The 57,671-nt window shown below is 69.9% G+C and carries 45 protein-coding genes and 2 tRNA genes (1 of these 47 running past the window's edge); 25 read left to right on the top strand and 22 right to left on the bottom strand.

The annotated features are described in order from the left end of the window. Nucleotides 1–674, bottom strand: the 5' portion of a protein-coding gene (locus ACQE3C_RS13835) for a hypothetical protein (RefSeq protein ID WP_434539733.1). It extends 661 nt beyond the left edge of the window; only the first 674 of its 1,335 coding nucleotides appear in the window; it begins with the start codon at nucleotides 672–674; its stop codon lies beyond the left edge, outside the window. Between the two features lie 139 nt (nucleotides 675–813). Here ACQE3C_RS13835 and ACQE3C_RS13830 point away from each other — a divergent pair, with 139 nt between their 5' ends. Together ACQE3C_RS13830 and deoC are read left to right on the top strand one after the other, a co-directional pair. Beyond that, on the top strand, nucleotides 814–1,821 hold the full coding sequence (locus ACQE3C_RS13830) for a glucosaminidase domain-containing protein (RefSeq protein ID WP_434539732.1): 1,008 nt from the start codon (nucleotides 814–816) through the stop codon (nucleotides 1,819–1,821). Continuing rightward, complete coding sequence (gene deoC / locus ACQE3C_RS13825; protein WP_434539731.1) at nucleotides 1,818–2,498, top strand: deoxyribose-phosphate aldolase; 681 nt, start codon at nucleotides 1,818–1,820, stop codon at nucleotides 2,496–2,498. The genes ACQE3C_RS13830 and deoC overlap by 4 nt, the downstream gene beginning before the upstream one ends. Before the next feature lie 29 nt (nucleotides 2,499–2,527). Here the strand turns inward: deoC and ACQE3C_RS13820 are convergent, their stop codons facing one another. The 8 genes from ACQE3C_RS13820 to ACQE3C_RS13785 form a co-directional block, all read right to left on the bottom strand. Next, a complete protein-coding gene (locus ACQE3C_RS13820) occupies nucleotides 2,528–3,190 on the bottom strand; it encodes a ThuA domain-containing protein (protein WP_434539730.1) in 663 nt (220 codons plus the stop codon). An 8-nt stretch (nucleotides 3,191–3,198) separates the two neighbouring features. Continuing rightward, a complete protein-coding gene (dcd, locus tag ACQE3C_RS13815; RefSeq protein ID WP_434539729.1) occupies nucleotides 3,199–3,774 on the bottom strand; it encodes a dCTP deaminase in 576 nt (191 codons plus the stop codon). Between the two features lie 18 nt (nucleotides 3,775–3,792). Then, entirely contained in the window at nucleotides 3,793–5,166 is a 1,374-nt protein-coding gene (locus ACQE3C_RS13810) for an RDD family protein (protein WP_434539728.1), read from the bottom strand. 105 nt (nucleotides 5,167–5,271) lie between these two features. Further along, complete coding sequence (locus ACQE3C_RS13805) at nucleotides 5,272–7,833, bottom strand: transglutaminaseTgpA domain-containing protein (protein ID WP_434539727.1); 2,562 nt, start codon at nucleotides 7,831–7,833, stop codon at nucleotides 5,272–5,274. Continuing rightward, on the bottom strand, nucleotides 7,830–9,137 hold the full coding sequence (locus tag ACQE3C_RS13800) for a DUF58 domain-containing protein (protein ID WP_434539726.1): 1,308 nt from the start codon (nucleotides 9,135–9,137) through the stop codon (nucleotides 7,830–7,832). The genes ACQE3C_RS13805 and ACQE3C_RS13800 overlap by 4 nt, the downstream gene beginning before the upstream one ends. Continuing rightward, nucleotides 9,134–10,105 (bottom strand): AAA family ATPase, encoded by a 972-nt coding sequence (locus ACQE3C_RS13795; protein ID WP_434539725.1) that lies wholly within the window; start codon nucleotides 10,103–10,105, stop codon nucleotides 9,134–9,136. The genes ACQE3C_RS13800 and ACQE3C_RS13795 overlap by 4 nt, the downstream gene beginning before the upstream one ends. 66 nt (nucleotides 10,106–10,171) lie before the next feature. Continuing rightward, complete coding sequence (locus ACQE3C_RS13790) at nucleotides 10,172–16,336, bottom strand: Ig-like domain-containing protein (RefSeq protein ID WP_434539724.1); 6,165 nt, start codon at nucleotides 16,334–16,336, stop codon at nucleotides 10,172–10,174. 60 nt (nucleotides 16,337–16,396) lie between these two features. After that, nucleotides 16,397–19,126: a hypothetical protein gene (locus ACQE3C_RS13785; RefSeq protein ID WP_434539723.1), complete on the bottom strand. Its 2,730-nt coding sequence runs from the start codon at nucleotides 19,124–19,126 to the stop codon at nucleotides 16,397–16,399. A gap of 115 nt (nucleotides 19,127–19,241) precedes the next feature. On the opposite strand from ACQE3C_RS13785, the gene ACQE3C_RS13780 reads away from it, so the two are divergent. The 3 genes from ACQE3C_RS13780 (at nucleotide 19,242) to ACQE3C_RS13770 (ending at nucleotide 22,793) form a co-directional block, all read left to right on the top strand. Then, on the top strand, nucleotides 19,242–20,285 hold the full coding sequence (locus ACQE3C_RS13780) for a class I SAM-dependent methyltransferase (RefSeq protein ID WP_434539722.1): 1,044 nt from the start codon (nucleotides 19,242–19,244) through the stop codon (nucleotides 20,283–20,285). A 40-nt stretch (nucleotides 20,286–20,325) separates the two neighbouring features. Further along, nucleotides 20,326–21,153, top strand: coding sequence for a phosphoserine phosphatase SerB (gene serB / locus ACQE3C_RS13775; protein WP_434539721.1), 828 nt, complete (start codon nucleotides 20,326–20,328; stop codon nucleotides 21,151–21,153). 128 nt (nucleotides 21,154–21,281) lie between these two features. Next, the gene (locus ACQE3C_RS13770) at nucleotides 21,282–22,793 is read left to right on the top strand and encodes an acetyl-CoA hydrolase/transferase family protein (protein WP_434539720.1); all 1,512 of its coding nucleotides are present in this window, start codon (nucleotides 21,282–21,284) and stop codon (nucleotides 22,791–22,793) included. A 210-nt stretch (nucleotides 22,794–23,003) separates the two neighbouring features. Here ACQE3C_RS13770 and ACQE3C_RS13765 read toward each other — a convergent pair whose 3' ends face one another. Then, the gene (locus ACQE3C_RS13765) at nucleotides 23,004–23,729 is read right to left on the bottom strand and encodes an HAD family hydrolase (protein WP_434539719.1); all 726 of its coding nucleotides are present in this window, start codon (nucleotides 23,727–23,729) and stop codon (nucleotides 23,004–23,006) included. 122 nt (nucleotides 23,730–23,851) lie between these two features. Between ACQE3C_RS13765 and ACQE3C_RS13760 the strand changes: the two genes are divergently transcribed. From ACQE3C_RS13760 to ACQE3C_RS13750, 3 genes are all read left to right on the top strand, one after another. Beyond that, nucleotides 23,852–24,655: a hypothetical protein gene (locus ACQE3C_RS13760; RefSeq protein ID WP_434539718.1), complete on the top strand. Its 804-nt coding sequence runs from the start codon at nucleotides 23,852–23,854 to the stop codon at nucleotides 24,653–24,655. 10 nt (nucleotides 24,656–24,665) lie between these two features. Further along, nucleotides 24,666–25,232: a type II toxin-antitoxin system PemK/MazF family toxin gene (locus tag ACQE3C_RS13755; RefSeq protein ID WP_434539717.1), complete on the top strand. Its 567-nt coding sequence runs from the start codon at nucleotides 24,666–24,668 to the stop codon at nucleotides 25,230–25,232. 69 nt (nucleotides 25,233–25,301) lie between these two features. After that, nucleotides 25,302–25,375 (top strand) — tRNA-Gly (locus ACQE3C_RS13750). 108 nt (nucleotides 25,376–25,483) lie between these two features. Here ACQE3C_RS13750 and ACQE3C_RS13745 read toward each other — a convergent pair. Further along, nucleotides 25,484–26,608, bottom strand: a complete 1,125-nt coding sequence (locus ACQE3C_RS13745) for a sensor histidine kinase (RefSeq protein WP_434539716.1) — start codon at nucleotides 26,606–26,608, stop codon at nucleotides 25,484–25,486. A 58-nt stretch (nucleotides 26,609–26,666) separates the two neighbouring features. After that, entirely contained in the window at nucleotides 26,667–26,858 is a 192-nt protein-coding gene (locus ACQE3C_RS13740) for a hypothetical protein (protein WP_434539715.1), read from the bottom strand. Between the two features lie 122 nt (nucleotides 26,859–26,980). Between ACQE3C_RS13740 and ACQE3C_RS13735 the strand changes: the two genes are divergently transcribed. The 5 genes from ACQE3C_RS13735 to ppgK all read left to right on the top strand — a co-directional run bounded on the left by ACQE3C_RS13735 (nucleotide 26,981) and on the right by ppgK (nucleotide 31,772). After that, a complete protein-coding gene (locus tag ACQE3C_RS13735) occupies nucleotides 26,981–27,664 on the top strand; it encodes a response regulator (RefSeq protein ID WP_434539714.1) in 684 nt (227 codons plus the stop codon). A 371-nt stretch (nucleotides 27,665–28,035) separates the two neighbouring features. Further along, the gene (locus tag ACQE3C_RS13730) at nucleotides 28,036–28,686 is read left to right on the top strand and encodes a DUF1707 SHOCT-like domain-containing protein (RefSeq protein WP_434539713.1); all 651 of its coding nucleotides are present in this window, start codon (nucleotides 28,036–28,038) and stop codon (nucleotides 28,684–28,686) included. A gap of 80 nt (nucleotides 28,687–28,766) precedes the next feature. Then, nucleotides 28,767–29,279, top strand: a complete 513-nt coding sequence (locus ACQE3C_RS13725) for a PH domain-containing protein (RefSeq protein WP_434539712.1) — start codon at nucleotides 28,767–28,769, stop codon at nucleotides 29,277–29,279. Next, on the top strand, nucleotides 29,276–30,922 hold the full coding sequence (locus ACQE3C_RS13720; protein ID WP_434539711.1) for a PH domain-containing protein: 1,647 nt from the start codon (nucleotides 29,276–29,278) through the stop codon (nucleotides 30,920–30,922). The genes ACQE3C_RS13725 and ACQE3C_RS13720 overlap by 4 nt, the downstream gene beginning before the upstream one ends. After that, entirely contained in the window at nucleotides 30,909–31,772 is an 864-nt protein-coding gene (gene ppgK, locus ACQE3C_RS13715) for a polyphosphate--glucose phosphotransferase (protein WP_434539736.1), read from the top strand. The genes ACQE3C_RS13720 and ppgK overlap by 14 nt, the downstream gene beginning before the upstream one ends. 53 nt (nucleotides 31,773–31,825) lie before the next feature. On the opposite strand, the gene argS is transcribed toward ppgK, so the two are convergent. Next, nucleotides 31,826–33,490, bottom strand: coding sequence for an arginine--tRNA ligase (argS, locus tag ACQE3C_RS13710; protein ID WP_434539710.1), 1,665 nt, complete (start codon nucleotides 33,488–33,490; stop codon nucleotides 31,826–31,828). Between the two features lie 109 nt (nucleotides 33,491–33,599). Here argS and ACQE3C_RS13705 point away from each other — a divergent pair, with 109 nt between their 5' ends. Then, the gene (locus ACQE3C_RS13705) at nucleotides 33,600–34,427 is read left to right on the top strand and encodes an aldo/keto reductase (protein ID WP_434539709.1); all 828 of its coding nucleotides are present in this window, start codon (nucleotides 33,600–33,602) and stop codon (nucleotides 34,425–34,427) included. Nucleotides 34,428–34,546: 119 nt separating this feature from the next. Here ACQE3C_RS13705 and ACQE3C_RS13700 read toward each other — a convergent pair whose 3' ends face one another. Then, entirely contained in the window at nucleotides 34,547–35,134 is a 588-nt protein-coding gene (locus tag ACQE3C_RS13700; protein ID WP_434539708.1) for a hypothetical protein, read from the bottom strand. 168 nt (nucleotides 35,135–35,302) lie between these two features. Between ACQE3C_RS13700 and ACQE3C_RS13695 the strand changes: the two genes are divergently transcribed. Then, nucleotides 35,303–36,469, top strand: coding sequence for a nucleotide sugar dehydrogenase (locus tag ACQE3C_RS13695; RefSeq protein ID WP_434539707.1), 1,167 nt, complete (start codon nucleotides 35,303–35,305; stop codon nucleotides 36,467–36,469). A 127-nt stretch (nucleotides 36,470–36,596) separates the two neighbouring features. On the opposite strand, the gene ACQE3C_RS13690 is transcribed toward ACQE3C_RS13695, so the two are convergent. The 4 genes from ACQE3C_RS13690 to ACQE3C_RS13675 form a co-directional block, all read right to left on the bottom strand. Continuing rightward, nucleotides 36,597–37,256 (bottom strand): SanA/YdcF family protein, encoded by a 660-nt coding sequence (locus tag ACQE3C_RS13690; RefSeq protein ID WP_434539706.1) that lies wholly within the window; start codon nucleotides 37,254–37,256, stop codon nucleotides 36,597–36,599. Nucleotides 37,257–37,327: 71 nt separating this feature from the next. Then, entirely contained in the window at nucleotides 37,328–39,001 is a 1,674-nt protein-coding gene (pgi, locus tag ACQE3C_RS13685) for a glucose-6-phosphate isomerase (RefSeq protein WP_434539705.1), read from the bottom strand. Nucleotides 39,002–39,307: 306 nt separating this feature from the next. After that, nucleotides 39,308–40,435 carry an SH3 domain-containing protein gene (locus ACQE3C_RS13680; protein ID WP_434539704.1) on the bottom strand — a complete coding sequence of 376 codons (1,128 nt, stop codon included), beginning with the start codon at nucleotides 40,433–40,435 and terminating at the stop codon, nucleotides 39,308–39,310. A gap of 212 nt (nucleotides 40,436–40,647) precedes the next feature. Then, a complete protein-coding gene (locus ACQE3C_RS13675) occupies nucleotides 40,648–41,328 on the bottom strand; it encodes a bifunctional 4-hydroxy-2-oxoglutarate aldolase/2-dehydro-3-deoxy-phosphogluconate aldolase (RefSeq protein WP_434539703.1) in 681 nt (226 codons plus the stop codon). Nucleotides 41,329–41,452: 124 nt separating this feature from the next. Between ACQE3C_RS13675 and ACQE3C_RS13670 the strand changes: the two genes are divergently transcribed. From ACQE3C_RS13670 to ACQE3C_RS13660, 3 genes are all read left to right on the top strand, one after another. Then, on the top strand, nucleotides 41,453–42,187 hold the full coding sequence (locus ACQE3C_RS13670) for a GNAT family N-acetyltransferase (protein WP_434539702.1): 735 nt from the start codon (nucleotides 41,453–41,455) through the stop codon (nucleotides 42,185–42,187). An 84-nt stretch (nucleotides 42,188–42,271) separates the two neighbouring features. Continuing rightward, nucleotides 42,272–44,782, top strand: a complete 2,511-nt coding sequence (locus tag ACQE3C_RS13665) for a DEAD/DEAH box helicase (protein WP_434539701.1) — start codon at nucleotides 42,272–42,274, stop codon at nucleotides 44,780–44,782. A gap of 133 nt (nucleotides 44,783–44,915) precedes the next feature. Then, nucleotides 44,916–45,680 carry a HEAT repeat domain-containing protein gene (locus tag ACQE3C_RS13660; protein ID WP_434539700.1) on the top strand — a complete coding sequence of 255 codons (765 nt, stop codon included), beginning with the start codon at nucleotides 44,916–44,918 and terminating at the stop codon, nucleotides 45,678–45,680. 146 nt (nucleotides 45,681–45,826) lie between these two features. Here the strand turns inward: ACQE3C_RS13660 and ACQE3C_RS13655 are convergent, their stop codons facing one another. Both ACQE3C_RS13655 and ACQE3C_RS13650 read right to left on the bottom strand, forming a co-directional pair. After that, entirely contained in the window at nucleotides 45,827–47,017 is a 1,191-nt protein-coding gene (locus tag ACQE3C_RS13655; RefSeq protein ID WP_434539699.1) for a HEAT repeat domain-containing protein, read from the bottom strand. A gap of 7 nt (nucleotides 47,018–47,024) precedes the next feature. Then, complete coding sequence (locus tag ACQE3C_RS13650) at nucleotides 47,025–48,467, bottom strand: GH1 family beta-glucosidase (protein WP_434539698.1); 1,443 nt, start codon at nucleotides 48,465–48,467, stop codon at nucleotides 47,025–47,027. Between the two features lie 131 nt (nucleotides 48,468–48,598). On the opposite strand from ACQE3C_RS13650, the gene ACQE3C_RS13645 reads away from it, so the two are divergent. Continuing rightward, the gene (locus ACQE3C_RS13645; RefSeq protein ID WP_434539697.1) at nucleotides 48,599–49,066 is read left to right on the top strand and encodes a YbhB/YbcL family Raf kinase inhibitor-like protein; all 468 of its coding nucleotides are present in this window, start codon (nucleotides 48,599–48,601) and stop codon (nucleotides 49,064–49,066) included. Nucleotides 49,067–49,190: 124 nt separating this feature from the next. Beyond that, nucleotides 49,191–50,603, top strand: a complete 1,413-nt coding sequence (locus ACQE3C_RS13640; RefSeq protein WP_434539696.1) for a cutinase family protein — start codon at nucleotides 49,191–49,193, stop codon at nucleotides 50,601–50,603. Here ACQE3C_RS13640 and ACQE3C_RS13635 read toward each other — a convergent pair whose 3' ends face one another. After that, entirely contained in the window at nucleotides 50,604–51,992 is a 1,389-nt protein-coding gene (locus tag ACQE3C_RS13635) for a PLP-dependent aminotransferase family protein (protein ID WP_434539695.1), read from the bottom strand. Nucleotides 51,993–52,160: 168 nt separating this feature from the next. Here ACQE3C_RS13635 and ACQE3C_RS13630 point away from each other — a divergent pair, with 168 nt between their 5' ends. The 4 genes from ACQE3C_RS13630 to ACQE3C_RS13615 all read left to right on the top strand — a co-directional run bounded on the left by ACQE3C_RS13630 (nucleotide 52,161) and on the right by ACQE3C_RS13615 (nucleotide 55,272). Then, nucleotides 52,161–53,402, top strand: coding sequence for a Tm-1-like ATP-binding domain-containing protein (locus tag ACQE3C_RS13630; protein WP_434539694.1), 1,242 nt, complete (start codon nucleotides 52,161–52,163; stop codon nucleotides 53,400–53,402). Next, the gene (locus tag ACQE3C_RS13625) at nucleotides 53,399–54,178 is read left to right on the top strand and encodes a phosphoenolpyruvate hydrolase family protein (protein WP_434539693.1); all 780 of its coding nucleotides are present in this window, start codon (nucleotides 53,399–53,401) and stop codon (nucleotides 54,176–54,178) included. The genes ACQE3C_RS13630 and ACQE3C_RS13625 overlap by 4 nt, the downstream gene beginning before the upstream one ends. A gap of 2 nt (nucleotides 54,179–54,180) precedes the next feature. Beyond that, on the top strand, nucleotides 54,181–55,035 hold the full coding sequence (locus tag ACQE3C_RS13620; protein WP_434539692.1) for a phosphoenolpyruvate hydrolase family protein: 855 nt from the start codon (nucleotides 54,181–54,183) through the stop codon (nucleotides 55,033–55,035). Between the two features lie 154 nt (nucleotides 55,036–55,189). Beyond that, nucleotides 55,190–55,272, top strand: a tRNA-Leu gene (locus ACQE3C_RS13615). A 90-nt stretch (nucleotides 55,273–55,362) separates the two neighbouring features. Here the strand turns inward: ACQE3C_RS13615 and ACQE3C_RS13610 are convergent. After that, nucleotides 55,363–56,316, bottom strand: a complete 954-nt coding sequence (locus ACQE3C_RS13610) for a type IV toxin-antitoxin system AbiEi family antitoxin domain-containing protein (RefSeq protein ID WP_434539691.1) — start codon at nucleotides 56,314–56,316, stop codon at nucleotides 55,363–55,365. A gap of 162 nt (nucleotides 56,317–56,478) precedes the next feature. On the opposite strand from ACQE3C_RS13610, the gene ACQE3C_RS13605 reads away from it, so the two are divergent. Then, nucleotides 56,479–57,638 (top strand): IS3 family transposase gene (locus ACQE3C_RS13605; RefSeq protein ID WP_434539690.1). Its coding sequence is split into 2 segments (ribosomal slippage): nucleotides 56,479–56,757 and nucleotides 56,760–57,638, totalling 1,158 coding nucleotides; the frame shifts between segments, so codons are not numbered across the junction. The last annotated feature ends 33 nt before the right edge of the window (nucleotides 57,639–57,671 follow it).

Here is a 57,671-nt window from a genome sequence, read left to right as displayed (position 1 = left end):
GACACCCGGCCCAGGCCGCCGGTCTCGGTGGCGCCGACGTAGGCGATCATGAACGGCGCGGTGTCGAAGTGGGTGCAGATCGACGACTTGATGCCCTCGGCGTCCTCGTCGGTGCAGGTGAAGTCCTCGTCCTTCAGGTACTCCATCAGGGCGTCGTAGTTGCCCGGGCCGGGCGCCTTGACGGTCGGGGTGGGCGTCTGGGTCGGGGTCTCGCTGGGGTCGCCGCCGGCGGTGTTGTTGTTGCGGCTGAGCAGCACGCCGGTCGCGATGGCGGCGATCAGCGCCAGGCCGACACCACCGGCGATCAGCGCGGTCAGGTTCGACTTCTTCTTCGGGGGTTCGGCCGGCGGCTGGTAACCGGTGCTCGGCTGGTAGCCGGTCGTCGGCGGGTAACCGGGCTGGGGCTGGTAGCCGGGGGTGGGCTGCGGCTGGGCGTAGCCCGACTGGTCCGGGTACTGGCCGGGCTGCGGCCCGGTCTGGCCTGCGGTCTGGCCGGCCCACCCCGCGCTGCCCGTGGAGCCCGGGTACTGGTTCGCGGACGGCTGCGACCCGGTCTGCTGCCAGCCCGCGCCGTTGTCCCAGCCCGCGGAGGGTTGGGACTGGGGAGGCTGGCCGTTCCATTCGTTCCAGCCCTGAGGGTTCGGGTTCTGCCCGTAGCTGCCGTCGTTGCTCACTTGACCAGATTAGGTGACCCGGGTGCCACGTCCGAATTTCTTGATCCCGCTGTTATCGAAGCGCGATGGGGGCGATCCCACTGCCCGACCCACCGCGAATGGCCTTGGCAAGCAGGGGCCTTTCGCGCACGATGACTGTATGACTTCGACCGGACGAACCCCCCGCCGCCGACCCGGGGCGGGGCTGCGGCCCGCGCTCGCTTGGTTCGCGGCCCTCACCATGGTCGCCGTGCTGGCGGTCGCCGGCCTGGTCAGCGGCCCCGCTGCCCGCCCGGCGCAGGCGGCCACCGCCGCCGAGATCGAGGAGTTCCTGGCCCGGCTCGCCGACGGTGCCAAGCAGAGCTGGTACCAGTTCGGGGTGCCGGCCTCGGTGACCCTGGCCCAGGCGGCCCTGGAGACGGGGTGGGGGTCGTCGACGTTGTCGAGCCAGCACAACAACTACTTCGGCATCAAGTGCAACCGGGTCAACCCGAGCCCGTACCAGAGCGGCTGCGTCGACATGCTGACCACCGAGTACGACGCGAACGGCAACCCGTACCAGATCATCGACTCGTTCCGCACCTACACCTCGGTGGCCAACTCGATGCTCGACCACGGCCACTACCTGCGAACGCGTGGGCTGTACAACGCCGCCTTCCCGAAGAATGAGGACCCCTGCCAGTTCGCCATCGAGGTGCGGCGCGGCGGCTACGCCACCGACCCCGGGTATGCGACCTACCTGATCGGCATGATGCAGCAGCGCAACATGTTCCGCTTCGACTGGCGTTCGGGGGTGGGCCCGGCGCCGTGTGTGCAGACGACCTCGCTGACCTCGGCGGTGCTCGGCGGCCCGGTCGAGGCCGACCCGCTGCTGCCGAACACCCCGACCCAGGTGCTGGCCGAGCGGGCGGGGCTGGTGCTGCCCGAGGGTGAGGCCACCGTGCCCACCACCACGGTCCCGGCGACGGACCCGGTGAGCACCACGCCGACGACGACCGCTCCCCCGGCGACTGTTCACCCGACAACCACCCCGACCGGGACGACCACCTCGACCGCGACCGGGACGACCGGCGTGGGGGACCCCGTCGTCCAGCCCCCGGGTGAGCCGGCTGCCGACCGGCCCCGACCGATGGCACTGCCGGCCACCGGCGTTAGGATCGGCTCATGAACACGACCCTGTCCCGGGCAGAGCTCGCCCGCTACGTCGACCACACGTTGCTGAAGACCGACGCCACCCCCGAGCAGGTCACCGCCCTGCTCGCCGAGGCGCGCGAGCTGGGCACCTACTCCATCTGTGTCTCCCCGAACATGCTGCCCGTCAGCGGCGAGGCCGGTGACGTGCTGATCGCCACCGTGTGCGGGTTCCCGTCCGGCAAGCACACCGCCGCCACCAAGGCAGCCGAGGCCGCCGAAGCGGTCAGCAACGGCGCCCACGAGATCGACATGGTCATCGACGTCGGCCTGCTGAAGGCGGGCAATGCCCAGGGCGTGCAGGACGAGATCGCGGCCGTGCGCGCCGCCGCCCCCGCACCGACCGTGCTGAAGGTCATCATCGAGACCGCCGCGCTGAACGATGACGAGATCGTGGCCGCCTGCCGGGCCAGCGAGGCCGCCGGGGCGGACTTCGTGAAGACTTCGACCGGGTTCCACCCCAACGGTGGCGCCACCGTGCACGCCATCGAGCTGATGAACCAGACCGTCGGTGGGCGCCTGGGCATCAAGGCCTCCGGCGGCATCCGCGACCACGCCACCGCGATCGCCATGATCGAGGCCGGCGCCACCCGCCTGGGGCTGTCCGGCACCGCCGCCGTGCTCGACGGCGCGGAGTCGACCGACTCCTACTGATGGTCCTGACCCCCGGGACGACCGGGGCCTCAGCGCAGCGAGAGCAGCCAGTCGGCGGCGTTCACCAGGAAACACTGTCGGTCGGCTGACTCGTAGGACCGCCCGTCGTGGCCCATGCCGTCGTAGACCGCGCGTTCGGCGGCCCAGGCCATCACCTGGGCCACACCCTCGTGGTGGTGCTGCAGCAGCGGTGTGACGCCCTCGTCGACCACGAGGTCGCTGTAGCGCTCGTCGGCGACCTGCACCCGGCTCAGCCCGGCCAGCACCGGATGGTCGGCGGCACCGGGGACGATGTCGAAGCCGACCTCGTCCAGCGGTGGGTGGAACGAGTGGCCGGGCACCCAACGCCCACCCAGCAGCCCGGCCCAGGTGGGCCAGTCGTGGAAGGTGTTGGCGGCGGTGTGCAGGCCGAGTACCACTCCCCCGGCGGCCAGCCAGGCATCGGCGGCGGCGAAGGCCGGCGTCCATTCTCCCAGCGAATCACCGAGGCCCCGGCCGTCGCCGCGGCCGCAGTTGACCACCAGCAGGTCGACCTCGTCCAGGGACCCCAGCGCTTCAGGGGTGGAGTCCAGCACCTCGACCCGGTAGCCGGCGCCGCGCAGCACCTCGGCGGCAGCCGCAGAGGTTTCCGGGAACGGGTGCCAGGGGTCGTCATACGGCGCGACCCCCGACAGCACACGCAGCAGGGCCATCACGCGACTCAGATCGGGGTGCGGTGGAAGTTGAGGTGCGAGCGGCTCGCGGTGGGCCCGCGCTGGCCCTGGTAGCGCGACTTGTTGACCGCGCTTCCATAGGGGTTGAGCGCCGGTGAGCTGAGCTGGAAGAAGCACAGCTGGCCGATCTTCATGCCCGGGTACAGGGTGATCGGCAGGGTCGCCACGTTCGACAGTTCGAGGGTGACGTGCCCGCTGAAGCCGGGGTCGATGAAGCCGGCGGTCGAATGGGTCAACAGGCCCAGGCGACCCAGCGACGACTTGCCCTCCAACCGGGCGGCGATGTCGTCGGGCAGGGTGACCTGCTCGTAGGTGGCGCCCAGCACGAACTCACCCGGGTGCAGGACGAACGGTTCATCGCCCTCCGGTTCGACCAGCCGGGTCAGCTCGGGCTGGTCGGCAGCCGGGTCGATCACGGGGTAGCGATGGTTCTCGAAGACCCGGAAGAACCGGTCCAGTCGCACGTCGACGCTGGAGGGCTGCACCATCTCGGGTGTCCACGGGTCCAGCGCGACCCGCCCCGCCTCGATCTGGGCCAGGATGTCTCGATCGGAGAGCAGCATGCTGCCTAGGCTAACGGCTCAGAAGGCGGGCTTGCGACGCACCGTCAGGGAGCGGTCACCGAAGCTGACCACCTGCCCCTCACGCACCCGCACCTGCACCCCCGGCTGGCAGGGTTCGAGGTCGCCGCGCACACTCACCACGGCGGTGCCGTTGGTCGACCCGGTGTCACTGACCCAGATGCCGCGGGCGTCCACCCCGACCTGCAGGTGGTTCTTGGAGACGGCGTGACCGCCCTCCCCGGCCGGCACCAGGGTGGCATCGGGCTTGCCCACCGGCTGGGTGGGTTTGCGTCCGAGCACCACCAGCCCGAGCACGTCGACCTGCCGGCCGTCGTCGAGGACGATGTACCAGCCCTCGTTCCCGGCCCGCGACGCCGGCCGGGCCACCAGGTGGGTGCCGCCCTCCTCGTCGTCGGTGGTGCCCCGCCGCGCCCGCACCTGCGTTTCGCCGGCATCGGGGACGGGGGTCGCGGGGCGCTGCCACTGCGGTGCCGCCGGCTGCTGCGTGGGGGGCTGCTGCTGCCCGGGTGACTGCTGGTAGCCCAGGGGGGCGCCGGGCTGCGGGTAGGGCTGGGCCAACGGCTGCTGGTGTCCCTGCTGCGGCTGGGGGCCACCCCAGGCCGGGGCCTGCTGCGGGAGCTGCTGGCCCATCGGGGGCTGCTGCCCTGCGGGAGCGTTGCGTCCGGTCGGGGGTTCGGGGGCCGAGCCGCCGGCACCCGGGGCGCTGGGCGGCCGCCACCCGGACGACTGGGGTGCGCCCTGGGCGGGCTGCTGGCCACCGTAGGCGGCGGCCTGCCGGGCGACCTCGGCGGGGTCGGGGGCGCTCGTGGGTGCCTGGGCGTTCGTGCCGTCGAAGGCCTTCGCGACCAGGTGCGGCGGCAGCGCCACGGTGGTCGAGGGGGCCTTGCGGGGGCCGGTGACCGTGCGAGTGGGGCGGCTGCCGGCGCTCTTCTCGCGGGCCCTGATGGCGACCGACTTGCCAGCCAGGTCATGCCAGCCCTGGTGGCGGGGGTGGATGATCAGGAAGATGACCAGGAACACGCCGCCGACGATGGTCATCACCAGCGCGCCGAAGACCAGCTGTCGCAGGAAGTAGCGCCACCAGCCGATCGGCCGGCCGTCGGTGATGCCGACCAGTTGCAGCTTCATCACCGCGAAACCGACACCGGCGCCGCGGGTGCCGTAGCCCCACCACAGCAGCAGGCCCCAGGCCAGTTGCAGCAGGCCGATGCCGAGGCTGACCACGAGCAGCACACTGGGGTTGACGATGCGCGGCTGCAGGAACCACGTCAGGACACCCAGCAGGGCCGGCACCGAGAGGTCGATGAGCCATGCCACCAGTCGCTGGAACAACGGGGCCACGTGCACGCCCTTCGGCATGTTCCGCGCCATGTCGCCTCCTTCTCGGTCAGTCCACCCTCGGCTGGGCCTCGTGGGGCTCCGGGTCGGGCTGGTCCGCCTACCCGCAGAACACTAGGCCATGGTCGGCTCGACGGCTCAGCGGTACCGGCGGAATGAACGCACCGACAACCGTGAGGTTGCCCAGCGTCGCCACCCGACGGACTTGCGCACGCCCTTCTCGGCTTCCTTCATGGTCGTCCAATAGGCGGCTGCCTGCTCGTCGACGACTTGCTCGGGGCTGAACACCATGGTGTCGGCCCGTTTGGCCAGGTTGATCGGGTCGGCCTGGGTGATCATGGCCGGGAACGACAGCACCATCGATTCCGCCTGTTCCGACCGGGTGGCCGTCGGGGTGGGGCTCTGGCCCAGGTCGCGGGCCTTGTCGACCAGCTCCGACCAGGCCCCGGCGACCCGGTTCGCCACCTCGGGGGCGTTCTTGCGGTGGCTGCGGCGGCGCGCCTTCAACCCGAGGATCAGCACCACCGGGCCGACCAGGGTCAGCAGCGGCACCAGGGTGATGGCCGCCCAGGTGCCCACCCGGCGCCAGTCGATCGAGGGCGGGGTGATCGGGCGTTCACCGGTGTTCGCGGGCAGGTTGTTGTCGTTGGGCAGCTTCTCGGGACGCTTCGGGGGCGGCGGCGGGTTGTCGACATGCGGACGAGGACGCGGCGGGGAGGGGTCCTCCTTGGTGGTCAGCACCCGGTCGTGGTCGGGGGTCGGGTCGAACCGCACCCAGCCCAGGCCGGACAGGAACAACTCGGGCCAGGCGCGGACGTCTCGTCCACGAACCTCACCGGAACCGCCCTCGGGCACCTGGTAACCGTGGACCACCCTGGCCGGGATGCTCAGCGAGCGGGCCATCAGCGCCATGGTGACGGCGTACTGCTCCTCGTCGCCAACCATCTCGAGCGGGTTGACCAGCAGGGTGCGCAGCCGGTCGGAGCTGTGCCCCGACAGCGACGGGGTCTGCTCGTCCTGGCCGTTGGAGTAGTAGCCGGTGCGCAGCATGGTGACCAGCTGCAGCGCCGCCTCACCCTTGGTGGTGGCACCCTCGGTCCAGCCCAGCGCCTGCTCGCGCAGCAGGTCGGGAATGCCCTCGGCCTCGCTGAGCTCGTAGTTGCCGGCGTTGGCTGCCCTGATCTGCTCCTCGGACGGCTGCTGCGGGATGACCACCTTCATCGAGTACTGGTCGCCGGGCTGCAGGCCGCTGGTGGTCAGCGCCGTCCCGGAACCGCGGTTGTAGTAGAAGGTGTCGGCCAGCAGCACCGCTCTGGGGCCACCGAAGACGACGGACGTGGTCTGCCCGACCGTGGGCAGCCACACGCCGGTCTGCTGGTTGATGGTCACCACGACCTCGGCCTCGCTGCCCTCGTAGAGCGGGGCGACCCGGGCACCGATCCGGGTGAAGGCGGGGCCCGGCACCGGGGAGTTGGAGTTGGTGACGTTGTAGGTCAACCCGTTGTAGGTGTCCATCGTGGCCAACCGGACGACCGCTCCCTCGGGTAGGCCGGAGACGGTGAACATCACGTCGGCGTCGTGCAGGGAATGGGAACCGCGGAAGGTCTGCAGGGGCGAGGGGTACCGCTGCAGGTCGAGCGGCGAGGCGACCAGCGAGCGAGCCGTGAAACGGGCCTGTTCGGACTGCAGCCGGGGCGCGACCAGCCAGGTACCGGCCGCCACGAGCCCCAGCACGACGGCCCCGATCAGCAGGGTGATCGGGTGCATCCGGCGGCGCTGGCGCACCAGCGTCTCGCGCAGCACCCGACGGCGTTGGCTGGTCCACAGCAGGATGACCGCGACCGTGGCGATCGCGACCCACACCGGCCAGCGGGTGACCTGGGTGCCCAGGGCCCAGGCGGCGCCGAAGGCGGCAGCACCGGGCAGCCAGGCCAGTGCGGGACGATGGCTGCGCAGGCTGATCAGCATGGCCCCGAGGCCGACCAGGACGGCCAGCAGCAGCGGCACGGTCAGCAGGTTCCAGGTCTCCCCGATCGGGGGTTCCAGGGTCAGCATGCCCTTCCAGGCGGTGACCGGCCCGGTGACCAGGCCGCGCAGGGTCCGCAGGGTCGGCACCACCCCGAACTGGAGTGTGCTGGGCATCGCCAGGATGCCGCCGAAGAGGAACCAGCCGGCCACCGCACCCAGTGACACCGCACCGGGGCCGAGCCGGAACTTCCAGCTGAGCCAGCCGAGCAGCATGCCGAGGACACCGCCACCGAGCACGGTGACCCACAACCAGGCGGTGCCGTAGGTGGGTTCAAAGCCGATCACCAGCAGCGCCAGCAGGACGAGCACGGCCGAGGCGTCCAGCGCCAACCACAGGGCGGCGGAGCGTCCGCGCAGCCGGGTGAACGGGGTGCGGTTGTCGACCTGGCGTTCGAGCCGCAGGCGGCGCTTGCGGGGGGTGGGGGTCATCGCGACCGCAGCCGGGTCGGGGGCGCCGAGGCGCGCGCGGCGGGTGGTGGCGGCCTCGCTGCCGGTCAGGCCGGGGGCGTGCCCCTGCGCGGGGGCACCGGCGGGCATCCCACGACGCGGCCCACCCCGGGTCTGCGGACCCTGGGCGTTCTGGGGCTGGGCGTTCTGGGCGGCGCCGGCCGGGGCGTCCTGGCGGCGCATCCGGCGGGAACGACGCACCGTTTCCTGGGGTTCTTCGCTCATCGCATGGCCTGCCGCATCGCTCGGGCCAGCTCGGCCAACGACGGCACCCGCACCATGGTCACGTTCGAGACGGTGCGCACCGACAGGGAGGTGCTGGGGTCGACCACCACGGCGACGACGCGGGTGTCCACGTCGAAGTTGGCGACCGCCCGGCGCACCCGGTCGATGCCGGCCGTCGAGCCGGTGGCGAGGATCACGATCGAGGCAGCCGGCTCCCGCTGGGTCACCGCGGTGACCAGGTCGAAGATGCTGCCGCGGGGGTGGGTGTCGACCCGGCACAATTCGTCGAGGGCGCGCATGGGGCTGACGGCCGGCAGCACGTCGACGGTGGTCATCAGCGCGAGCGGGTTCTCCTCCCGGATGCACTGCACGGCGACCGAACCGATCACGCTGACCGCCAGTTCGAACTCGTCCTCGTCGAGGTAGCTGCCGGCCGCGGTGTCGAGCGCGAGCGCGACCCGCGACTGCCGGGTCTCCTCGAACTGGCGCACCATCAGCTGCCCGGTGCGGGCCGAGGAACGCCAGTGGATGTGGCGCCGGTCGTCCCCGGGCACGTACTCCCGCAGCGCATGGAAACTCATGTCGCTGACGGTCAGGTGGCTGGAGGCGTGCCCCTCGAGGTCGTGGATGAAGCCGGTCTGTCGCCCCGGCAGGTTGACCGTGCGGGGGTGGACGAACAGCTCGATGATCTGGGTCCAGTCGGTGGGGCGCCCGGACAACCCGAAGGGGTCGCCCTGCACCGATCGGGCCGGCCCGATCGGGACGACGCCGCGACGCCGGGTCGGGATCTCGAACTGCTCCTCGTGCCATGCCCCACCAGCCATGGTGGGAATGGCGAAGCTGGCGGCCTCCTGGCCGACGGGCAGGTCTAGCCGGGAGGGGAAGGAGCGCCGGTGGGCGGTGTTGCGCACCCCGAGGTGCCCGGCGGCGTCCTCACCGACGATGACCCGCTGGTCGCGCAGTTCGAGGGTGACGTCGTAGCGGGGGCGGCCCAGGGTGAACAGCAGGGCCACGACCACCAGCCCGAACAGCATCACCGTGATGTAGAGCAGTTCGACCCAGTGCAGGGTGAGGAACCCGACCAGGGTGACCAGGGCTGCGGCCAGTGCCACCCAGCCGGCGGGGCTGAGGCCCACCACCCGGTGGATGCGCAGCGCCAGCTCACGCAGGTTCAGCCGCGGGTCGGCCACCGGCGGCGGGGCCTCCCAGCGGAGGTCGTCCCCACCGGCCCCCTTGGGCACGTCGGGGCCGCCCGGCGCCGTGGGGGCGCCGGGTCCACCGGGGGGTGGTGCCAGGGTCGTCATGCAGAGGCACGCTCGGTCGGGGGCTGGACGGTGCCGATCACCCGCGCCATCACGTCGACCTGGGTGATGCCGTTGAACTCCGACTCGGCGTCGATGATGATGCGGTGGGCCAGGCAGGGCACGGCGAGCATCTTGATGTCGTCGGGCACGACGAAGTGGCGACCCTGCGAGGCGGCCCACACCCGGGAGGTGCGCACCAGCGCCAGCGCGCCACGGATGGAGACGCCGAGCTGCACGTCCTCGGCCTCACGGGTGGCCTCGACCAGTCGGGCGATGTAGTCCAGCACCGACGGCTCGATGTGCACCGAGGCCGCCAACTGGCTCATCTCGGAGACGGCCTGGCTGGTGATCACGGCCGGCAGCGCGGCCGAGCGGGGACGGGTGCCACCGGCCGAGAGGATGCGCAGCGTCGCGTCGCGGTCGGGGTAGCCCAGGGTGGTCTTCATCAGGAAGCGGTCGAGCTGGGCCTCGGGCAGCTTGTAGGTGCCGGCCTGCTCGATCGGGTTCTGGGTGGCGATCACCATGAACGGCTGGCCCACCGAGTACGACTTCCCGTCGACGGTGACCCGGTTCTCCTCCATGACCTCCAGCAGCGCGGACTGGGTCTTGGGTGAGGCGCGGTTGATCTCGTCGGCCAGCACGACCGAGGCGAAGATCGGGCCCTGGTGGAACTCGAACTGGCCGGTCTTCTGGTCGAAGATGGTCACGCCGGTGACGTCGGAGGGCAGCAGGTCAGGGGTGAACTGGATGCGCGAGGAGGTGCCCTCGACGCTCTGCGCCAACGCCCGGGCCAGGGTGGTCTTGCCGGTGCCCGGGTAGTCCTCGAGCAGCAGGTGACCCTCGGCGACCAGGCAGGTGACGGCCAGGCGGATCGCCTCGGTCTTGCCGATGATGACCCGCTCGACGTTGCGGACCACGTTGGCGAAGGTGTCGGAGAACCAGTGCACCTGGTCGGGGGTGATGGCCATGTCTGTCTTTCCTGGTTGCGTCGTTGACGGGGATGGGGATCGGGGTCCGGGGACCGGGTGGTCGGGCTAACTGCCGAGGCTCTTGGTCAGGGTGTAGGTCGACCCCAGGCGGCTGCAGGAGAGGTTCACCGTGTACGGCCCGCCGGGTGCCGGGGTGGCCCCGGCATCCTTGTGCTCGACGGTGAAGGAGTCGGTGCTGCCCAGTTGCTCATTGTTGATGGGGAAGGGGTCGCCGACCGAGCACCGCAGCTGACCGCCCGTGTCGTTGGTGCGCACCGTCAAAGTGGTGCCCGACAGGCTCATCGACAGCGGCGGGGTCACCGTGATCGAGGCAGCAGGTGAGGCCCCGTGGTCGGCGCTGACGGCCCGCACCTCGACAGTGGCGTTGGCGCCATCGGTGCTGATGTCGATGTTGCCCATCTGGCCACCGCCGGCACTGCCGTAGTTCTGCACCTCCGGCACGGTGTTCCACCCGCCGCCGTTGACGCGGTACTGGATGGTGACCTGGTCACGACTGTTGCCCTGCAGGTTCGCGTCGGGCATCTTCCACGACACCCTGCGCTTGGCGCCGTCACCGGGACGCGCGTCACCCTGGTTCTCCCAGTACGGCGAGGTGGGTGCGCCGATGGGGGTCGCCGAGTTGGTGCCGCCCCAGTCGGAGCTCTTGGTCTTGTTCCACGCCTTCACCCGGGCGTAGTACCTGGTGCCGTTGGTGTAGGTGCCGGGGATCTGCTCACCGACCTTGACGTCCTTGTAGTCGCCGACCTTCCGGCCGGAGTAGGTCTCGTAGACCTCCACGTCGTAGTGGGTGACCTGCGGCTGGGAGGGGTCACCCCTGGTCAGGAACAGCGACCCGTCACCGGCGCTGATGTTGACCCCCGAGGGGGTGTTCGGGGCCCCGAAGGCAGCCACCGGGGCCGACTTGGCCGATTCCGCGCCGGCGTCGGGACCACGGTTCCAGGCGACCACGCTGAACTGGTATTCGACGTCGTTCTCGGCGCCGTTCCAGATGATTGACAGCGGGTTGTCAGCGTCCACCGTGGCCACCTGCACCCGCTGGCCGTTGCTGACCCGGGTGGCGTACACGTCGTAGCGCAGGATCGGGTCCTTGCCGGCCGGGGCACGGTCCCACTCGACCTTGAGGTGTCGGCCGATGCCGTAGCCGGCGTCGATGCCGACCACGTTGGTGGCGGCCTGCGGCGGCCCGGTGGGGTGTTCGGGCACCGAGGCGGTCGACTCAGCCTTCGACCAGCCCACCTCGTTCTTGGCGGCGACGGTGAAGGTGTAGTCGGTCTCATTGGTCAGCCCGGTCCAGGTGTAGCTGGTGGATGGGGCGGTCACCACCACCGGTGCCGCCGACCCACCGCTCTGCATGGTGAGTCGGTACTCGGTGATCGGGCTGCCGCGGCTGACGCCGGTGGGCCACGAGATGGTCAGCTGGCCGTTGCCGAACTTGACCGTCGGCTGCCCCATGATCTCGGGGACCACGTCGGGCTTCGAGGGTGCCGACTCGGCCGACTCGGCGCTGCCCAGTTCATTGGTCTGGGTGACCTGGAACCAGTACTGCTTGCCGTTGGCCAACCCGTCGATGGTGCAGGTGTTCGACGAGCACTCCACCGACTTGCTCGTCCCACCCGATTCGGCGCGGGTGACCCGCAGGGTCCGCGACAGGATCGGCAGGCCGTTCGCGGCGCCATCGGTCCACTGCAGCGTCACGTACCCGTCGCCCACCGCGACCTCACGCGGCACCCCGGGCACACCCGGCTTCGAGCGCACGGTCAGGACGATGCGGCCGGTGCTGCGCCGGTTCGGGTCGTTGGTGGCATCACCGATGGTGTACTCGACGGTCATGTCGCCCACGTAGCCCTCGGGCGGGGTCACCACGACCGAGTCACCCTCGACCTTGGCCGAGCCGGCACCCAGCGGACGGGCGCTGATCAGGGTCAGCTTGGTGTCGGTGAGCAGGTTCGACTTGTCATTGGCCAGCACATTGACGCTGCGGGGGCTGCCGGCGTTCGCGTCGGGCACCAGGTCGGTGACCGCGGTCGGCAGCGGCCGCGTCGAGGGCACCACCCGCAGGGTGACGGTCACGGGTCGGTCGTTGCCGTGGATGTCGAGCACCCGGCCAGAGAGCACCGCCGTCGAGCCGGGCTGGGCGGTGACGTCGGCCTGGGCATAGATCAGGCTCTGCTGGTCGGTCATCGCCCGCCAGGTCAGGTTCGCCTCGCCCGAGGTCTTGTTCCAGCGTTCGAAGCGGAACTCATCACCGTTGGGGTCACGGAAGAAGCTGCGCAGGTCGATGCGGGTCTCGCCCTCACCGGCGCCCACCTCGAGCACCGGTTCGGCGCCGATCAGTTCGGGCGGCATCTGGACGAGCTTCTTCTCCTCGTCCGGGTTGTCGGTCAGGTTCGGGGCGGGCTTGACCTCGACCGGGATGGAGATGTGGGCGCTGCGGGCGGTCTTGTCGCCGTCGGGCACGACGTCGGAGACCTCGAAGACCACCGCCGCCGGGCCCGAGTACTCCAGGGCCGGGGTCCACTCCAGCTTCTGCGGTGAGGGGATCATCGTGCCGGTGGTGTAGTACACCCGGTCGGCCGAGACGAGCTTGACCGGTCGTCCGTTGGTGCCGGCCACCAGCTGGTTCAGTTCGAGGACGACGCGCTCGCCCGCAGTGACTGTCAGGGGGCTGTCGTCCTTGAGGGTGGGGCGCAGGTCGTTGCGGCCCGGCAGCGTGATCACCGCGGTGGCCGAGCCGCCGTCGGCGTCGGTGATCGTGTACTGCACCTGCTGGGTGGAGTCCTTCACCGGGATGCGCACGGCCCCGGTGGTCTCGACCACGCTCACGCCGTCTACGGAGATCGGCAGGGTCACGGTGACCGCACTGATGTCAGCGTCGAGGTCGTAGTCGTTCTTGAGCACCTCGATGTCGACGTACTCCTTGTCGACGACGGTTTCGGGCGCCACCATGTCGTCGACGGCCACCGGCGCCAGCGGCGGGGCGTTCTCGTCCACGATGACCGAAATGTTGCCGTTGCCCAGGGTGTTGGCCGAGTCGCGCACGTAGTACTTGCCCGAGTAGGTGCCGGGCTCGGTCGGTGCGGTGAAGCGGATGGAGTTGCCGTTGACGATCTCGGTGTCGAAGGGCAGGTCGATGGCGTCCTCCTCGACGAAGCCGATGTTGTCGCCGTCCATGTCGAGGTCGTTGACCAGCAGCGGCAGGGTCACGAACGCCCCCGGCTTGACCCGGATGATGTCATCGCCGGTGGTCGGCGGGGTGTTGCCGCCGATCTGGGGGGCGATGCCCACCCGGATCTCACCGGTGGCGGTGGCACCGTGGGAGTCGACCACGGTGTAGCGGAACACGTCGGTGCCCTGGGAGTTCGGGAACGCCTCGTAGGACAGGTACTTCTCCCCCACCTGGACGACCCGGCCCAGGTGCGGGCCACTGCCCAGGCCCACCAGTCGGACGGGGTCACCGTTGGGGTCGATGCCGTCCATCGGGACCAGGATGCGCGTGGTGGTGCCCTGCAGCACCCGCGCCTCGATCATCCGCGGGGTCGGCGCCTCGTTCTGGGCGTCCGGCGAGACGATGGTGATGTTGATCACCGACGAGGCGGTGCGCCCGTCGGCGTCGGCGACCTCATAGGTGACCGACATCGATGCCGAGGCGTTGCCGCTGGGCACCGCGACCCGGACCTTGTCCCCGTCGATCCAGGCCCGGTCGCGGGGGCCCTCGACGATGCGGGTGACCTTGAGGTCCAACCCGATCGGGGAGGTGTCGTTGTCCAGCACGGGGATGGTGACGATGCTGCCGGCCCTGGCCTTGACCTCGTCCACGTTCGCCTCGGGCGCCTGGGAGCCGGCCATCTGGGTGGGCACGACCACGATCGTGCCGGGGGCGGTGGTGGTGCCGTCCGAGATCCAGTAGGTGATGGTCACCGGACGATCGGGGGTGCGGTTGGCGCTGATGGTCAGCAGGTGGCGGTTCTGCATCTCGACCTTCAACTCCGGCGGGGCGTCGAAGGACTGGATGACCAGCACATCACCGTCGGCGTCGAAGTCGTTGGCCAACGGGTCGACCAGCACACTGCCGCCCGGCGGCAGCAGCACCACGTCACGGGCGGCGACCGGCCGGTTGTTCTGCTTCGAGACACCTCGCACGTCAACCCGGATCAGGCCGGTGGACACCGGTCCGTTCGAGACGGTGTAGACGAGGTAATAGATGCCCGGCGCCGAGGCGTTGAAGGTGATCGTGTTCTCGTGGTAGTTCGGCACCAACGAGACCTCCTGGGTCTCGGCACCCTCGAGGCTGACCTCGCGCAGGGTCAGGTTGACGCCCTGGTCGTTGGCCAGCGGGTCCAGCACGAGGTCGGTCCCGACGGTGGCGTTGTAGAAGTCGCCGTTGGCGATCGGTGGGGCGACCCGCCCGGCCAGCACCTCGACGACCAGTTCCCCTTCGGTGATCGCGACACCGTCAGAGACCTTGAGCTTGACCGTCTTGGTGCCGGTGGTCTTGCCGACGTCCTGGAAGGTGATGGTGCCGTCGGCGGTGAAGGTGACCTCGTCCTCGGTGCCCTCCAGCCGGGCGTCGACCAGGACCAGGTCGTCACCGTCGGGGTCACGCCAGTCGAGCAGCGCCCGCTTGGTGCCCTTCTGCAGCTGGGCGATGGTGAGCTTCTCCTCGGGCCGCAGGTGGAACGGCGGCTGGTTCGAGGCGCCCTGGTCGGCGGGCAGCACCGTGACGCGGGCGTTCGCGGTCGCCGACTTCCCACGTCCGTCGGAGATGGAGTAGCTGAAGTCGATGGCGCCGGTGTGGCCCTCGGGGATGGTCACCTGCAGCCCGGACCCGCCGTTGACGAGCTGGAACGTGGGCCCACCGGTGACGGTCGGGGGGCCCAGCACCGACAGCAGGTCACCGTCGGGGTCGTAGTCGTTGTCGAGCACCGGCAGGATCGTCGAGCGGCCCTCGCGGGCGGCCAGCGCCATGTCGTCGCGGGCCACCGGGGCCTGGTTGGGACCCTTGCGGTCGGGGTTGATGACCTGGGTGTCGGGGTTGTCGTTGTCGTTGTCCTGCTCGTCCTGGGGGGTGACGTCCTCCCAGTCGGTGATCAGCTTCATGCCGTCGTCGACCAGCCAGATGTAGCCGCTGTTGGCGTCGTTCAGCACGACCACACCGCGGTTGGTGGCGAAGCGCAGGTCGGCCCCGCCCGGCACCCCGGGGATCTCGAGGATGATGGGGCCGGCGCCGGCGCAGCGCTTGGCGAACTGGTCACCGAAGGCGCCGTAGACGCAGTCGCCGATCACGAGAGGGGTGATGGGGGCGGCATTGATCAGCCCGCTGAGCGAGCGTGGGCCGTCCTTGGTGAGGGCGATCAGCCCGGCCGGGGTCGAGTAGACCGCCCGGGCACCCTCTGCCCCACCGGCGGCGGTCAGGCTGGGTTCGGGCAGCAGCGCGTTCGACCCGCCGTCGACGTCCCAGACGTCGTCCTGGCCCTCGACCCAGATGCGCTGGGTGGCCCGGTCGAGGACGACGGCGTTGTTGCCGACGGCGCTCAGCATGATCGCCCCGGCGTTGCTGGGTTCGATGTTCAGCGGGATCGGGGTGGTGGTGGTGTTGCCGGCCTGGAGGCGGACCAGGCTGGAGGTCGAGACGTTCAACCCGATGACCTCACCGGTGGCCGTGGCGATGGCCATGCCGCCGTCGCCGACCTCGAGCTGGGCCGGGGTGAGCTGGAAGTCGGTGCGCAGCATGTCGTCGACCGGGCCGAACCAGGCTCGTCCGTTGGTCGGGTTGGCGACCACCATCACCCCGCCACCGATCGAGACGGTGGCCGAGTTCGGCAGGTTCGTGGGCGAGCCCATCTGGTTGGTGCCCGGGTCGTAGGACGAGATCTGGTTCGGCGTCGACGACTTCACCAGCACCTGGTCGGCGTTCTGGATGACCTCATAGTCCTGGGCGCCGACCAGGGCCGCGTTGGCCATCTCTTCGGAGGGCACATTCAGGTTGCCGACCAGTGAGGTGGCCTGGCGCACCACATAGATCGACGCCTCGTTCAGGTGCACGTCGGCGATCTTGAAGCCGGGGTTGATGACCGCGGCGATCGCCAGGGCGAGCACGAGCACGCCCACCAGCAGGGTTGACCAGAACCGACCCAGGAATCGTCGCACAGCCCGGAAGGCCTTCGTCCCGGCGAACGCGGTCAGCCCGGCCGGACGACGGTCTCGCGACATGATGGGTCCCCCTGCGGATACCTGGCTCTGGGTCGTGGACGAACGGATGGGGTGGTCGGCCTAGGCCTGCCCGACCTCCAGGGTGACGCCGTCACCCAGGTCGATGACGGCACCGACCTCCACGGTGATTGTCTCACCCTGGTTCAACCTCACCGAATCCTCGCCCGGATGGCGTACCAGGGTGCCGTTGGTCGAGTTGTCGGTCACCTCGATGTTCCAGTCGCGCGGCTCCACGAACAGGTGGTTGCGGCTGATGTCGAGGCTGGGGCTGGGCACCCGCAGGGTCTGGGTCTGCGGGGGGCGGCCGTCGGCCGAAGGCGCCCGACCGATCACCACGGGCAGGTCGAGGTCGACGGCTTCGCCGGTGGACGAGCGCAACACCGCCAGCACCGGACGGTTCACCAGGCGCGGGTTGTTCGCATCCACCGGGGCCGGGCACAGCCGGCAGCGGTGGCTGCCGGGCGGGTTGGCGTGGCCAGCGGCGCACATCGACGCGAGGATCAGGTTCGAATCGTCCTGGCGCTGCTGCTGGGACGGCTTGTGGGTGGCCGCGATGCCGGTCATGAAGACCGTGCCACCGTCTGTGTCATCGTCGGCCTTCTGCGGCGCCCAGGGGTCGGACGGCGGCTCGGCCGAGGGCTGCGGCTGCGCGGAAGGCTGCGGCTGGGCCGACGGCTGACCGGCGGGCTGCTGGTGCTCCGGCGGGGCCCATGGCGACTGCTGGAACCCCGGCTGCTGCGGCGGCTGGCCCTGCTGCGGTTGCTGGGGGTCGGAATGCTGGGGCTGGCGCTGGTAGTCGGGGTTGCGCAGCGCGTAGGGGTTCTGGTGTGACGGCGCCTGGGCGGCGTAGGGATTGTCACCGGCCTGGCGCTGCTGGCCCTGGTAGGGGTTCTGCTGCTGGTCCCCACTGTCCTTGTTGCGCTTGAACAGCCCACCCAGGCCACCGGGAAGGGCGTAGGGGTTGCTGGGCGCCGGCGGCTGCTGGGCCTGGCCGTAGCCCTGCGGGGGCTGGCCGGGCTGCTGCCCGTAGCCCTGCGGAGGCTGGCCGGGCTGTTGGCCCTGCGGGGGTTGGCCGTAACCCTGGGGAGGCTGGCCCGGCTGCTGGCCGTAACCCTGCGGGGGCTGGCCCGGCTGCTGGCCGTAACCCTGCGGGGGCTGGCCCGGCTGCTGGCCGTAACCCTGCGGGGGCTGGCCTGGCTGCTGTCCATAGCCCTGGGAAGGCTGGCCGTACTGACCGGGCTGCTGCCCGTACTGGCCCCCCTGTCCCTGCTGGCCGTAGCCCTGGCCCGGCTGCTGGCCGTACTGACCCTGCTGGCCTTGCGGGGGCTGTCCGTACTGACCGGGCTGCTGCCCGTACGGCCCGGGCTGGCCCTGCGGCGGCTGGCCATAGCCCTGCTGGGGCTGGCCCGGCTGCTGACCGTAACCCTGCGGCTGCCCGGGCTGCTGGCCGTACTGGCCCTGCTGACCCTGGCCCGGCTGCTGACCGTAACCCTGCGGCTGCCCGTACTGGCCGGGCTCCTCGGCGTAGCGGCCGGCGGCCGACGGCTGCGAGGCAGGCGGCTGGGGGGCGGGCGGCTGCACGGCGAGCGGCTCGGCCGCCACGGCACCCGCGGCCAGTCCCCCGGCAAGTTCACCGGCAAGCGAGTCGGCGGGGCCGACCTCGGGCTCCTGGAAGGCTTCGATGCCCGCGGGCTCGGGTTCGGGCTGGTGTTCCGGCTCGGGCTGGGGGGCGGGGTCCTGCTCGTCCTCGGCGAAACGGCCGCCGAAAATGCCCGCACCGGGGTCGGCTCCCTCGAAGCTGCGGACCTCGTCCTCGGGATCGTCGGTCACCGGGACGTCATCGGGCAGGCCGACCCCTTCGGAGTGGAACTCCTCCACCTCGGGTTCCTCGTCGACGGCCTGCTCGTGGGGGCTGAAGTCGGGGGCGGGGGCATCGGTCCACTCGTCCGCCTCGACCTGGACGGGCTCGCTCGGCAGGTCCTGGGCGGGTTGCTCGAGGGCGGGCTCCTCTTCAAGACCCACCTGCTCGGCCTCCACCGCCGGCTCGGTATCGACGACCGGTTCAGGCTCAGCGACCGGTTCAGGCTCAGCGACCGGCTCGGGCTCGTGCACCGGCTCAGCCTCGACCACGGGTTCGGCGTCGAAGACCGGCTCGGGCTCGCCGACCGGTTCGTCCGTCACGGGTGCAGGGGCCGGGGGCGGCGCCACCGGGATGTGGGCGGGCTCCTCCTCGGGGGCACCGCCGATGGGGATCACCGGCGCCAGCGCGGCGATCTCGGGGCCGTCGTCAGCGGCCTCGGCGCCCTCCAGCGCTGCGGGGAAGACCGCGCGGGTGGTCGCGGTGGCATCGAGCACGATCGCCGAGGCGGTGACGGCACCGACCATGAGCGGCAGCTGCAGCACGGTGTCCTGGTCGACCTCCTCCATGTCGAGGCGAACCAGGCGACTGGTGATCGTCGCCTCGCGCCAGGAAACCACGTCCTCACCGTGGTTGACGACCTCGCCGTTGGTCAGGTCGACCAGGCGCAGGCTGCCCCGCACGAGCGAGTGCATCTGGTCGCCGGTCCAGAAGAAGGCGGCGAAGTTCGGCATCTTGTCGGCGCCGTGGGCGGCCAGCTGCGAGAGCAGGTGCTCGATCGAGCTGGACTCGACAACCCGGTCCCAGATGGAGTTCAGCAGTGTGGAGGCCTTGGCAGGAGCCGGCTGCAACACCACCAACGAGCTTGGCCCGGCCAGGACGACCCAGCGACCAGGGGTGTAGGTGGCGCGCCAAGCGGCGTATTGCTGCATGTCGGTTCCTCTCACGGGGTGCGCCCACACTGGGCACCTCCTCCATTTTCACCGTACACAGGGGCATTTGGGCAAGTGGTGCTGTATTGCCTGCACCCGCCCTTAAGGTTTGGCTGTGCCCGAGTCCGCGCTGACCGACCCCGTCGACCGCCTGGTCGCCGACGAGTCCCCGGTCGCGGCTGCTGCCGGTGCGGTCGTGCTGGTGATCGGCTCGGTGCCGCTGGCCGAGCACGCCCTGGCCGCCGGGGCCCGGGTGCTGGCGTTCTGCGACTCGGCCCTTGACCACGTGCAACTGCCCGACGGGGTCGAGCGCGTCACCCCCGAAGACGACCTGCCGGACCTCGACGTCGCCTGGGCGCGGCTGCCCCGCGACCTGGACGAACTCGACCAGTGGTGCGCCTGGGTCGCCGGCGCCGGTGGCAGTTTCGTGGCCGGGGCCCGCACCAGGCACCTGCACCCGACCATGAATCAGGTGATCGGGCGCCACTTCGGGGCCGTGCGGGCCAGTCTCGGACGCGACAAGTCCCGCGTGCTGCACGGCAGCGATCCGCAGCCGGCGGCCGCCGATCGTCCGGGAGCGCGCTGGCCGCGCTGGCGTGACCTGGAGTTGCCCGGGGACGACCCCGGGCAGGTCACCCGGACCGCGCGCCACGGCGGCACCTTCGCCTCGGGGCGGCTCGACCCCGGCACCCGCCTGCTGCTGCAGCAGCTCGACCAGGTCGTCGCGTCGGGCCCGGGCCGGGTGCTCGACTGGGGGTCCGGCGCCGGGTTGCTCACCACCGCGCTGGGCCGCCGGCTGCCCACGGCAACCTTGGACGCCGTCGACCTGTCTTGGGCGGGGGCCGAGGCCACCCGGCTGACCCTGGCCGCCAACGGTATCGATGCCACCACCCACTGGGCCGACGGCAACGCACTGCTGGCCGGTCTCGACGGGCTCGACCTGGTGATCAGCAACCCGCCCTTCCACGCCGGTGTCGCCAAGGACTCAACCGCAACTGAAACGATGATCGACCTGGCCGCCGAGCGGCTCGTCCCCGGTGGCGAACTGTGGCTCGTCCACAACTCTCACCTGCCGTGGCTGCGGCAGTTGCGCCGCCACGGGCGGGCCGAGGTCATCGCCCAGGACCCCGGCTACACGGTGTCTCGGCTGCGCCGCTGACCCGACGTGCTGCGCGGGCGCACGGCCTAGGCTGGGGGCCATGTCGCTTGACCAGCAGCAACCACAGACCGAACGCGTCGTCCGGATCGGCCCGGGACTGCCCCCGGCCGACCTGCCCCACGCCCGGGCCCACGAGTGGGGATGGGCGGCCGACGCCGAGCCGGGTTCGGCCGCCGCTGACCACCCGCTGGCCGACCACGGTCGGGTGAGCGGCTGGCTGGCGGCCAACCCGCCGCGGCTGGTGGTCTGTGACGTCGATGCCACCTTCTGCCAGGAGGAGTCCATCGACCTGCTGGCCGAGGTCGCCGGCGCCGGTGAGCACGTCGCCGAGATCACCGAACGCGCCATGCGCGGCGAGCTCGAATTCGGTGAGGCGCTGGCGCTGCGGGTCGCGACCCTGGCGGGGCTGCCCGTGGGTGCCCTCGACGAGGTGCGCGCGCAGATCCATTACTCCCCCGGCGCGCTCGAACTGGTCAGCGCGCTGCACGAGGCCGGCAGCAGGGTGGCGCTGGTCTCGGGTGGGTTCATCGAGATCGTCAGCAAGCTGGGCGAGGTGGCCGGGGTCGACTTCGCCGCGGCGAACGTGCTCGAGGTCGACAACGGGGTGCTGACCGGACGAACCGTCGGCGCCACCGTCGACCGGGCCGCCAAGGCCCGGTTCCTGCGGCAGTTCGCCGAGCAGGTCGGGGCGAGTCCCGACCAGTGCGTGGCGATCGGCGACGGCGCGAACGACCTGGACATGATGGCGGTCGCCGGCCTGGGCATCGCCTACTGTGCGAAACCGGCGGCCGCCGCGCAGGCCGGTGCGACCATCAGCTTCCCCCGGTTGGATGCCGCTCTCGGGTACCTGCAGCTGGCCGTTTCGTGATTGTTCACCGGGCTGTTCAAAGCTGAGACCCTGAGCGCACCCGGCACTGCCTGAGAGGGTAGCCTCAGACGTGCAAGCCGGTCAGCAAGGAAGCTGGGCTGGCCTCACCCCTTCAAGGAGGAAACGCGATGTCAGAACGGATCGCCAGCGACAAGTTCCGTCAGAAGATCATGTCGGCCAGCGACGCAGCCGGTTTGATCAAGAACGGGATGAACCTCGGCTTCAGCGGATTCACGGGTTCGGGCTACCCGAAGGAGTTCCCGGTGGCCCTGGCCGAGAAGATCAAGGAAGCCCACGGCCGTGGCGAGGAGTTCCAGATCGGTGTCTGGACCGGCGCCTCGACCGCCCCCGAACTCGACGGTGAACTGGCTGAGACCGGTGGCGTGTCCTACCGCATGCCCTACCAGTCCGACCCGGCGATGCGCTCGGCCATCAACAAGGGCACTGCCTACTACCAGGACATCCACCTCTCCCACGTCGGCCCCCAGGTCTCGCAGGGCTTCCTCGGCAAGCTGGACGTCGCCGTCATCGAGGTTTCCTCGATCACCGCCGACGGTGAGCTCGTCCCCTCGTCCTCGGTGGGCATGAACCGCACCTACCTGGAGCACGCCGAAAAGGTGATCCTCGAGGTCAACGAATGGCAGTCGGTCGACCTGTTCGGCATGCACGACATCTACTCCGAGATCGGCGCGCTGCCCCCGAACCGGGTTCCCATCCCGCTGACCTCGCCCTCGGACCGGATCGGTTCCAAGACCCTGTCGGTCGACCCCGAGAAGATCATCGCCGTCATCGTCACCGATGCCGGCGACCGCAACTCCCCCTTCAAGCCGCTCGACGATGACTCGAAGGCGATCGCCGGTCACTTCCTCGACTTCCTCGGCAACGAGGTCAAGCAGGGACGCCTGCCGAAGAACCTGCTGCCGCTCCAGTCGGGTGTGGGCAACATCGCCAACGCCGTGCTCGCCGGCCTGCTCGAGGGCCCCTTCGAGCAGATCACCTCGTACACCGAGGTCATCCAGGACGGCATGGTCGACCTGCTCGACTCGGGCAAGCTGACCGTCGCCTCGGCCACCGCCTTCTCGCTGTCGCCCGACTACGCCAAGAAGGTCAACGACGAGGCCAAGAAGTACCGTGACCTGATCATCCTGCGCCCGCAGGACGTCTCGAACCACCCCGAGCTGATCCGCCGCATGGGTGTCATCGCCTGCAACGGCCTGATCGAGGCCGACCTGTACGGCAACGTGAACTCCACCCACGTGATGGGCTCGCGGATGCAGAACGGCATCGGTGGCTCGGGTGACTTCACCCGCAACGGCTACTTCGCCGCTTTCGTGACCCCCTCGACCGCCAAGGGCGGCGCGATCTCGTGCATCGTCCCGATGGTCAACCACGTCGACCACACCGAGCACGACACCGACGTGATCATCACCGAGCAGGGCCTGGCCGACCTGCGTGGCCTGGCCCCTCGCCAGCGCGCCAAGGTGATCATCGAGAACTGTGCACACCCCGATTACAAGGAACCGCTCAAGGAGTACGTCGCCCGGGCGGAGAAGCTGGCCAACGGCCACCACACCCCGCACGACCTGGCCACCGCCCTGAGCTGGCACACCAAGTACATCAACGAGGGCACGATGCGCTGAGCCCGTCGGGTTCGCTGACCGCCTGAAGGAATGGGCTCGGTCGGCCGGGAGTCACCCCGGTCGTCCGGGCCCATTTTCTTGTTCCCACCCGGGCTGCCCAAACCGCCAATTGCCCTAGAACGGTGCACTTGCCCCCGTTCCGGAACGGGGGCAAGTGCACCGTTCAGGGGCAGGTAGGTGGGTTTGGGGGTTGGGGGCCCGGACGAGGGGCTATCCGAGCAGCAGGTCGCGCAGTTCGTCCACCGTGTGCACGACGCCGTGGCTGGGGTTCTCGGCGGCCAGTGCCTCGGCGGTGCTGGCGCCCCAGGCAACCGCGACCTGGTCGATGCCGGCAGCGGCGGCGGCCCGCACATCCCAGATGGCGTCGCCCACGTAGACCGTGGGCTCGTCACCGGCGTCGAGCTTGCGGCGGGCGTGGTGGATCGGGTCCGGGTGCGGCTTGTGCAGCACCGTCTCTTCCAAGGTGGTGGTCAGTTCGAGCAGCCCCGTCAGGCCGGCGGCGGCCACCGAACGGGCGGCCTCGTCGCGTCCCTTCGAGGTGACCACACCGACCTTGACGCCGCAGGTCGACAGTTCCTTCAACAGTTCCACCACGCCGTCGTAGCTGTGCTGCAGGGTTTCCAGGTTGGCCAGGTTGAACTCCTGGTAGGCGTTCAGCAGCGCCTCGGCTCCGGGTCCGTCGCCGAAGATGTCCAGCAGCGAGCGGCCCATCCACGACTTCGCCGTCTCGGGGTCGACGTGCTCACCGGCGACGCGTTCGTGCGCGTGCTGGAAGGCCGAGACGATCAGTTCCAGGGTGTTGACCAGGGTGCCGTCGAGGTCGAAGACCACCGCCGTCCAGCGGGGCGCCTGCTCGCGGGTCGGGTGCGGCTCGGACGACACCGTCGCAAGCGTGGCGGTCGGAAGGGTGATGGTCTCGGCGTGCGTCTGGTTCACGCACGTCAGGCTAGCCGCGGTTGCCCCACCACCGGACCGGCGTCCAGCGACCGTCGTCCGACGCGTTGGGCCGCAGCCCGGGTAGTGTGGACGAGAAACCTGGGTCGGACGAAAGGTGGCCGATGAGCCGACAGGGCACCCCGTGGCTGCAGCCATCCGCGGACGACCAGCCGACCCATCGCGCCGGCGCGCCCCAGCCCGCGAGCCCGGCCCCCCAGCCGAGCGCGGCATTCCACCCCAGCCCCCAATCGCAGCCCAGCGCCCAGCAGCCCGCCCAGTACCCCTCCCCGTCGCAGCCCCAGCAGTACCCCGGCCAGCCGATGGCCCCGCAGGTGGCTCCGACCGGACCCGACGGCAAGAAGGTCATCGCGACCCTACCCCCGCTGGACGAGACCGAGACCCTGCTGGACATCAGCGAAGCCACCGGCCAGCCCCGACGCCACCCGGTGATGCTGCTCGGCGCGGGGCTGCTGTACGCCGCCTCGGCGGTGGTCGCGGTGGCCTTCGGCAAGTTCTGGTGGGACGCCATCAACATCACCAACTTCCATGCCTCCGCCCGGCTGCTGACCTGGACCGAACCTCGTCCGGGGTCGTGGCAGTCGGTGGTCTGGGTGTGCGTGCTCGCACTGGTGGCCGCCGCCGTGGTCGCCGCCCCGGCGATCACCGCCATGCAGGCTTGGAACGGGCACCGGTGGAGCCGCATCGCCAGCGTCGTGTCGGTGGTCATCAGCCTGCTCACGATCCTGCTGAACAACTGGGCACTGCCAGCGATCGCACTGGTCGCCGCCGGCACCGCGGTGTTGTGGCTGCGCCCGGTCAGCGGCTACTTCGACCGGTGGGCCGCGTTCCGCGCCGAGGAACCCCGCCACCCGAAGCACTTCGAGAAGGTCACCTACGGACGACTGCCGCGTTACGCAGGGGAGTGATCACGCCGCCATGCCCACCCTGCGCCAGCTGACCCACACCTTCCGCACGAAGCTGGGCGAGGCCCTCGACCGGCGCCTGCAGGACACCGATCGCCGCAAGCCCTCCACCCGGCAGGGTGATCGTCCGCTGCGACCCCGGGCCGTGCGCCAACCCCCGCCGCTGTCGAGGGCCTACCCCGGCGACTTCAGCGGCCCGCTCACGATGGACTACTCCCCCCGACCCGGGGACGAGGCCGACCCCGGCGAGGTGGTGTGGACCTGGGTGACGTTCGAGGAGGACCACCGCAAGGGCAAGGACCGCCCCGTCCTGCTGATCGGCCGTGACGGTGACTGGCTCCTGGGGCTGCCGCTGACCTCGAAGGACCACGACCGTGACGCCGCGCAGGAGGCCGGGGAGGGCCGCTACTGGATCGACGTCGGCACCGGGCCCTGGGACAAGCAGCGTCGCCCCAGCGAGGCGCGCACCGACCGGATCATCCGGGTCGACCCGCGCAGCGTCCGGCGCATCGGCGGCCACGTCAGCGAGGAGATCTTCGCCGAGGTCGCCGAGGAGGTCCGGGCACGCAGGCGTTCGTGAGGGGGCTGTGCAGTGGGAGTCCGGGGATCCGCTAGACTCTGATGTCGCACGGGTCGCAGGGCCCGGCGCGCGGGCGTAGCTCAATGGTAGAGCGCCAGCTTCCCAAGCTGGACACGCGGGTTCGATTCCCGTCGCCCGCTCCATTCATGTCCGGGCCCGTTCGGCGGCCAGCTCCCGGGCCAGGTCGAGCACGGCACGCTCGGGGCTGCAGACGGGGATCGGGGCTGCAGTCCGGTTCAGCTCTGGCCGGTTCAGCTCTGGTCGGGCAGACACACCTTCACGACCCACTGCCCCTGCTGGGGCCCCACCTCCAGGACACCGGAGGCCAGGTCGACACGTTCGGCCAGTCCTCGCAGGCCGCGTCCGAGGCTGTGTTCGGCCAGGGGCCCCGGGGAGGAACCGTCGCGCATCCGGTTGCTGAGCACCATCGCGATCCGGTCGTTCTCCATGGTGACCGCCATCGTCACCGGTCCGCGCGGGTCGGCGTGGCGCAGGATGTTCGTGGTGGCCTCACGGGCCACGCGCGACAGGGTGACCTGGGCCGAGCGGGGTGCCCCGGCCAGTGCCTCGGGCACCGACAGGTCGACCGAGAAGCCCTCGGCGCGCAGGGTCTCGGCAAGCTCGGGCAGCACCACCGAAGCGTCGATGGTGGCCGACTGCGGGTCGACTCCGCTGTCGGGGTCGACGTCGAGGACGTTGACCAGCGTGTGCAACTCGGTGACGGCGGTACGGGCTGCCGTGCCGATCCGGTCCATGGCCATCCCCAGTTCTTCGGGGTCCTCGGCGTGGCGGTGGCTGATGCTCTGCAGGCTGATGATGGCCAGCTGGTGGGCCACGATGTCGTGCAGTTCCCGGGCCAGCCGCTGTCGTTCGGCGACACGAATCTGGACGCGCTCATGCTCCAGTTGTTCGATGCGTTTCGCGCCGCGGCTCAGCTGGGTCGAGAAGCCCCGCACCGCCAACCCGGCCAGGGTGGCGATCACCACCAGGGTCGCGCGCAGGCCAGCGTCGTTGAACCACCCGTCACCGCTGTGCAGCAACGAGACCACGACCGAGTAGGTGACCAGCGACCCCGACAGCACCAGCATGCCCATGCTGCTCACCCGCGGCAGGTAGACCAGGGTGGCGATCACCAGCACCGCCAGGTCGGCACCGGCCGGCGGGATGAACATGGCCAGGGACAGGAACACGGCCCCGGCCACAGCACCGACCCGCGGCACCCAGGAGATCAGGATGCTGGCGACTCCGGCCACGACGTGCATCGTCATCTGGGCATAACCCAGAGTCTGCACGGTGGCCACCGAGTGGGCCATGTCCGCGAGCAACAGGCAGGTGACCAGCACCTTCAGTGCGGTCCACCCGCCCCATCCGTCCACACGTACGGCCTGGCTCACGGCGTCACCGGCGCGTGCTCAAAGACCGGGGTGGCCCGGGTCAGGAAACGCAAAGGCGCAGCCAGGCGCACCAGATGTTGTTGGGCTGGGCGACGCCGCCGCCCCCACCGATCACGGTTCCACCCGAGACAGCGATGCTGGTCGGCGCGGCGGGCTGCGCAGCCCGGGCGGCGACCGGCGTGGAGAACAGCGCCAGGACGAGCAAGCTGACAGCGATGAGCCGGGTCTTCATGAGGACACCTTTCCCTACAAGCCGATACTCCTGAATCATCACAGTTGCCCACCCGAACTGTCCACCATCCGTCGCAGTCCGTGCAGGTTTCCTTCCCGGCGAAAGGTGGTTACGGTGGGCTCGTGTCCACGCCCAGCCCGATCGACTCCCCTCCGACGACCATCCTGGTGGTCGATGACGACGCCATGGTGCGCGAAACCTTCACCGCCCTGTTCGCCCGCGAACCGGGTCACCAGTTGCTGGGCTGCGCCAAGGCAGGCGCCGAGGGGGTGTCCCTGGCCCGTGAGCTCGAGCCCGACGTCATCCTGATGGACCTAAACATGCCCGGCATGGACGGCGTCGAGGCCACCGCACAGATCACCGGCGAAGACCCGCAGGCCTGCGTGGTGGCACTGACCACCTTCTCCGACCGCGAGCACATCGTCGCGATGCTGCAGGCCGGCGCGTCCGGCTACCTGATGAAGCACACCGACCGCCACACCCTGGTGGACGCCATGGCCGCAGCCAAAGCCGGGGAGATGCCGCTGGCCCCCGAGGTGCGCCAGGCGCTGGTCGCGACCGTCGTCCGGGAGCACCCCGTGCCCGCTGATCGTCCGCACCTGGCCCCGCGGGAACGGGAACTGCTGACCTGGCTGGCCGAAGGCCTGTCCAACAAGGAAATCGCACAGAAGATGTACCTGGCCGAGGGCTCAGTCAAGCAGTACCTGTCACAGATCGGTGAGAAGTTGGGCCGCAAGTCACGCACCCAGATCCTGGTCAGGGCGATCCGGCTGGGGCTGGTCGACCCGCACGAGTCGAACCACTGAGCCGCGGGCAGGCGTGACGGCGCTGTCGCGCTGCGGCGAGGGGGCGGCCGAGGGGTGACGGGGCCGAAGTCTGATGGTCACGCGCGGTTCGCCCACGGGCAGCGGGTGCTGCGAGTCGGATGAAGTCTCTGCGCCCGGACTGTCTGCATCCCAGGTCAGTCCGGCAGTGTCATTCATTCCTTGGGGATGCGAGGGGAGAGCGCTCGAACCGGCTCCGACCCCTGGACGCACCACGTGTGACCATGACCAGCTTCCCCCGTCCGTCCCACCCGGGGCCAGTTGTCGAAAGTTAGGAAATCGCACCCGGATCGAACCCTGAACTGGGCGCCCATTCCTTCGTCCGGCGGGCTGCACTGCCTAGGCTGGACGCCATGTCCGACGACCTCCGCATCCCCGTCCAGCGCGGCGCCATGCGCGCCTCCGATGCTGACCGCCGATTGGTGGAAGAGGTCCTCAACACCGCCTTCGTCGACGGCCGGCTCACCAAGGACGAACTGGACGAGCGGCTCGAGCAGGTGGGCCGGTCCAAGACCTTCGACGACCTCGCCCCGATCACCGCCGACCTGTTGCCGGGTGCTCCGGTCGCCCAGTACGCCACTCCGGTGGCGCACCCGGGCGGGCCGCTGGTCGAAAGCTCGACCCAGTCACACGAGGTCGACTCCATCAGCGCCGTGCTCGGTGAACACAAGCGGGTCAGCACCTGGCGGATGGCACCGTCCACCGAGGTCAGCGCCGTGCTCGGTGAGGTGGTGCTCGACCTGAACCAGGCCGTGCTGGAATCGCCCCACCCCCGCCTCAAGGTCGACCTGCTGCTGGCCGAGGTGAACATTTTCGTCCCGGCCGGGGTGAGCGTCGTGAACCAGATCAGCCCGATCCTCGCCGAGACCAACATCAAGGGCCTGGCGGACGAGAACCCGCAGGTCACCCTGACCCTGACCGGCACCACGGTGCTGGGTGAGGTGAACGTGCTCGGCCCCCACGACAACTCCTCGCGCAGCCGCAAGCGGCGCAAGGGCAAGTAGCCGGTGCAGTTGATTGACGGCCTGCGCCACCAGCGCTGCCCGGGGAACCCGGCGCCCCGGGCGAGGGTAGGTTCTATCCCATGACCCTCGACCAGGCCCATGGGCTGCCCACCCACGAGTTGTTCGCGCCCCCGACCGAACAGTGGGTGCGGGTCTCCCCCGACCTGGTCAAGGTCGAGACCATCTCGGTGCTGCTCGGCTGGCCCCCCTTCGCGGTCGCCTCGATCATCCCGGTGGCGATCTTCGCGCCCTGGTGGGCGCTGGTCCTGGTCGCCGTCTTCTGGGTGCTGCTGATCGGTTGGCGGCTGTGGGTCTCGCGCCGACTGGCCCGGAGCTGGGCCTACGCGCAGCGCGACACCGACCTCTACGTCACCCACGGACGCTGGTTCAAGCAGCTGCTGGTGGTGCCCTACGGCCGCATGCAGGTCGTCGAGATCAACGCCGGCCCGCTGCTGCGGCGCTACGGCCTGGCCAGCGTGCGGATGGTCACCGCCTCGACCACCGCCGTCATCCCCGGGGTCAACGCCCAGGAGGCCGCCCGACTGCGCGAGGACCTGTCCCGGTTGGGTGAGGCGCAGGCGGCCGGCCTGTGACCGGCTTCCCCACCCCCACCAACCCGGATGAATCCGTCACGCCAGCAGCACCGCCGGCCGGTAGCACCGTCCAGCAGCCGCTTGCCGACCCGGGCTGGCGCACCCACCCGCTCAGCCCGCTGGTCTCGTCGTGGATCGCGCTGGTGGCCGTCGCCTTCTTCGTCATTCGTGACCTGCTCGAGCACGGCAGCCTGCAGGCCGTCCAGAATCTCGGGTCACTGGTGATTTACCTGGGCATCGGCGGCGTCGTGCTGCTCGGCTCGGTCGTGTTGTCGTGGTTCAGCTGGTATGCCACCCGGCACCGCCTCGACGACGACGGGCTGACCATCGAGACCAAGCTGATCGTCCACGAGACCAAGCGGTTGCTGTACCGGCGCATCCAGTCGGTCGAGATCAACCAGCCGCTGGCGGCCCGCCTGCTGGGCCTGTGCCGACTGTCCATCGACGTCGGCGGTGACGGCGGGGCCAAGATCAGCTTCCTGAAGCGCCAGCAGGCCGAGAACCTGCGCCACGACCTGCTGCGCCGGGCCGTGCAGGCCAAGCGGGGACCGGAGCTCCCACTCCCCCAGCCCGCCGCTGACGCCACCGGCGCAGCCGCCCCCTGGCCGGCACCCGCGCGCACCCCGGCACCGACGGCCCGGCAGCGCCTCAGCCACGAACTCCACCACGGTGGCGACGGGCTGGCAGACACCGAGGCACCGCGGCACCTGGTCGTCCAGGTCGCACCGCGCGCACTGATCATCGCCGCGATCACCTCGGGTGAGTTCCTGGCGACCCTGGTCGGGTTCGCCGTGTTCGGCCTGGTCCACCAGCTCACCGACGGCATCATCGGGCTCGGCTACGGCCTGGTCCTGCTGCTGCCGATCGGCGGCTACATCCTCAACCGGGTCATCAAGGAGTGGCGATTCCGCGTCGAGACCGACGGCGAGGGCCTGCGCATCAGCCACGGCATGACCGACCTGACCACCAGCAACACCCCCTTCGACCGCATCCAGGGGTTCCGCCTCGAGCAGGGCATGCTGTGGCGCCCGTTCGGCTGGTGGCGGGTGCGCATGACCGTGCTCGGCAAGGGCGGCGCGATGGACGAGGACAGCGACTCCAGCGACGTCGCGCTGGCCATCGGCACTTGGGACGAGGCGATGGCGGTGATCGACACCGTCTGGCCCGGCCTCAACCTGCACGACATCGCCCTGAACCCGGTTCCCGTGCGGGCCAAGTGGTTCCTGTGGGGCGGCCGGAAGCTGGCCGGCTGGGCACTGACCGACCAGCTCGCCGTGAGCCGCCGGGGCTGGCTGGGCCAGGAGTTCAACGTGATCGACCACGCCCGCGCCCAGTCGGTGCTGCTGCACCAGGGCCCGCTCGACCGCAGGCTGCGGCTGGCCTCGGTCGACATCGACCTGGTCCACGGGCCGGTGCGGATGCGCTTCGCCCACCTCGACCCCGCCGACGCCCGACGCGTGGTCGACACCCAACCCGGGCTGGCCCGCGCCGCCCGGGAGCGCCGCGCAGCGACCGGACGAAGCCTGAGCACCCGCCCCGAGCCGGCGTCACCGTCGATGCCGCCACCGGGAGCCCCACCACCGCCCGCCCCGGCCCCGGCACCCTGGGGAGGCGAGTTCCCACCGCCACCTGCTCTGTCCTAGGCTGAACGCCATGACACACGTACTCGGCATTGACGTCGGTGGTTCCGGGATCAAGGGTGCTCCGGTTGACCTCGAGGTGGGTGACTTCGCAGCTGACCGGTTGCGGATCGACACCCCGTCCAAGTCCACCCCCAAGAATGTGGCCAAGGTGGTGGCCGAGATCATCGACCACTTCGGCGACACCATCGGGGACGGGCCGATCGGCCTGACCATCCCGGCGCCGGTGGTGCACGGCAAGGTGCCGTTCATCGCCAACCTCGACCAGGAATGGAAGGGGCTGCAGGCCGACGAGTTCTTCGCCGACCAGCTCGGCCGCCCGATCACCCTGGTCAATGACGCCGACGCCGCCGGTGTCGCCGAGGTGCACTACGGCGCCGCCAAGGGCATCACCGGCCTGGTGATCCTGACCACGCTCGGCACCGGCATCGGGTCGGCGCTGATCCTCGACGGCCAGCTGGTGCCCAACACCGAACTCGGCCACCTCGAGATCGACGGCCATGACGCCGAGTCCCGCGCAGCCAGCTCCGTCAAGGACCGTGAGGGCATGAGCTACAAGGAATGGGCGGTGCGGCTGCAGCGCTACTACGAGTTCGTCGAGATGCTGTTCTGGCCCGACCTGTTCGTGGTCGGCGGCGGGGTCAGCAAGGACCACGAGAAGTTCATGCCGAACCTGCAGCTGAAGACCCCGATGGTGCCCGCCAAGCTGCGCAACCGGGCCGGGATCATCGGCGCCGCCTGGCTGGCCGCCGACCGGCTCGAGCACCCCGACCAGGCCCCACAGATCCTGGAGAACTACGCTTCGGTCGCCAAGGACGAGCCCAAGAAGAAGAACGGCAAGTCCAAGAAGTAACCCGCGACGACCCGGACGAGGCAGCTCGCCTCGTCCGGGTCACCGGGCGAGCGTCACATGCGTTCGGGGGCGTCGATGCCGAGCAGGTACAGGCCGCGGGCCAGCACCTTCTGGGTGGCGCGGCACAGCGCCAGCCGTGAGCTGCGCACCTCGCCCTCGCTGCGCAGCACCGGGCACTGTTCGTAGAAGCTCGAGTACGCGCCGGCCAGGTCGTAGAGGTAACCGCACAGCTTGTGCGGGGTCAGCGCATCACCGACCTCACTGACCACCTCACCGAAGCGGGACAGCAGCAACGCCAGCTGCTGCTCAGCCGGCTCGTCCAACACGGTGATCGCCCCACCCGCGAGGCCCTCGGCCTCGGCCTTGCGCAGGATCTGGCTGATCCGCGCGTGAGCGTACTGCAGGTAGGGGCCGGTGTCGCCGGTGGTCTGCACCATCCGCTCGACGTCGAAGGTGTAGTCCTTCTGCAGCCCGTTCGACAGGTCGGCGTACTTGATCGCGGCCAGCGCAATGTTCGGTGCGGCGACCTCTTCGGCGGCATCGAGCAGGGACGAGAGCGTCGCCGCCGACCCGTCGCGCGTCTTGAAGGGCTTGCCGTCGGTGCCGAGCACCATGCCGTAGCCGACGTGCTCGGCCGCCACGTCATCGGGGAGGAACCCCGCCTTGCGGGCGGCGGCGAAGACCTGCGCGAAGTGGCCGCCCTGGCGCACGTCGGTGACGTAGATGATGCGGTCGGCGTGCAGGGTGCCCACCCGGCGCCGGATCGCGGCCAGGTCGGTGGTGGCATAGCCATAACCACCGTCGGACTTGCGCACGATCAGCGGCGCGTCGAACCCGTCGACGAACACGCACAGCGCGCCGTCGTCGACCACCGCCACCCCCGACTGCTCGAGCTCGTCGACCAGCACCGGCAGGTCGTCGTTGTAGGTCGACTCCCCGGCCAGGTCGTCATCGGTGAGCAGCACCCCGAGGCGCCGGTAGGCCTCGTTGAAGGCGGGCTTGCTGATCTCGACCAGTTGGCGCCAGACCGCCAGCGACTCCTCGTCGCCGCCCTGGAACAGCGCCACCCGCGCCCGCGCGCGGGAGGCGAACTCCTCGTCGGCACGGAACCGGGCAGCGGCCCGCTTGTAGAGCGCGTCGGCCTCGTCCAGCGTCAGCGCGCCGGCGTCGATGCCCTCATCGTGGACCTGTTCGATGAGCATGCCGAACTGGGTGCCCCAGTCACCGATGTGGTTCTGCGGGATCACCGTGTGGCCGAGCGCACCCAGCACCCGGTTGAAGCAGTCGCCGATGATCGTGGTGCGCAGGTGGCCGACGTGCATCTGCTTGGCCACGTTCGGTGCGGAGTAGTCGATCACCACCCGCTGCGGTGCGTCGGTGGGGACGATGCCGTCGTTGTCGTCAGCCAGCAGCGCCTCGGCGGTCGCGGCGAGCACCTCGGACTTGATCCGGAAGTTGATGAACCCGGGGCCGGCCACCTCGAGCGGCTCGCACAGGTCGTCCAGCTCGAGGCGGGCGACCAGGTCGGCGGCCACCTCCCGCGGGGGCCGGCCCTCGGACTTGGCCAGGCGCAGGGCCACGTTCGACTGGAAGTGGCCGAACTGCGGCTTGGTCGCCGGACGCATCTCGGGATCGACCCCGACGACAGCCTGGACGCGTTCGGTGAGCTGGGCCGGCAGCGACGAGGCCGGCAGGGACTGCGAAGACATGGCTGCCATTCTTCCACCATCCGAGGCTGGACCAACTTCTGCTCCCGGACGGCTGCGCCTAGGCTGGGGTGCGGTCCTGCGACGAACCTGTCGCACCATCCACGAAAGGCTCCTGCCCATGACTGTTCCCCAGATCACCCTCAACGATGGTGTCCGGATTCCCCAGCTCGGCTACGGCGTCTGGCGGGTCAAGGACGACCAGGTCGTCGCGCCGGTGCTGAAGGCGCTCGAGGTCGGCTACCGCCACATCGACACCGCCGCGGTCTACGGCAACGAGGCCGGTGTCGGCAAGGCCGTCGCCGAGTCTGGGGTGCCGCGTGACGAGATCTTCATCACCTCGAAGCTGTGGAACGACAAGCACCACAAGGACGATGCCCGCCAGGCCATCGAGGAGACCCTCACCAAGCTGGGTGTCGACCACCTCGACCTGTACCTGATCCACTGGCCGGCCGTTGTCAAGCACGGTGATGCCTACATCGAGGCGTGGGACTCGCTGCAGCAGTTCAAGGCCGAGGGCCTGACCCGCAGCATCGGGGTGTCCAACTTCAACCCCGAGCACCTCGACAGGCTCGACGGCACCACCCCGAGCCTGAACCAGATCGAGGTGCACCCCTCGTTCAACCGGGCCGACCTGCGCGCCGAGCACGAACGCCGCGGCATCGCCACCGAGGCCTGGAGCCCCCTGGGCAACCAGCACGCCCCCAGTGACCTCGACCTGCCCGAGGTGGTCCAGGTGGCCGAGCAGACCGGGCTGAGCCCGGCGCAGGTGATCATCCGCTGGCACCTGCAGATCGGCAACATCGTGATCCCCAAGTCGGTCACCCCCAGCCGCATCGAGGAGAACTTCGCCGTCTTCGGCACCGAGCTGTCGACCGAACAGGTCGATCTGCTGAGCGGGCTGGACAAGGGCAACCGCCAGGGCGGCAACCCGCTGGTCGACCACTGAGCCGGACGACCGGCTGAGCGGGACGAGGGGCTGAGCCGTTCGTCCGCCCCGTCGGAACCCACCACGCACAGACCGGCCCCCGGGAGCAGTCCCGGGGGCCCGTGTCATTGGTGCGGCGGTCAGATCATCATGCGGGCCGGGTGCAGGCTGTAGTCGGCCATGTAGTCGAACACCCGGCGCAGTTCCTTGCGGTCGGGGTCGCAGTAGTAGTCGCGTTGGCCTGCGGGGAACTCCTCCCAGGTGCCCTGAAAGTCGATCGCCCAGGTGAAGGTGTGGTGTTCCCGGTCGACGGCGGCGAACAGGCAGCGGAACCCGTGGCGTTCCCTCAGGGGGACGATGCGGCGCCACAGGCCCAGGAACTCGTCCCAGTCGCCCACGATGGTGTAGCGACGCATGATGGCGATGCGTCCGTCCTGGCCCTCCAGCTCACCGGGGGCGGCGTGGGTGAGGGCCTCGATGTCGACATCGCGAATCAGGCAGTTCTTGAACACGTGGGGCGCGAGTGCCTCGGCGACCTCGGTGTAACGAGGGTCGGCGTGCAGGTTCTGCTCGGCGGTGGTGGGGTCGGGGTGGGAGTAGATCCAGGTCACCTTCGGTTCGGCATCTGTCTCGACGAACACGCGGTGGGTGGTGAATCCGTGGCGCTGGCGCACCCCCACGGCCTGGATGAACTGTGAGTGCCAGTCCTCGACGTGTCGAGGCCGCACTGTGTAACGATGCAGCGTGGTCGGTCCCACGGCGGAAACTGGAGTGGGCATACCTCAACGCTAGTCCGGCGGGCGAGAACCTGCCAGAGATCGGCCAATCGGGGGTCCGTGGGCGGGGTGCGGCGGTCGTCCCCGGTGGGGCCTCGGCCCGGTCGCTACCCTGAACCCATGAAGATCGCCGTCGCAGGCCTCGGTTACGTGGGTCTGGCCAATGCCGTCATCCTTGCCCAGCACCACGAGGTGCACGCCGTCGACATCAACCCCCAGCGGGTCGACCTGGTCAACCAGCGCCGCGCCCCGATCGTCGATGCCGAACTCGAGGACTACCTGGCCACCCGTGAGCTCAACCTGGTCGCCACCACCGACGGCGAGCAGGCCTACCCCGGCGCTGACTACGTGATCGTCGCGACGCCCACCAACTACGACGAGGTGCTCAACCATTTCGACACCTCCAGCGTCGACACGGTCGTCGAGGCCGTCAGCCGGTTGGCGCCTGGCACGACGGTGGTGATCAAGTCGACGGTGCCGGTGGGCTACACCGACGGCCTGCGCCAGCAGTACCCCGACCTGGACATCCTGTTCTCGCCGGAGTTCCTGCGCGAGGGCAAGGCCCTGTATGACAACCTGCACCCGTCACGGATCGTCGTCGGCGGGTCCAGCGCGACAGCCGAGCGCTTCGCCGAGCTGCTGCGCGAGGGTTCGCTGGACGAGGACACCCCGGTGCTGTTCACCGGTTCGACCGAGGCCGAGGCCATCAAGCTGTTCGCCAACACCTACCTGGCGCTGCGGGTGGCCTACTTCAACGAGCTCGACACCTATGCCGCTGCGCGCGGGCTGGACACCCAGCAGATCATCGACGGGGTCAGCCTCGACCCGCGGATCGGCGGCCACTACAACAACCCCTCGTTCGGCTACGGCGGGTACTGCCTGCCCAAGGACACCAAGCAGTTGCTGGCCAACTACGACCAGGTGCCGCAGACGTTGATCCAGGCGGTGGTCGACTCCAACAGCACCCGCAAGGACTTCATCGCCAGTGACGTGTTGGCCCGCAACCCCGAGGTGGTCGGGGTGTACCGGTTGACGATGAAAGCCGGCTCGGACAACTTCCGCTCGTCCTCGGTGCAGGGCATCATGAAGCGGATCAAGGCCAAGGGGGTGCCGGTCATCGTCTACGAGCCGACCCTGGCCGATGCGGAGTTCTTCCACTCCGAGGTGGTCCGCGACCTGGCCGATTTCAAGGCCCGCGCCGATGTGATCATCGCCAATCGTCCCTCGGACGAGCTGCGCGATGTCGCGGAGAAGGTCTACACCCGCGACCTGTTCGCCCGCGACTGAGGGATCGGGTTCGGGGGCCGGGGTTCGGGGTTCCGGGGGTCGGGGGTCGGGGGTTCCGGGGGTCGGGGGTTCCGGGGGTCGGGGGTTCCGGGGGTCGGGGGTTCCGGGGGTCGGGCGGACGAACGGCTCAGCGGTTGGCCAGCGCCACCGCGACGGCATCGTCCGCCGGCCCCATCACCGCCGGCTGACGGCGGCGGGTGAAGTCCCAGGCCATCTTGATGTTGGCGCCGAGTTCACGCACCACGCCGTAGCGCCAGGTGCCGGAGTCAGTGCCCACGCTGACGTCGCCGATGCCGTCGACATCAATGCCGGCGATCTGGCAGGTCGCCACCGAACGGTTGAGGTGGTAGCGCTGGGTGACCACGATCGCGGAGTTCACGCCGAAGACCTTCTTGGCTCGCACGCACGAGGTGTAGGTGTCGGCCCCGTACGGGTCGAGCACCAGGTGCTCGGCCGGGATGCCGCGCTGGTTGACCAGGTAGCGCTGCATCGCCTCGGGCTCGTTGTAGTAGTCGGCCGACCCACCCGAGAGCAGCAGCACCTTCGTCCGCCCCGCGTCGTAGAGGTCGGCCGCCAGGTCGAGGCGCCCCTTCAGGTAGGCCGACGGTTCACCCGATGGGCGCACCCCGGCCCCCAGCACGATGGTCACATCGCGCTGGGGCACCTCGTCCACTGCCTCGAAAGTGTCATTGGAGGCGAGCACCCAGACGATCCCCGTCGGCGCCAGCACCCCCACCACCAGCACCAACACACCCACGATCAACCAGGTGCGGATGCGTCGAGCCATGAACCAAGTATGTCTGTCCTCGCTCCGCTCGGACGGCGCGGCCAAAACCAGAGCGGCTCAGCTGAGTCTGGTCACACGCGATTCTTGCGGTAGTAGCGGACGAGCTGCTGGGTGGAGGAGTCCTGGGTGTTCAGCACGTCCTCGTCGCCCTGGACCGCGGGGGCGATCTCGAGGGCGAGCTTCTTGCCGAGTTCCACGCCCCACTGGTCGAACGAGTCGATGCCCCAGACGACGCCCTGCACGAAGGTGATGTGTTCGTACAGGGCGATCAGCTGGCCGACGACCGCGGGGGTCAGGGCCGGCGCCATGATCGAGGTGGTCGGCTTGTTGCCCTCGAACACCCGCGCCGGGACGATCGGCTCGGGGGTGCCCTCGGCGCGCACTTCGTCCGCGGTCTTGCCGAAGGCAAGCGCAGCGGTCTGGGCGAAGAAGTTCGACAGGAACAACTCGTGGACGTCGGTCTCGCCGTCCTGAAGCGGGTGCGTGGGGGTGGCCACGGCGATGAAGTCCGAGGGAATCAGCCGGGTGCCCTGGTGGATCAGCTGGTAGAAGGCGTGCTGGCCGTTGGTGCCGGGCTCACCCCAGAAGATCTCACCGGTCCCACTGGTCACCGGGGTGCCGTCGGAGCGGACCGACTTGCCGTTGGACTCCATGGTCAGCTGCTGCAGGTAGGCCGCGAAGCGGTGCAGGTACTGCGCGTAGGGCAGCACCGCGTGGCTGTGGGCATCGTGGAAGTTCACGTACCAGATGTTCAGCAGGCCCATCATGGCCGGCAGGTTCTCGGCCAGCGGCGCGGTGCGGAAGTGCTCGTCCATGGCATGGAAGCCCTCGAGCATGTCCTCGAAGTTCTCCGGGCCGATGGCGATGACGACGGCCGTACCCACCGCCGAGTCGACCGAGTATCGCCCACCGACCCAGTCCCAGAAGCCGAACGCGTTCTGGGGGTCGATGCCGAACTCCGCCACCCGCTCCAGCGCGGTGGACACGGCCACGAAGTGTGCGGCCACGGCCTCGGAACGCTTCTCGTCCGACCCATCGATGGCGCCCTGGTGCTCGAGGGTGTCGAGCAGCCATGTCCGGGCCATCCGCGCGTTGGTCAGCGTCTCGAGGGTGGTGAAGGTCTTCGAGGCCACGATGAACAAGGTGGTCTCGGGGTCGAGGTCACCGACCTTCTCGGCCAGGTCGTTGGGGTCGATGTTGGACACGAAGCGGCAGTCGAGGGCATCGGTCTTGTAGGGCAGCAGCGCCTCGTAGACCATCACCGGCCCCAGGTCGGAGCCGCCGATGCCGATGTTGACCACGTGGGTGATCGGCTTGCCGGTGACCCCGGTCCAGGCGCCGGCGCGGACCTTGTCGGCGAAGGCGTAGACCTTCTGCAGGGTGTCGTGCACGTCGGCGACGACGTCCTGGCCGTCGACCACGAGCTTCTTGTCGCGGGGCAGGCGCAGTGCGGTGTGCAGCACCGACCGGTTCTCGGTGACATTGATCTTGTCGCCGCGGTACATGGCGTCGCGGCGTTCGGGCAGGCCGACCTCGTCACCGAGCTTGACCAGGGCATCGCGCACCTCGTCGGTGATCCAGTTCTTCGACAGGTCGGCGAACAGGTCACCAGCGGTGATCGAGAAGCGCTCGGCGCGCTCGGGATCGTCGGCGAACCAGGCCCGCAAGTCGGGCTGCAGGCTGTCGGCGAGGTTGGTCAGCTCTGACCAGGCGGCAGTGGACGTGGCATCAACCGGAGCAGTCATGGCACCACCCTAGTGAAGGCATGGGGCCGGTGGGGCTTCAGGTGCCCAACGTAATGCGCAGCCGGATCGTCGGACCTGCAGACCTTGCAGCAGCGCAACGAATGCGCCCCCGCTGGTTTGGACGAGCCGCATTCCTTGCACTGGCGCAAGGTTTACACGCGCGCTGGTCCGGACGAGCCGCATTCCTTGCACTGGCGCAAGGTTTGCATGCGCACTGGTCCGCGGGGGCCTTCGTCCGACCTGAACCGCCCGGCAGGCAGAACGGGGCGGCCCCGAGGACCGCCCCGCCTGCGTGGTGAGCCTGGCTCAGCGCACGGTCACGTGAACGTGGTCGTAGTGGTTGGCGGTGGCCGAACCACGGTCCGACATCGAGCGCCAGCCCTCACCGGAGCGCTGGGTCGTCCAGATCTTCTGCTGGTAGATGACCTCAGTCACCCCCAGGGACGAGGCGTTGGCGCGCAGCCAGTTCGCAATCTCCCAGCCGGCGGGGCCGCTGATCATGGCATCGACCGCGCGGCCGGCACCATGGGCGTCGGCGGAGTTGCGGTAGCCGCCGAAGCTGCTGACGCCGGGGAAGTTGTTGCAGATGGCGCGGGCAACGTTGCGGGCATTGGCAGTCAGCCCACCCTCGATGCCGGAGACCTTGCTGCAGGCGGCGTAGTTCAGTCCGCCACTGCTGCTGCCCCCGTTGCTGCCACCCGACGAGGACGACGACGAGGACGAGCTGGACGAGGTGGTGGCCGGCGCGGTCTTGGTCAGCAGGCCGCTGCTGATGTAGGCGGCCTTCCCGTTCAGGCTGATCTGGGTGAAGCCGTTGAGGCTGACGCTGGTGATGCTCACCTTGGACCCGGCGACCAGCGAGGTGACCACGGCCGACGAGGTGCTGGCCTGCGAGCGCACGTTCGCGCCGGTGGTGGTGTAGCGGGTGCCGCTGACCTCACCCAGCGCAGCGGTGACCGGCTTGGCCTGCTCGGTCGTCGGCGCCGCAGTGGTGGTGGGTGCTGCGGTCGTGGTCGGCGCGGCCGTGGTGGTCGCGGCAGCCGTGGTCGTGGGCGCGGCCGTCGTGGTGGGGGCGGCGCTGGTGGTGGGGGCCACCGAGGTGGTGGCCGGCAGCGAGCTCGCGGTGATCGAGGGACGATCGGCGTTGCGGTTGTTCTGGTTGGTGTCGCGGCTCGGCGCAGCGGCGGCGGCAGCGGGGGCAGCCTGCAGCGGCTCGGGCTCGGGGTTCAGCGCGAAGGCGGTACCGGCCAGGCCCAGCACCAGCATCGGGGCCAGCACCAGAGCGGCCCGCCTGCGGCGGAAGGGGGCGATGGAGTCGTCAACGTGGTCGACCTGTTCCACCTCGTCGGTCTCGACCATGCCTCGGGCGGCCCGACGGGCCGGCACGGCGAGGTCGTCAGTCTCCGGGGCGAACCTGCGTCCGGGCTGTGTCATAACAAGAGCCTTACGGTTGGGAGGCGACGCGGTGCGTCGGTGTTCTCTGAGAAGAGTTTAGGGTTTTTCTCAGGAAAACCCAAACGCGCGCTGAAGTTTCCTCAGCAACACAGTCATGCTATCTGTAAAGCACGCGTGCGGGAACCCGTCCGAGGCCTGGTCGGCTCAGTCCGCTCTCAGCAAGGCTCTCAGTCCGCCCCGGGCGTCCCGGGTCACGACTTGTCGCTGTCCGCCTTCGGCTTGGGCACCACGTCGAGGTAGGTGCGGCAGCGGTCTCGCAGGTGGCTCAGGTTGCCATGCTTCAGTGCGTCGCCGAGCAGGGGGCTGTCGGCCACGCAGGCGATCGCACCGGCCTCGAACCAGCGCCCCATCGACCAGCCGCCGAGGTTGCCGCGGGGAATGAACGAGATGCCCGGCACCAGCTTCTTCAGCGCCTCGGGGTAGGAGCTGCCGAGCAGGTCGGCGGGCAGCACCTGCACCGCGGACGACCCCAGGTCCCAGCCCTGGCGGACCTCGTTCGGGGTCAACGCCGCCGACAGGGTGGCCACGCCGGCCTCGGTCCCGACCCGGACGATCTCCGCGTCGTCCCCGTTGGCCAGGATGAACTCGGGGCCGTGGGCCAGCGCAGAGTGGGCCCCGTCGGCGCTGAGCACGTCGTAGGCCCCGAAGTTGGCGCGTTCGGTGAAGATCTCGCGCAACTGCCCCAGCAGGACGAGGTCGGCCGGTTCCAGCGCGAAGGTGGTCAGCCCCTCCTGCACCATCACCTCGAGGACGGGGACGAGCTGGGCGAAGCGGGCGTCGTCATCGCCGTCGTCGTCGTTGCGGCGGTCCAGCAGGACGATCATCCGGGGGCCGGTGATGCACTCGGGAAGCGGCAGGCGGTCGACGGTCATGGCGCCATTGTTCCAGACCCGCAAGGCGCCGCTGACCGTCGAGATCGGTGCGGGTGGAACCGGGTGGGCTAGGGTCAGGTCGAGCCCGGGAGCGCCGGGCCCGGCCGGGAAGGGAGGCAGAAACATGCCGACTGATCACCTGAGTACGCCGACGAGCAGCCAGGTCGTCGACCACCAGACCCTGACCCGGGTGCACGAGCTGCTGATGGCGCCGAACTTTCCACCCGAGGAGCTGATCCCAGTCGAGGACCTGGTCGCCAGCGTGCGGGCCGGGGTGGCCAGCGTGCACGTCGTCGGGTCACGCGAGGACCCCGTAGCGGTGGCCGTGGTCGAGACCCTCGAGGGCACCCCCACGGTGATGCTGGCCTACTTCGCGACCCGGCAGGACCAGCGCGGCCGCGGCGTCGGGTCGGCGCTGCTGCGTGAACTGCTGGCCGACATCACCACCCAGCACCCGAACACCGTCGTCCTGGCCGAGATCGAGCACCCTGACCACCACGAACCCCACCCCACCCATGGCGACCCGGCCGCACGGCTGCGGTTCTACCTGCGGCTCAACGGGTGGATCCTCGACGTGCCCTACTTCCAGCCGCCGATCGACGAGGGCCAGGAACCCGTCTACGGGATGCTGCTGCTGGCGCTCGACCCCCCTGCCCTGCTGGTCAAGGACGGGCGCCTGCTGCGCCGGGCCGGACTGGCCGAGGCCCTCGAGACCGTCACGGACGCCGCCGACCCCGACCTGCACCCGGTCGACGAACTGCTGCGGGCGGCCGCCGCCCCCGAAGGGGTCCGCCTGCTGGGGCTGGACGAACTGTCGAAGGCCCGGGTGGCCCGCTCCCCACGCCGCCCGCTGCACTGAGCCGGTCACCCGCTACGCTGAGCCGCACACCGCTGCGCTGGGGCCGACAACTCGTGTCGGACCCACACGCTAGGTTGGGCTGCGATGAGACTCGACATCAGCGCACTGCGCGGGGCCACACCGGAAGGCGTCTACGAACAAGTCGTCGACGCCGCGCAGGCTGACGGGCTGGAACTCTACCCACACCAGGAAGAAGCGGCCCTGGCGATCCTGACCGGGGCGAACACCATCGTCACCACCCCGACCGGGTCGGGCAAGTCAATGATCGCGATCGCCGCCCACGCTGCCGCCGTAGCCGCCGGGGGGCGTTCCTGGTACACCGCCCCCATCAAGGCGCTGGTGAGTGAGAAGTTCTTCGCCCTGTGCGACACCTTCGGCGCCGCCAATGTCGGCATGATCACCGGCGATGCCTCGGTGAACAGCGAGGCACCGATCATCTGCTGCACCGCCGAGATCGTGGCGAACCTGGCGCTGCGGCACGGGGCCGAGGCCCCCATCGACCAGGTCGTGATGGACGAGTTCCACTTCATCGCCGACCCCGACCGCGGGTGGGCCTGGCAGGTGGGCATGAGCGAACTGCCCAGGGCCCAGTTCGTGATCATGTCGGCCACCCTGGGTGATGTCACCACCCTGGCCGACTCGCTGCACGAGCTCGGCGGGCGCGATTCGACGGTGATCTCCGGGGCGCAGCGCCCCGTCCCGCTGGCCTACCGGTGGGCGCTGACCCCCATCAACGAGACCGTCGACGAACTGGTCGAGAACCTGCAGGCGCCGGTCTACATCGTCCACGCCACCCAGGCGCTGGCCTTCCAGCGCGCGCAGGCGATGATGTCGACCCCACTGGTCGACAAGGACGCCCGGGCCAGGATCGTCGAGGCGCTCGGCAACTTCCGCTTCGGCAAGGGCTTCGGGACGACCCTGTCGCAGATGGTGCGCGCCGGCATCGGGGTGCACCACGCCGGCATGCTGCCGCGCTACCGCCGGGTGGTCGAGACCCTGGCCCAGCAGGGGCTGCTGCGGGTGATCTGCGGCACCGACACCCTGGGGGTGGGCATCAACGTGCCGATCCGCACGGTGTTGTTCAACGCGTTGACCAAGTTCGACGGGCAGCGACTGCGGGTGTTGCGCAGCCGTGAGTTCCACCAGATCGCCGGGCGCGCCGGCCGCGCCGGGTTCGACTCAATCGGCTACGTGGTGGCCCAGGCCCCCGAGCACGTCATCGAGAACGAGCGGGCGCTGGCCAAGATCGGCGACGACCCCAAGAAGCTGCGCAAGTTCAACCGCAAGAAGCCGCCCGAGGGGTTCGTGAACTGGACCGAGCAGACCTTCGAACGGCTTCAGGAATCGGTGCCGGAAACCCTGCACGCCCGCATGCGGATCACCCACGCCATGCTGCTGAACCTGTTGGAACGTGACCAGGACACCGTCGAGGCGGTGGTCGGGCTGGTCGAACGCGCGACCAGCGACCCGAAGGTGCGCCGCGGCCTGTACCGGCGGGCGCTGGCCCTGGGCCGCTCCCTGCTCGCCTCCGGCACGGTCGTAAGGCTGGACGAGCCGACCCCGGGTGGGCGCCGGTTCACCCTGTCGCCCGACCTGCAGGCCGACTTCGCGCTGAACCAGCCGTTGTCGGCGTTCGCGACCGAGGTGCTCGAGGTGCTCGACCCCGACTCCCCCGACTACGTGCTCGACGTGGTCAGCGTAATCGAGGCCACCCTTGAAGACCCGCGCCAGGTGCTGATGGCCCAGCAGTTCCGGGAGCGCGGTGAGGCCGTGGCCGAGATGAAGGCCGACGGCATGGACTACGAGGACCGGATGAATGCCCTCGACGAGGTGTCGTGGCCGCGTCCGCTGGAGGACCTGCTGAACCACACGTTCGGCATCTTCCAGCCACGCCACCCGTGGATCGCGGAGGCGGCACTGTCGCCGAAGTCGATCGTCCGGGAGATGTACGAGCGGGCCATGACCTTCGGGGAGTACGTGGCCTGGCTGAAGCTGGAACGGGTCGAGGGGCTGCTGCTGCGCTACCTGACCGATGCCTTCCGGGCGCTGCGCCAGACCGTGCCGGAGTCTGCCCGCACGCCCGAGTTCGAGACCCTGCTCGACTGGCTGGGTGACACGGTGCGGATGACCGACTCCTCGCTGCTGGACGAGTGGGAGGCGCTGACCCAGTGGGACGGCACCAGCGCTCGTCCGCAGGCCGTGCCGGTGGTGGTGCGCCTCACCTCGAACGAACGCACCTTCCAGGTGCTGGTGCGCAATGCCCTGTGGCAACGGGTGATGCTGGCCGCGGCCGACAATGTCGATGCCCTCGAGGCGCTGGAGCCGAACAACAAGGACTTCACCGGCGACGACTGGGACGAGGCGCTGGGCGAGTACTGGGACGAGCACGACGACATGGTGCTGGATGCCGATGCCCGTTCGGCTGCGCGGATCCTGGTCGACCGCACCGACCCGCGGCGCTGGGTGGTGCGCCAGATCATCAGCGACCCCGAGGGCAACCACGACTGGCAGATCCACGCGGTGGTCGACCTGGACGCGAGTGACGAGGCGGAGGCGCTGGTGCTGCACACCAAGGCGTTCGGACGACTGGACTGAGGTTCCTGGCTGGGCCGGGCAACCGGGCGGCGGACGCCCCGGGTGGGCGCCCCGGGATCAGCCCGCGGCGAACCCGGTTTGACGTTGACGCGGCGTCAACCTCTAGCGTGATGTTCGATCCCAAGGAGGAACCATGACCATCGACACCACCAAGATCATCACCGCCCTGAACAGCGATGACCTGGTCGACCGGTTCCATGCCGCGTCCACCATCGGCATGTACCGCGTCACCGACGCCGCCGACGCCCTGGTCGGGCGGCTCGGGGTCGAGACCGACTGCCAGGTGCGCGAACGCATCACCTGGGCGACCGTGCAGGTGATCGACCAGGCCCTGCCCGGCGTCATCGAGCAGCTCACCAGCGACGACGACGCCACCCGCACCCAGGCCGCGCACGTGCTGAGCAAGGCCGGGCGCCCGGAGTTCGCCGACCAGCTGGTCGCCATCGTCAATGACCCCAACCCGCGGGTCGCCATCAAGGGCTACCGGGCGGCAGCCTCGACCGGCAACACCGCCATGGTCCCCGTGCTGGTGGCCCGGCTCGGCCAGGGCGACAAGCTGCAGCTCGACCTGCTCACCAACGCCCTGCTGGTCTTCGGTGAGGACGCGGTGCCGGCGCTGACCGAGGCCCTCTCGAGCGAGGACGCCACCGTGCGCGCCCACGCCGCCGAGGTGCTCGGCTTCCTGGGCGAGGCGGCTGACCCGGCACTCGAGGCACTCACCGCTGCGTCGAACGATGCGGACCAGACCGTGCGCATCGTGGCCACCACCGCCCTCGGCCAGCTCGGTGAGGTCGCGAACGAAGCGCTGGCCAGGGCCACTGAAAGCTCCGACGCCCACGTGGCGCTGGCCGCCACCCGGCTGCGGCAGCGCCGCGAAGCGGCGGCCGCCCAGGCCTGAGCCGAGTTCGGTTCGCACACGAGCACGAGCACGATCACGAGCAAACAGACGGCCCCGGGATGATTCGCGGGGCGGTTTTGCGTGACCGGGCGCTGGCGCTGGTCCGGGTGCCTGGCGCTGTTCCGGGCGCTGGGGCTGGTCCGGGGTCAGCTCCCCAGCCGGGTGGCCACCGCGGCCACCTGGGGGTCGTCATGGTGGCGGGCCCGGTACACCGCCTCCCGGGCACGCTCGGCGTCGATGCCGCTCAGCGCCAGCACCGCGCTCAACCTGACCGGGGCGGCCTCGTCGTCCAGCAGCTGCGCCAAGGCGTCGACGGCCTCGGGTGGGGCCAGCGCAGCGAGGGCGTCGGCGGCGCGTTCCCGCACCAGGCCCGACGGGTCGGCGGTGGCGCCCACCAGCCCCGGCACCGCTGCCTGACCGAAGGCCGTCAGCGCACCGACGAAGGCCGCGGCGACCTGGTCGTCCGGGTCGCCCAGCCCGGACAGCAGCGCCGGCAGGGTGCCCAGCAGACCGATTCGTCCGAGGGCGAAGGCGGCCTTGGCGCGCACCCGGGCATCGGGGTCGGCCAGCAGCCCCACCAGGCCGGAGCCGGCGGCCGGGTCACCCAGCTTGGAGGCGACGTGGGCCATCTGCAGGCGGACCCCCGGGTCGGGGTCGGACAGGCCGGCGACCACGGCATCGACGCCGGCGGCCCCGTGCTGGGCCAGTGCCCAGGTGGCGACCTCCCGGACGCCGGGTTCGGGGTCGGCCCGCAGCAGGTCGACCAGTTCCTCGGTCGGCGCCTGCCGGGGTGCCGCGAGGGTTGAGGCGAACCGCACCGCCGCGTCGGGGTGGCGCAGGCGTTCGGTCAGGGCGATCAGGTCCACCACCTCACCCCAGCCGGACGCCGCGGCCCCGCGCAATCGACGCAGCCGCACCAGCAGGTCGGTTTCGGCGGCGATGCGGGCCTCGACGACGGCGATGTGCTCCTCCAGCGCGGTGTGGGCGTCGAAGCCTGGGTCGTCCAGGGCGCTGGCGATGTCCTGCAGTGACATGCCCAGCGACTTCAGGTGCTGGATCGCCAGCAGCCGCTGCACGTCGGCGCCACCGTACATGCGCACGTCACCGCCGCTGCGCCCGCTGGGGACCAACAGCCCGAGCTGGTCGTAGTGGCGCAGGGTGCGTGAGGTCAGCCCGGTGAGCCGGACCAGGTCACCGATCCTGAGCCACTGCTCCTCGCCGTCCGACGCGTCGCCCAACTCGTTTCCCAACTCGTTGCCCAGCTGGTCGCGCGGCGCGTCGTCCAACTCGTTTCCCAGCTGGTCGCGCGGCTCCTCGTCCGGCGTGGGGCCCGCCACCTGGGTCTCAGCCCCAGCTGGCGGGGTCGGTCGAGGGGATGGCCCGGGTGCGGATCAGTTCGCGCAGCCACCCGGCCGAGTCCTTGGGGGTGCGCACCTGGGTCTCGTAGTCGACGTGGGTGATGCCGAAGCGGCGTTCGTAACCCCAGGACCACTCGAAGTTGTCCATCAGCGACCAGGCGAAGTAGCCCTGCACGTTGACCCCGGCCTCGATCGCCCGGTGGACGGCGCTGAGGTGGGTGGCCAGGTACTCGACGCGCTGGGTGTCGTGCACCGCCCCGTCGGGCCCCACGACATCGTCGGAGGCGCTGCCGTTCTCGGTGATCGCGATCGGCAGGTCACCGAACTCGGCGTGCAGGTCGAGCAGGATCTCCTCCAGGCCGGTCGGGTCGATCGGCCAACCCATCTGGGTCTGCGCCAGGTGCGCGGGGCGGCGCAGCCGCAGGTCGGTCAGCCCCGGGGTGGACTGCAGGCCGTCGTCGCCGTCCTGCAGCGGCCCGGCACCGACCCAGTGCGGGTTGTACCAGTTGAGCCCGAACACGTCGATGGGCTGCTTGATGGTCTCCAGGTCGCCGTCGAGCACGAAGGACCAGTCCGTGACCCCACGGGTGGCCTCGATGGCGAGCTCGGGGTAGGCCCCGGCCAGCTGCGGGCCGGTGAAGACCCCGTTGTGCATCGCCTTGGTGCGGGCGACCGCAGCCAGGTCGTCGGCCGAGTCGGGGTCGATCGGGCGCACGGTCTGCAGGTTGTTGGTGACCGAGTACTGCGCGTCAGGCTTGGAGACGGTGGCACGCAGGGCCTGCAGCGCCAGTCCGTGGGCGAGGTTCAGGTGGTGCACCGCCCGCAGGGTGGGTTCGGGCTCGCGTCGTCCGGGGGCGTGAACGCCCTCGCTGTAGCCGAGGTACGCGGCGCACCAGGGCTCGTTCAGCGTCGTCCACTGGTGGACCCGGTCGCCGAGGGCGGCGCCGACCACCTCGGCGTAGTTGGCGAAGGCATTGGCGGTGCCGCGCAGGGGCCAGCCACCGTCGTCCTCGAGCACCTGGGGCAGGTCCCAGTGGTAGAGGGTGGCGACGGGCTTGATGCCCCGCTCGAGCAGCCCGTCGACCAGCCGGGAGTAGAAGTCGATGCCGGCCTGGTTCACCGCGCCGGTGCCGCCGGGCACGATGCGGGGCCAGGCGATCGAGAAGCGGTAGGCGTCCAACCCGTAGGAGGCCATCAGGTCGAGGTCTTCGTCGAGGCGGTGGTAGTGGTCGCAGGCCACGTCACCGGTGTCCCCGTTGAGGGTCTTGCCGGGCGTGTGGCTGAAGGTGTCCCAGATGCTGGGGCCGCGTCCGTCCTCGTGGACCGCCCCCTCGATCTGGTAGCTGGCGGTGGCCGTGCCGACCACGAAGCCCTCGGGCAGGCGCGCACCGGTGAGTGTCGCGAACCTCGGCGTCGACATGTCGTTCATGTGCGTCCTCTCGGGAGTGGGTGCCACGTGACGACCAGCGTAGTAGCTGGCTCCGACACAACCTGTTCCCCGCGGGGAAGCCGGTGGCTGGCTAGGCTGATCGACACCTGTCGACGACGAGAGGAGCAGCCATGCAGTTGCACAGCGCGGGCATTCCCGCCAACAGCCAGATCGACCTGAAGTACGCCGAACAAGGCATCGGCGGCCAGAACACCACCCCCGACCTGACCTGGTCGGACGCGCCGGCCGGGACGAAGTCGTTCGCGATCACCGTCTTCGACCCCGACGCCCCCACCGGCTCGGGGTGGTGGCACTGGGTGGCGGTCGACCTGCCAGTTACCGTGACCTCGCTGGCCGAGGGCGCCGCCCTGCCCGAGTCGGCCCGCGAATGGGTCAATGACTACGGCTATGTCGGCTACGGCGGGCCCTATCCCCCGCCCGGACCGGCCCACCACTACGTGTTCACCGTCTACGCCCTGCCCTCGGAACGGCTCGACGTGCCCGACGAGGCCACCAGTGCGCAGGTGCGGTTCACGCTGCTGGCGGCCGCGATCGACTCGGCCAGCTTCACCGCCATCTTCGCCAACCCCCAGGGCTGACCTGATCCGCTACTTGCCCTACTACGGTGCACTTGCCCCTGTTCCGGAACGGGGGCAAGTGCAATTTTCAGGGGCAGGTGTGGATGGGTGGGGCAAACTTCGCCGATCAGGTTGAATGGGCGGCGTGAGGTTCCTGTCCGCCCTGGCGCGAAGAGTCCTGTCCCCCGCCCTGCCCCAGTCGGCCCCTGCCCACAAGGCCGGACGACCGGTCCGCGCGGAGCAGCTTTGTCCGACCCGGACGAGCCGCAGCCTCACCGTCGCGCTGGCCATCGCCCTGGCCCTCACCGGGGCCCTCGGCTCCGCCCCCCGGGCCGCCGCCGTCGGCTCCTGGGACGACAACCCGGTGATCTCCACCCAGGCCGCCGCCCAGCCCTGCGCCGACTTCCTGTTCGTCGGGGTGCGCGGCTCGGGTGAACCGGACGGCTTCGGCCCCACGGTGACCGGCGTGCGTGACGGGCTGGCCCAGCGCTGGGACCGCAGCGGGACCGTGCGCCAGGTGTGGCTCGATTACCCCGCTGTGGCCCCGCAGACCCTGGGCGAGGTCGACTTCGAAGACCTCTTGTTCGCCCAGCCGATGCCCTCGACCGAGTACTTCGACTCGGCCGATGTCGGCGGCACCCGGCTGGCAGCGGTCATGAACGACTCCCTGCGCCGCTGCCCGACCGAGCGGATCATCCTGGCGGGGTTCAGCCAGGGCGCGCAGGTGATCACGCGGGCGATGGCCCTGACCAACCCCAGCGAGCGCCTCACCGCCGCCATCCTGATGGGCAACCCGAGCCATTACCCCGGCCAGAACGTGCGTGAGTTGTCGGGGTCGGCGACGGCCGAGGCGATCGGGCTCGGGTCGTACCTGTACCTGATGCGGATGGTCGGGGCCGATGCCCCCAACCGGCAGACAGCCGTCGAGACCATGCTGCAGATGACCTTCGACATGTACGACGGCAAGGTCGATTCCGAGAAGATCCAGCAGGCCATGGACGCCGTGCGCGCCGAGATTCCCGCGGCCAGCTACGCCGCGACGTACTCGATCTGCGAGGCCGGGGACATGGTCTGTGACGCCAGTCAGCCCATGGGCCAGATGCTGGTCGGGGCCACGACGATGACCGACGAGATCAACCGGACGCGTCCGGTGCACCTGGGCTACCGCGGCAATGTCATCGACGCCACCCTCGACTCGGTGGACGAGGCGATCGACGCGGCCGACCTGGAGGAGACCCCCTCCCCCGGCCCGATCCTGACCACCGTCACCGCCGAGCCGCAGCCGGTCGTGGTCTCACGCCTGGAACGTCCGACCTGGTTGATCACCGCCTCACTGGCCGGCGCGACCCTGCTGCTCGGCTTCGTGCTGGGCCTGCTGCGCGGCCGTGCCGTCGGACGAGCCTCGGCCACCCATGCCTTCCTGGAACGCCTGCGCCGTGCCGATGCCAGGGCGGCACCCGCCCCACTGGACGAGGACGGCCACACCGAGATCTGGAGCGAAGAGTCGGCCGGGGCGGTGAGTCCCCCGGACGAGGCAGCCCGTCGTCCGCATCGCTGATCAGCCGAGAAGGCGCGACAGGGCTCGGATGCCCCTCGCCAGGACGTCGGGGCGCCCCAGTGGCAGCCGAACATGCGAGCGCCAGCCGTCACTCGGGGAGAAGTCGGAGCCCGGGATGAGCTGGACACGTTCGCGGTGGGCACGAGACGCCAGCACCAGGGTGTCCTGGTGGGTGTCCACCCAGAGGCACGCACCAGCCGCATTCGGGTCATGGGTCCAGTCCGGCAGGTATTCCTGGAGCAACAGGGAGGCAGCCTGCCGGTCGTGGGCCAGTTCGACAGCGCGCAGTTCACGGGCAGCGGCGGCCAGCGGCAGGCAGGCAGCGGCCAACACCTGGGAGGGGATGCTGCCGGCGATGTCGGCGGTCACCCTGCCTTCGAGGGCGGCCTGCAGCACCTCGGCGGGGCCGCGGATCCAGCCGACCCGCAGGCCGGCCCAGAACAGCTTGGTGAGTGACCCGATCGTCAATGACTGCGCCTCTGGCAGCAGCGCCCCCAGGTGGCCGGGGTGCTCAGCCGGGGCGAGGTCCGCGGTGGATCCATCGTCGACCAGCAGGACGCCCGAGTCAGTCACCACATCGGCCACCTGCTGCCTGCGCATGGCCGACCAGGTCACACCCGTCACGTTGTGAGCCGTCGGCAGCACATACACCAACCGCGGCTGGTGCTTTCGGATCGCCAGGCGCAGCGCCCCCGGGTCGATGCCACCAGCGTCCACGGGCACCCCGACCACCTGCACGCCCCGTCGTCCGAACACGTCGAGGGCACCGCGATAGGTGGGGTCCTCGACGAGAACCACGTCGCCGGGTTCGAGCAGGCAGTCCACCAGCAGCGTCAAGGCGTGGTGCGAGCCATTGGTGGCGAGGACCTGGTTCGGCGTGGTCGGCAGGCCCAACTCGTCGTAGTAGCTCGCGACCTCCTCCCGGAAGGAGTCGACACCCCAGGGCAGGAACCCCACCCTCAGCAGACCACGCAACTCCTGGTCCCAGTTGCCCCGAAGCACCTGGCCCATGAGCGGTGAGGCCGGCAGCACCCCGCTACTGAGGTCCACCGGTTCAGCTGGCGCGGCGTAGGTGCGCAGGCGGTCGCCCTGGGCCAAGGGACCGGCCCGCAGTCGGCTGGTCCTGATCCTGGTGCCGGCGCCGCGGTGGCTCGACAGCCATCCCTCGCTGGTCAACTCGTCATAGGCATTGCCGACGGTGGTGCGGCTCACGGCCAGCACTCGTGCCAGTTCCCGCTGCGACGGCAGCATCGCGCCGGTCGGTAGGTCCCCCGAGGTGATCCTTTCGCGGAGGGCGTCGGCCAGCAGTCGGTGCAGGGCCCCCTCCCCGAGGTCCCACCCGGTGATGTTGCGCGCCAACTGGCTCGAGCTGACCCGCTGGGAATCCACCGCTTCCACCCCCTATGCCGTTGCCGGGGACCTCCCGGCAGCCTCCAGACTTCCACACCCCACACTGCCCTGCCCCGGCAGCGGTGGCCACTTGGGCGGGATTGGCCATTGGCCTTCGTCAGGGGGTGGACGAGGCTCGAATCAAACCCCGACACGAAGAGGTGCACGATGGGCGACGTACTGGTCATAGGGACCATGGACACAAAGGGTCAGGAGGTCGGCTTCCTGGTCGACACACTGACGAAGGCTGGCGCGACCTGGCGCGTCATCAACATCGGCGTCTTCGAGCCCGACCACAGCGATGTGCCGGTGGCGGTCACCCCGACCGAGTTGGCGAGCCTGGCCGGGGCCGACATCAACGAGTTACGTCGCGGAGGCGAACAGGGCGGTACCCGATCACTGGCCCTGGACGCCATGGCCGCCGGCCTGGAAGTGGTGCTGCGCCGCGAGTACGAGGCCGGGACGTTGGGGGCGGTGCTGGGGTTCGGCGGTTCGTCGGGCTCGTCGGTCATCGGACGAGCGATTCAGGCATTGCCGGTAGGTGTGCCGAAGGTGCTGGTCTCGACGATGGCCAGTGGCGATGTCACCCCCTACGTCGGAACCCGTGACGTGACGTTGATGTACTCGGTGACCGACATCGCCGGGCTGAACCGCATCTCGCGGGTCGTGCTGCGCAATGCCGCGATGGCAGCAGCCGGGATGGCACGTGGGATGGAGGAGGACGAGACATCCGAACCGGACCGGCCGCTGATCGCGATCAGCATGTTCGGGGTCACCACCCCAGCCGTGATGGCCGTGCAGAAGGCCCTGGACCAGCGCGACCTGGAGACCACGGTGTTCCACGCCACCGGTGCCGGCGGGCGAGCCATGGAGGATCTTGTCAGGGACGGCCTGATCGACGCCGTCGTAGACCTGACCACCAGTGAGCTCACCGACGAACTGGTCGGTGGCGTGTTGAGTGCCGGGCCCGATCGGATGGAGGCCGCCGGCTTGGCAGGGATCCCGCAGGTCCTCGTCCCGGGGGCGTTGGAGGTGATCAACTTCGGCGCCGAACCCACTGTGCCCCAGCAGTTCCGCGTCCCGGAGCGTCGGGTGCACGTCCACAACTCGGCAGTGACGATTTGTCGCACGAACCTCGACGAGAGCCGGGAACTCGGCAGGATCTTCACCCGCAAGGCGAACCTGGCGACCGGCCCGACGATGGTCGTCCTGCCGCTGGCCGGGTTGTCGGCGATCGGCGCCCCGGGCCAGCCCTATGAGGACCGGGAGGCCGACGAGGCCCTGTTCAACGAGATCCGGACGGGATTGCGGGAGGACATACCGCTGGTGGAGGTCGATGCCGCGATCAACGACCCAGCATTCGCCGCGCGCGTCGTTGAGGTCTTCGACCAGCTCTGGGCGCAGCGATGACACTCGTCGGGGTCGGGGTTGGGTGCGGGCTGACCGCCGCCGGCGCCGCCGCTGGTGGCGCCGACCTGCTGGCCTGCTATTCGACCGCCATTTACCGCGCCAAGGGGCTGCCGTCGGCGTTGGCGTTCCTGCCCTATGACGACCCGAACGAGTTGGTGCGCCAGGTACTGCCCGAGGTCGTCGCGGCAGCACGCGACCTGCCGGTGTTCGCCGGGGTCGGTGCCCATGACCCGAGGCGCCAGCCCGACCGACTGGTCGGGCAGATGGGGGAGCTCGGCGCCACCGGGGTCACCAACGAGCCGTTCGTCGGAATCTATGACGGGGACCTGCGAGCCCAGCTCGAGGCTGCCGGACTCGGGTACCAGAAGGAGTTGGACCTGGCCAGGGCCGCGGTCAAGCAGGGGGCCATGGTGCTGGGCTGGGCCTGGACACCGCAGGAAGCCGCCGCCATGGCCGCCACCGGCGCCAGCCACGTCGGCCTCATGCTCGGCATCACCGCCGGGGGGCGAATGGGATCTGAAGCCGCGCTCTCGGACGAACAGTCGCACGACCTGCTGGCACAGATGAACGCCGCTGTTCGTCGGGAGAACCCGAGCGCGGTCACCCTCATCCACGGCGGACCGTTGCACAGCGTCGAGTCCGTCGCGGCTGCGTTGGCCGCCTCAGAGGCGGATGGCTACATGGGCGGCTCCTCGCTGGAACGGGTTCCGGTCATCGACGCGATGGCAACCACTGTGCAGGAGTTCAAGAACATCAACCTGAAGGAAGAACAGTAATCATGGCCAAGCACTACACCCGCGAAGAAGTCATCACCCGTCTGCGGGCCGAAATCGACGAGCGCCGACCGGTCGTCATCGTCGGGGCCGGCACCGGCATCTCAGCAAAGTTCGCCGAGAAGGGTGGCGCCGACCTCATCGGCGTCTACAACTCCGGGAAGTACCGGATGGACGGGCACGGCTCATTGGCCGGTCTGATGCCCTACGGCGACGCCAACCAGATCGTGATTGACCTGGGCAGCCGCACCGTGCTCCCCATCGTCAAGGAAACCCCGGTCATCGGCGGCATCTGCGGCACCGACCCCACCCGCGAGATGACCACCTTCCTCGGCGAACTGCAGCGCCTGGGGCTGGCCGGGGTGATGAACTTCCCGACCGTCGGGCTGATCGACTGGGACAGCCGGTACCGCCAGGAGCTCGAGAGCACGGGCATGGGGTACGACAAGGAGATGGAAGCCCTGTGCATCGCCAAGGACCTGGGCCTGTTCACCATGGGATACGCGTTCCGCCCCGAGGAGGGCGCGATGGTGGGCAGGGCGGGCCTCGACGTCGTGATCGCCCACATGGGACTGACCCGCGGCGGTTCCATCGGGTCGACCATGTCGAAGGAGGACGACCTGGCCGAGGCAGCGAAGCTGGTCGATGCGATCGGCGATGCTGCGCGGGCCGAGAAGCCCGACATCATGGTCTTCAGCCACGGCGGTGCGATCGCCTACCCCGAGGACACGGCCTACATCTACGAGAACACCCAGTCAGTGGGGTTCCTCGGCGCCTCCAGCGCGGAGCGGATCCCGGTGGAGGAGCCCCTGCGCGCCGCCACAGCTGCCTTCAAGGCGGCCCGGTTGCCGCAGCGGTAGTCGCCCGTCCTCCCGCGAAGAAGACGGCGCCCCAGCTGGCCAGCGGTGCAGCTGGTGGCGCCGTCCGCCGGGCAGTGGCCCCGCCCCCGCGGCCCCAATTGGCGCCCTCTGACGGGGCTGTGCTACCGTTTCGGGGCTGGAGAAATCCGGCAACGCGCGAGTGGCGGAATGGCAGACGCGCTGGCTTCAGGTGCCAGTGTCCTTAGGGACGTGGAGGTTCAACTCCTCTCTCGCGCACAACTCAGAACCCCGGTCAATGGCCGGGGTTCTTGCGTTGTCGGGGCCTGGTGGTCGGCCAGGGGCTCGCAGCGGTGGCAAACCGTTCGACTACCAACGGTTTGCCACCGCTGTGGCGTTGCCCCGGGCCCGGCACCGCGAACAAGCTGCGGGCGTCCCCGCCCAGCCGCGGGCCGAGAGGGCCTCAGCGACCTGCCGGGCCACGGCACAGCACCGCAGGGTGACATCCGCCCAGCCGTAGCGCAGGGTGGTCGCATCTCGGTGCAACGCATGCAGGTTGTCACGCCACCTGTCCTTGGCCCGGTCGTCATGGGTCTGCCCGTCGAGCTCGATGATGAGCCCGTGCTCGGGGTACCACCCGTCCGAGCGGGTCCGCGACGACAGGCTCACCTGGCGTTGCCGTGGCGGCAGCCTGTGGGCCCGCTCGACACGGGTGGTGTAGAGCCATTCCAGGGCGCTCTCGTGGCCGGCCTCACCGGGTGAGCACAGTCGTTGGAGCAGGTGGCGGTGGCGCAGGCGGCTCTCCTGGGCGAACCTGGCCGCCAGCCGGTCAGGGGTGGTCAGGCGCTGGCCCAGTGCCCTGGTGACCGCCCCCACCACGCCCAGCTCGTCGGCCTCGGCGGCGACATCGACCAGGCAGTCCTCGACCCCGGTCCGCGATGGTGCCCCGCGGCCGGTGCGGTTGAGGCGGCGGAAGGCGATCGTCCAATCGCCCAGGTGACGATTCAGCAGGGCGTGGTCGCGGTGGTGGCTGATGGTGATGGTGCGGGGGTCGCGGCCGAGCAGCCCGTGCAGCCGGGCCGCGGCGAGCCCGGTGACCGCACCGTCGGGCCCGCAGGTGAGCAGCCCCAGCGACACTGCCGTAAGCCAGGTGGGTTCGGTGAGGCTGTAGAGGCCATGGCCAACCTTCGTCCAATCACGGGACAGCCGACGTTGGGCCATTTCGCTGATGCCGAAGTGCCGCAGCTGGGCGGTGGACAGCACGCCCTGCTGTTCGGCGGCGAGCTGCACGGCGGCGGCAGGCAGGACTTGGCGTGGGTGCACAGCCACCAGCCTGTGGGGTGCGGCCGGCTCGCGGCGTGCTGAATGGGCGACGGACACCACCTACCCGACAACGGACAACACCTGTGGGTCAAGGGGACTGCTGCACGAGTAGGTGACATTCGATCTGTGGGGCCGTGAGGTCCTGCTGGAAGGATGTTGACCATGCCTAGACCCCATCCGAAGGAGTTCCGTGACGACGTGGTCGCGGTGGCCCGTCGTGGCGAGGCTCCGATTGCCCAGATCGCGAAGGACTTCGGGATCAGTGAGTCGTGTCTGCGGAACTGGCTGCAGCGCGCTGATGTCGCAGACGGCCACCGGCTCGGTGTGACCACCGCGGAGTCGGCCGAGCTGCGGGAGTTGAAGCGCCGTAACCGGCTGCTGGAGCAGGAGAACGAGATCCTGCGTCGGGCAGCGGCGTATTTGTCGCAGGCCAACTTGCCGGGAAAATGATGTACCCGCTCGTGAAGGAGTTCGCTGCTGACGGGATCCCCGTCACGGTGACGTGTCGGGTCCTCAAGCTCGCCCGCCAGCCCTACTACCGCTGGCTCGCCCGTCCGGTCACTGCCAGGGAACTCGATGAGGCGTTTCTGGCGAACGCGTTGTTCGACGCCCACCACGATGATCCGGAGTTCGGCTACCGGCTGCTGGCCGATGAAGTCCGCGCCGCCGGCCACACCGGCTGCGACCGGCGGGTGTGGCGGATCTGTGCGGCCAACCGGTGGTGGAGCGTGTTCGGCAAGAAGCGCAGCACCAACGGGAAGAAGCCAGGCCCGCCCGCCCACGACGACCACGTACGGCGCGACTTCACCGCGTCCGGCCCGAACGTCCTGTGGCTGACCGACATCACCGAGCACCGCACCGGCCAGGGCAAGCTGTACCTGTGCGCGGTCAAGGACGTGTACGCCAACCGGATCGTCGGCTACTCCATCAGTGACCGGATGAAGTCCCGCATCGCGGTCGACGCCCTCGCCATGGCGGTGGCCCGCCGCGGCAAAGTGACCGGCTGCATCGTGCACAGCGATCGGGGCAGTCAATTCCGGTCCAGGAAGTACTTGGCCGCCCTGCGTCGTCACGACCTGACCGGCTCGATGGGCCAGGTCGCCTCCGCCGGCGACAACGCCGCCATGGAATCCTTCTTCGCCCTGCTCCAGAACAACGTCCTCGACCGGCGCCGCTGGCACACCCGCCACGACCTCCGCATCGCGATCGTGACCTGGATCGAACGGACCTACCACCGCCGCCGACGACAAGCCCGCCTGGGACGTTTGACCCCCATCGAGTTCGAGACCATCATGACCACACCGGCCGACCAAGCCGCCTAACCCAACCTGTCACCAAGACGTGCAGCAGTCCCA

The organism is Aestuariimicrobium sp. Y1814 (genome assembly GCF_050113895.1).
In the GTDB taxonomy this organism is placed as follows: Bacteria; Actinomycetota; Actinomycetes; order Propionibacteriales; family Propionibacteriaceae; genus Aestuariimicrobium.
This window is presented reverse-complemented; position numbering and strand designations above follow the sequence as displayed.

Bases quoted from the DNA above. Each gene is read 5' to 3' on its own strand.
- ACQE3C_RS13625 (WP_434539693.1), top strand. From the start codon at position 53,399: ATGACACTCGTCGGGGTCGGGGTTGGGTGCGGGCTGACCGCCGCCGGC.
- argS (WP_434539710.1), bottom strand. From the start codon at position 33,490: ATGGCAGCCATGTCTTCGCAGTCCCTGCCGGCCTCGTCGCTGCCGGCC.
- ACQE3C_RS13760 (WP_434539718.1), top strand. From the start codon at position 23,852: ATGAGCCGACAGGGCACCCCGTGGCTGCAGCCATCCGCGGACGACCAG.
- ACQE3C_RS13810 (WP_434539728.1), bottom strand. From the start codon at position 5,166: ATGGCGCGGAACATGCCGAAGGGCGTGCACGTGGCCCCGTTGTTCCAG.
- ACQE3C_RS13675 (WP_434539703.1), bottom strand. From the start codon at position 41,328: ATGACCGTCGACCGCCTGCCGCTTCCCGAGTGCATCACCGGCCCCCGG.
- serB (WP_434539721.1), top strand. From the start codon at position 20,326: ATGTCGCTTGACCAGCAGCAACCACAGACCGAACGCGTCGTCCGGATC.
- ACQE3C_RS13755 (WP_434539717.1), top strand. From the start codon at position 24,666: ATGCCCACCCTGCGCCAGCTGACCCACACCTTCCGCACGAAGCTGGGC.
- ACQE3C_RS13705 (WP_434539709.1), top strand. From the start codon at position 33,600: ATGACTGTTCCCCAGATCACCCTCAACGATGGTGTCCGGATTCCCCAG.
- dcd (WP_434539729.1), bottom strand. From the start codon at position 3,774: ATGCTGCTCTCCGATCGAGACATCCTGGCCCAGATCGAGGCGGGGCGG.
- ACQE3C_RS13660 (WP_434539700.1), top strand. From the start codon at position 44,916: ATGACCATCGACACCACCAAGATCATCACCGCCCTGAACAGCGATGAC.
- ACQE3C_RS13725 (WP_434539712.1), top strand. From the start codon at position 28,767: ATGACCCTCGACCAGGCCCATGGGCTGCCCACCCACGAGTTGTTCGCG.
- ACQE3C_RS13695 (WP_434539707.1), top strand. From the start codon at position 35,303: ATGAAGATCGCCGTCGCAGGCCTCGGTTACGTGGGTCTGGCCAATGCC.
- ACQE3C_RS13800 (WP_434539726.1), bottom strand. From the start codon at position 9,137: ATGACGACCCTGGCACCACCCCCCGGTGGACCCGGCGCCCCCACGGCG.
- ACQE3C_RS13740 (WP_434539715.1), bottom strand. From the start codon at position 26,858: ATGAAGACCCGGCTCATCGCTGTCAGCTTGCTCGTCCTGGCGCTGTTC.
- ACQE3C_RS13630 (WP_434539694.1), top strand. From the start codon at position 52,161: ATGGGCGACGTACTGGTCATAGGGACCATGGACACAAAGGGTCAGGAG.
- ACQE3C_RS13805 (WP_434539727.1), bottom strand. From the start codon at position 7,833: ATGAGCGAAGAACCCCAGGAAACGGTGCGTCGTTCCCGCCGGATGCGC.
- ACQE3C_RS13785 (WP_434539723.1), bottom strand. From the start codon at position 19,126: ATGCAGCAATACGCCGCTTGGCGCGCCACCTACACCCCTGGTCGCTGG.
- ACQE3C_RS13665 (WP_434539701.1), top strand. From the start codon at position 42,272: ATGAGACTCGACATCAGCGCACTGCGCGGGGCCACACCGGAAGGCGTC.
- deoC (WP_434539731.1), top strand. From the start codon at position 1,818: ATGAACACGACCCTGTCCCGGGCAGAGCTCGCCCGCTACGTCGACCAC.
- ACQE3C_RS13680 (WP_434539704.1), bottom strand. From the start codon at position 40,435: ATGACACAGCCCGGACGCAGGTTCGCCCCGGAGACTGACGACCTCGCC.
- ACQE3C_RS13770 (WP_434539720.1), top strand. From the start codon at position 21,282: ATGTCAGAACGGATCGCCAGCGACAAGTTCCGTCAGAAGATCATGTCG.
- ACQE3C_RS13730 (WP_434539713.1), top strand. From the start codon at position 28,036: ATGTCCGACGACCTCCGCATCCCCGTCCAGCGCGGCGCCATGCGCGCC.
- ACQE3C_RS13830 (WP_434539732.1), top strand. From the start codon at position 814: ATGACTTCGACCGGACGAACCCCCCGCCGCCGACCCGGGGCGGGGCTG.
- ACQE3C_RS13645 (WP_434539697.1), top strand. From the start codon at position 48,599: ATGCAGTTGCACAGCGCGGGCATTCCCGCCAACAGCCAGATCGACCTG.
- ACQE3C_RS13790 (WP_434539724.1), bottom strand. From the start codon at position 16,336: ATGTCGCGAGACCGTCGTCCGGCCGGGCTGACCGCGTTCGCCGGGACG.
- ACQE3C_RS13620 (WP_434539692.1), top strand. From the start codon at position 54,181: ATGGCCAAGCACTACACCCGCGAAGAAGTCATCACCCGTCTGCGGGCC.
- ACQE3C_RS13690 (WP_434539706.1), bottom strand. From the start codon at position 37,256: ATGGCTCGACGCATCCGCACCTGGTTGATCGTGGGTGTGTTGGTGCTG.
- ACQE3C_RS13820 (WP_434539730.1), bottom strand. From the start codon at position 3,190: ATGGCCCTGCTGCGTGTGCTGTCGGGGGTCGCGCCGTATGACGACCCC.
- ACQE3C_RS13650 (WP_434539698.1), bottom strand. From the start codon at position 48,467: ATGAACGACATGTCGACGCCGAGGTTCGCGACACTCACCGGTGCGCGC.
- pgi (WP_434539705.1), bottom strand. From the start codon at position 39,001: ATGACTGCTCCGGTTGATGCCACGTCCACTGCCGCCTGGTCAGAGCTG.
- ACQE3C_RS13795 (WP_434539725.1), bottom strand. From the start codon at position 10,105: ATGGCCATCACCCCCGACCAGGTGCACTGGTTCTCCGACACCTTCGCC.
- ACQE3C_RS13670 (WP_434539702.1), top strand. From the start codon at position 41,453: ATGCCGACTGATCACCTGAGTACGCCGACGAGCAGCCAGGTCGTCGAC.